Below are 49,124 nucleotides of genomic sequence, written 5' to 3' on the forward strand. Positions count from 1 at the left end.
GGCCTGTACGTGTGCGGCGACCACCGGGACACCAGCAGCGTCCAGGGTGCGCTGCACTCCGGGCGACGGGCGTCGGCGGCGATTCTGGCGGACCTGGGGGCGGGGTCGATGCAGGCGGCGGAGCCGGCGCCGACGCCTCGGGCGGCGTGAGCCCCGGTCCACGGTGGTGACCCCGCCCCGTGGGCTCAGCTCAGGGCCGCCACCTTGTCCCGGTACGTCCGTACCGGCGCTGCGTCCTTGTACGGCTCCAGCCGTCGCTCGAAGTCCCTGACGTACTCCACCGCCCGCACCGAGCGCATCTCCGCGGCCTGGCCCGCCGCCTCGGCGGCCAGCGCGCAGGCCTGGTCGAGTTCGCCGAGGCCGAGGCGGGCGGTGGCGAGGACGACCCGGCAGAAGAGGCGGCTGCGGGCGAAGCCGGGGGCGCGCAGCTGCAGGGAGCGCTCGGCGTGCTGCGCGGCGGCACGGAACTGCTGCAGGTCCCGGTGGCAGTGCCCGAACTCGTCGGCGAGCTGGGCCTCGTCGAAGAACCGCGCCCAGTGCGGCACCTCGTCCCCGGTCCGGGCGGCTTCCAGGCTGCGCTCGGCCCGGACGAGCGCGGCGGTACAGGCCCGGACCTCCCCCAGCACCCCGTGCCCGCGCGCCTCGGCGGCGTGCAGCAGAGCCTGGACGACGGGCGGGGCGGAACTGCCCACCCCCTGCTGCGCCACGCGTGCCAGCTGCACCGCCTCGCGCCCGTGGCCGAGGTACACGGCCTGCCGGCTCATGGTGGCCAGCACGTAACTGCCGTACGCCCGCTCCCCGGCCGCCTGCGCGAGCCGCAGCGCCTGCACGAAGTAGCGCTGGGCGAGGCCGTGCGCGGCGATGTCGTACGACGTCCAGCCGGCCAGCCGAGTGAGGTCGGCGGCGGCGGCGAACAGGTGACGGCCGGTCTGCTCGCCGTAGGTGCCGCGCAGCATCGGCTCGCACTCGTGCTCCAGGTAGCGCACGAGGGCCTGGCGGGCGTGGCCGCCGCCGTAGGCGTTGTCGAGGGTGCGGAACAGCTCGCCGACCGAGCGCAGCGCGGCGATGTCACCGGCGGTGACCCGATGGCCGGAGGCGCGTTCGGACTGGCCGCGCTGCCGGGGCACCGCAGGGCGGCCCTGCGGGGGCACCCGGGTGAGCAGCTCGCCGCGGGCCACCTTCTCGTCGGCCCGCCCGATCAGCCAGTCCCGGCTGGGTACGACGAGCCCGGCCGCGGTGAACGCGATCTTGCGCAGCTCGGCATGGCTGCCGGAGTCCTTGCGCCACAGTCCGCTGACGATGTCGACGGCCTCCTCGGGGCCGGCCGCGAACTCCAGGCCGGCGTAGACCGGGGCGCAGGCGTCCAGGCCCAGGTCCTGCGCGGTGAGCCGGCGCCCGAGCCGCCGGGTGAACACCTCGGCGATGAGGGCCGGGGTCGCCCCTCTGGGCTGCTGTCCGCGCAGCCAGCGGGTGACGGAGGTCTTGTCGTATCTCAGATCGAGGCCGTGTTCGAGGCCGAGCTGGTCCACACGACGGGCCAGACCTGCGTTGGAGAATCCCGCTTCTGCGATGAGCGCGGCGAGCTGGCGGTTGGGAGTGCGCTGCGCGGGTCGTTCCGTCATCTGCGGTGCGGTCTCCTGCCTTTCGGGCCTCGCAGAGGCCCTGCGGTGCCCGGATTGCCTGTGAGCAGCCCTTATGGCCTCGTGAACGGCGCGAATGTAGCGGAGAGTGAGCAGCCGATCGCACACTTCCACGTTCATTCATCCGATCGTGTGAGGATTGCCCGCGGGGCTGACGCGCTCGGAGCAGTCGTACAGTGGCGTAGGCGCGTTTCATGCCTTACGACCTTCTAGGGAGGCGCTTGCCGTGAGTGAGTTGCGGTTCGTCCGGATGGGATTCGGTGCGGACGCCGTCGAGTACCAGGAGGCGTGGGACGAACAGCGCCGGGTGCACGCGGCACGGTTCGCCGACGAGATCCCCGACACCGTGCTGCTGCTGGAGCACCCGCCGGTCTACACCGCGGGCCGGCGCACGGCGGACAACGAGCGCCCCCTGGACGGCACGCCGGTCATCGACGTGGACCGCGGCGGCAAGATCACCTGGCACGGTCCGGGCCAGCTGGTGGGCTACCCGATCCAGAAGCTGCCGCGCCCGGTGGACGTGGTGGCCCACGTACGGCGCCTGGAAGAGGCGCTGATCCGCACCTGCACGGAGTTCGGCCTGGAGACCACCCGGGTCGAGGGCCGCAGCGGGGTGTGGGTTCTGGGCGACCCGGTGGAGCAGCGCCCGGCCCTCGGCGGGCTCTCCCTCGACTTCGACCCCCGCCTGCAGGACGAGGAGTTCGACCCCCGCCTGAACGGCCCGGAGTACGCCCCCTCCAACGCGGGCCAGCGCCGCGAGGACCGCAAGATCGCGGCGATCGGCATCCGCGTCGCCAAGGGCGTCACGATGCACGGCTTCGCGCTGAACGTGAACCCGGACAACAAGTGGTTCGACAAGATCATCCCGTGCGGCATCCGGGACGCGGGAGTCGCCTCCCTCGCGAACGAACTGGGCCGCGACGTGACGATCGAGGAGGTGCTGCCGGTGGTGGAACGGCACCTGAGAGACGTACTGGAAAACGCCGACCTGAAGCCACGCGAGATCGAGCGGGCGTCGGCATAGCCGCAGCCCTCACGTAGCTGCGGGCACCCCGCAAGCGCGGGCGAGCTTTGCCCCCCACCGCAGCACCGGGCAACCACACAACGCCGGGAATGCGCCCCGACCTCCGCAGGTTGCCCACCACGCAGGACCGAAAACTGCACGGGCGTACCCTGGTGTACGCCGAAGAATCGAAGCTACAGGGAGCCGACGTGTCCGCAGTCGCACCCGACGGACGCAAGATGCTGCGCCTGGAGGTCCGCAACAGCCAGACCCCCATCGAGCGCAAGCCCGAGTGGATCAAGACCCGGGCGAAAATGGGTCCCGAGTACACGAAGATGCAGAACCTCGTGAAGAGCGAGGGCCTGCACACGGTCTGCCAGGAAGCCGGCTGCCCCAACATCTACGAGTGCTGGGAGGACCGCGAGGCCACGTTCCTCATCGGCGGCGACCAGTGCACCCGGCGCTGCGACTTCTGTCAGATCGACACCGGCAAGCCCGAGGCGCTCGACCGCGACGAGCCCCGCCGTGTCGGCGAGTCCGTGGTCACCATGGACCTGAACTACGCCACCATCACCGGCGTCGCCCGCGACGACCTGGCGGACGGCGGCGCCTGGCTGTACGCCGAGACCGTGCGCCAGATCCACCAGCAGACCGCGCACCGCGAGGCCGGCCGGACCAAGGTCGAGCTGCTCGCCCCCGACTTCAACGCGGTCCCGGAGCAGCTCGAGGAGGTCTTCTCCTCGCGCCCCGAGGTCTTCGCGCACAACGTCGAGACGGTGCCCCGGATCTTCAAGCGGATCCGCCCCGGCTTCCGCTACGACCGCTCCCTGAAGGTCATCACCGCGGCCCGTGACTACGGCCTGGTCACCAAGTCCAACCTGATCCTCGGCATGGGCGAGACCCGCGAGGAGGTCAGCGACGCGCTGCAGCAGCTGCACGACGCCGGCTGCGAGCTGGTCACCATCACGCAGTACCTGCGCCCGTCCGTGCGCCACCACCCCGTGGAGCGCTGGGTCAAGCCGCAGGAGTTCGTGGAGCTGAAGGAGGAGGCCGAGCAGATCGGCTTCTCCGGTGTCATGTCCGGCCCGCTGGTCCGCTCCTCGTACCGCGCCGGTCGCCTCTACCAGATGGCGATCGAGAAGCGTGGTACGTACGTCGCCACCCAGGCCGTCTGACCCACCGTCACACGGGCGCTCCCCGCGGCCGTTACGACAATCGTGTGAATTCGCGCACAAGCAGCTACCCGTGAGTAGTGACCGATTCGACGCGGTCCTGACCGTCCTCGCAGATAGGGGCATACGTCAGGGCCGCGTCAGCGTTTCAACCCCCCGCATCAAGGCTTCATTGGTGTTTGACCGGTCGGTCACGCCCTGGTAACACCAATCAGTGACCCTGGACTCACGCCACGTAAACCCGGCCCCGAAGCCGTACCGAGGGGGGACCTCCACCATGCAGGCCGCGCCCGTTCGCGCCACAGCGATCCCGTCCTTCACCACCGCCCTGCGCGCCGTCGAGTCGCTGCTGATGAGCAGCGGCCAGCGCACCGCCCGCCGCAACGCCTGGACCTCCGTTCTGGAGGACCGCCGCCGGGCCAAGGACCGGGTCGAGACGCAGCGGGTGGTGGAGCAGGTCCTCGCCGGCCGTTCCTGAACCCGCACCGCCGTCGAAGGCACTCCGGGGGCCACGTAGACTCGTGGCATGGCGAGGAAGGAAACTGCAGCGGACGCTGCGAACCCCGGGCGACTGAAGCAGATCGCTCTGACCTACAAGATGACCCGCAGGGCCGACAAGACGATCGGTCTTGTACTCGCAGCAGTAGGAATCGTCACCTTCGGTGTCTTCCTCGCGATCGGTTTCCTGATCGGTCACCCCATCTATCTCGGCATCCTGGGCCTCCTGCTCGCCTTCCTCGCGACGGCGATCGTCTTCGGACGCCGGGCCGAGCGGGCCGCCTTCGGGCAGATGGAGGGCCAGCCGGGCGCCGCCGCGGCCGTGCTGGACAACATCGGCAGGGGGTGGACGACGACCCCCGCGGTGGCGATGAACCGCAGCCAGGACGTGGTGCACCGGGCCGTCGGCAAGGCCGGCATCGTGCTGGTCGCCGAGGGCAACCCGAACCGGGTGAAGAGTCTGCTGGCCGCCGAGAAGAAGAAGATGAACCGGGTCGTCGCGGACGTGCCGGTGCACGACCTGATCGTCGGCACGGGCGAGGACACGGTCGAGCTGAAGAAGCTGCGCACGACCATGATGAAGCTGCCGCGCGTGCTGACCGGGCCGCAGGTCACCGCGACCAACGACCGGCTGCGGGCGATGGGCGACCTGATGAGCAACATGCCGCTGCCGAAGGGTCCGATGCCCAAGGGCATGCGGATGCCGAGGGGCGGCGGGCCGAAGGCCCGGTAAGGCCGTCGGCTCACATCATGAACGGGCCGGGCCCCGGAACCTTCGCGGTTCCGGGGCCCGGCCCATGAGTATGCGGGGGTCTGGATATCCGGGAGGTCAGATCCTGACCTCGACCGTGCGCGCCAGCCGGTCGTGCAGGCCGCGGCCGTCGCGGTCCCAGATCAGCGCGGGGAGGGCCACGCACAGCAGGACCGTGCGCAGCAGGGCGCGGCCGGGGTGGACGGTGCCTGTGTCGAGGGCGACCACGCGCAGGCCGAAGATGCGCTTGCCGGGGGTGCAGCCGATCGTGCCGACGGTCAGGACGCCCAGCACGAAGAAGATCAGCAGGGCCCAGTTGCCGGTCGCCTGCTCGTAGCCGTCCGTGATCAAGCTGTATGCGATCAAGAGGCACAGGGCCCAGTCGACGGCCAGTGCACCGAGCCGCCGGCCGGGGCGGGCGATCGAGCCCGGCCCTTCCTCCGGCAGTCCGAGCTGCTCGCCCCGGTAACCGAAGTCGGCACCCGCCTCCTCCATGGCCGCGCGCGGGCCGGAGAGCCATGATCCGATTGCTTGCCTCTTGTCCACCCGACCACGGTACTGCGCCCGGATTTGACCGGGGCACGGCGGGGTCGTTCCGCGCTACCGTGGAACGGAGCCGGTTAACTTCTGCGAAACAAATGGGTCACGCCCGAGAAATGACGCATCCCTAGGGTCGAGGTCAGCGTGTGCCACCGCACTGGCCGCACGAACGAACTACCACCCCGGCGGGACGGTCGGGAGTAGGAGGAGCTGGATGTTCCAGAACGCCGACGAGGCCAAGAAGTTCATCGCGGACGAGGACGTCAAGTTCATCGACGTCCGTTTCTGCGACCTGCCGGGCGTCATGCAGCACTTCACGGTGCCCGTCGAGGCGTTCGACCCGGACGACGAGCTCGCCTTCGACGGATCCTCGATCCGCGGCTTCCAGGCCATTCACGAGTCCGACATGGCGCTGCGCGCCGACCTGTCGACCGCCCGCGTCGACCCGTTCCGCCGCGACAAGACGCTCAACATCAACTTCTTCATCCACGACCCGATCACCGGCGAGCAGTACAGCCGTGACCCGCGGAACGTGGCGAAGAAGGCCGAGGCGTACCTGGCCTCCACCGGGATCGCCGACACCGCGTACTTCGGCCCGGAGGCCGAGTTCTACGTCTTCGACAGCGTCCGCTTCAAGACGTCCGAGAACGAGTCCTTCTACCACATCGACTCCGAGGCGGGCGCCTGGAACACCGGTGCGCTGGAGGACAACCGCGGCTACAAGGTCCGCTACAAGGGCGGTTACTTCCCGGTCCCGCCGGTCGACCACTTCGCCGACCTGCGTGCCGAGATCTCCCTGGAGCTGAACCGCGCCGGCCTGCAGGTCGAGCGCCAGCACCACGAGGTGGGCACCGCCGGCCAGGCCGAGATCAACTACAAGTTCAACACGCTGCTCGCCGCCGCCGACGACCTCCAGCTCTTCAAGTACATCGTGAAGAACGTCGCCTGGCGCAACGGCAAGACCGCGACCTTCATGCCGAAGCCGATCTTCGGCGACAACGGCTCGGGCATGCACGTCCACCAGTCGCTGTGGAGCAACGGTGACCCGCTGTTCTACGACGAGCAGGGCTACGCCGGCCTGTCGGACACCGCCCGCTACTACATCGGCGGCATCCTCAGGCACGCTCCGTCGCTGCTCGCCTTCACCAACCCGACGGTGAACTCCTACCACCGTCTGGTGCCGGGCTTCGAGGCGCCGGTGAACCTGGTGTACTCGCAGCGCAACCGCTCCGCCGCGATGCGTATCCCGATCACCGGCTCCAACCCGAAGGCCAAGCGCGTCGAGTTCCGTGCGCCCGACTCCTCCGGCAACCCGTACCTGGCGTTCTCCGCGCTGCTGCTCGCGGGCCTGGACGGCATCAAGAACAAGATCGAGCCGGCCGAGCCGATCGACAAGGACCTGTACGAGCTGGCTCCCGAGGAGCACGCGGGCGTTCCGCAGGTCCCGACCTCGCTCCCGGCCGTCCTCGACTCCCTCGAGGCCGACCACGAGTTCCTCCTCCAGGGCGACGTCTTCACCGCCGACCTGATCGAGACGTGGATCGACTTCAAGCGCACGAACGAGATCGCTCCGCTGCAGCTGCGTCCGCACCCGCACGAGTTCGAGCTCTACTTCGACGTGTGAGAAAGCCGGCGCCTTCGGCGTCCGAGATGCGGTGAGGGCCGCCACCTGAAGTGCTTCAGGTGGCGGCCCTCGCCGTGTGCCTTCGGTCCGGCGGAATCGCTAGCCCACCACGATCACCACGGGGCCGCCGCCGAAGCGGTCGAAGCGGTCGAAGTGGTCGTAGCCGTTGAAGTACCCGAACCGGTCGTCGAACCGGTTGCCGAAGCGGTCGCCGAAGCCGTTGCAGTCGCCCCACCAGTCACAGTGGCCCCAGTTCGTGGGAGTGCCGGCTGTGGTGGCCGGGGTGGCCGCCGAGGCCGTACCTGCTGTGCCGATCGCGGCGCCACCAGCCATCAGTACGCCGATGGCGGACAGCGCGAGGAGACGCCTAGCACGTGGTGCGTTCATGGAGATACCTTCCTTCCATCCCATCGTGCGGTGATTGCACGAGCCGGACGGATGGCCGCGGCCGCAGCGGTAGTAGTACGGCGCGGTCGTCGGTGTTGCCGCCTGAGTGCGAGGAGTACGTTTTCAGCCGCCGGCGTCTCCACGGGAATCCCGCCGACGGAAGGCAATCCCAGGTGCGGCCTTCCCCTAAAGGCTAGTCTTCCCTCGATCACTCAGCATCTTGAATGACAAGAGGCATGGAGTGAACAGGTATGGAGCGGGGGATGCCGGAAAAGGATCACTGGGAGCACGAGTTCGACCACAAGTGGGCGAACGACGCCGAGCACAAGGAGCCCTCCGCCCGGGCCCGGATGCTCGCCGCCCGCTGGAAGCACAATCCGCCGGAGCCGGTGCCCTTCCGGGGCGACCCCGACCCGGTGCGGCCCCGCCGGTCGGGATGGATTTCGACGGCCGTGGTCCTGGGGTGCGTCGTCGCGGTGATCGTTCTGCTGGGGTACATCAACTTCCGCGCGCCGTACTAAAACCTGTCCGGAAGCCTTTGCCGGCCCCAGGGCTGATCACGACCGCTTCATGGGGCGACGCGGGTGCACACTGGGCAGTGGGACGAGTGCCTGAACGCAGGGTGGTGTTCCATGCACAGCCGCTTCCGGAGCGACCCGCGGTTGACCGTGCGGATGACGGTCACGCTGTTTCTGCTCGGCTTGTTGTACGTGGCGTTCGTCGCCGCGTTGATCGCACTGCTGAAGTCCTGGGTGCTGGTCGTGGTGGTCGCGGCGGCGCTGCTGGGTGCGCAGTACTGGTTCTCCGACCGGATCGCGCTGTACGCGATGCGCGGCCGGATCGTGGAGCGGGACGAGTATCCCGAACTGCACGGCGTGGTCGACCGGCTGTGCGCGGTCGCCGACATGCCCAAGCCGGTGGTCGCCGTGTCCGACATGGAGATGCCGAACGCGTTCGCGACCGGGCGCAACGCCGATCACGCAGTGGTCTGTGTGACCACCGGGCTGCTGCGCCGGCTGGAGCCGGCCGAGCTGGAGGGCGTGCTCGCGCACGAGCTCTCGCACGTGGCGCACAAGGACGTCGCGGTGATCACGGTTGCGTCTTTCCTGGGCGTGATCGCGGGGTTGATCGTGCGGTTCGCCTTCTACTCGCAGGTGTTCGGAGGGCGCCGGGACCAGAACACGGCGGTGGTCTTCATGACGGTGATGGCCGTCTCCGCGGCCGTGTACGCGATCAGCTTCCTGCTGATCCGGGCCCTGTCCCGGTACCGGGAACTGGCGGCGGACCGGGCGGCGGCGCTGCTGACCGGACGGCCCTCGGCGCTGGCGTCCGCGCTCACCAAGGTCTCCGGCGACATCGCCAGGATCCCGACGAAGGACCTGCGGACGGCACAGGCCTTCAACGCCTTCTACTTCACGCCGGCCCTGGGCGCCGGGCCCAGCATCGGCCGGCTGTTCTCCACCCACCCGACCCTGGAGCAGCGGCTGGAGCAGCTGGGGCGGATCTCCGGGGAGTTGGGTGAGGCGGCGGCGCCCGGGAAGGGCGGCTGAGGATGGGGCTGCTGGACATCCTGCTCGGTCGTACGAAGCCGGTCGCACCCGATCTCGACCAGCTGTTCGCGCTGCCCTCGGCGGCCGTCACCCTGCAGGCCGCGACCTCCTTCACGCCGACCGGGCACGGCGCGGTGTGTTTCGCCACGGTCGAGGGCAGCGCCTTCGAGCAGACGCACCGCGAGGTGCAGGCCCTGCTGGACGCGGACGCGGATCGCACCGGGTCCCCGGTGGAGCTGGAACGGGACGCCTACGGCTACTCCTGGCTGGTCTCCCGCCGCGGCCCCGACGAGCTGCCGTTGCTCGTCAACGACCTGCACGCGGTGAACAGCTCGATGGAGGTCAACGGCTTCGGCCCGCAGCTGCTGTGCTCCCTGGCCGGCTTCCAGGACGACTCGGGCCGCCGGCTCGCGCTGGTCTACCTGTACAAGCGCGGCACCTTCTACCCGTTCGCACCGCTGCCCGGCGCGGGACAGCGGCGCGACAACGCGCTCGAGCTCCAGGTGAAAGCGGCCCTCGCCGACGACCTGCGGATCGAACAGGACCTGGGGCGCTGGTTCCCGGTGTGGGGCGCCCCGGGGCTGTGACCCGGGGCCGCCGTCACGACAGGTCCCGCTCTCACCTGCTCTTCTCGCGCGCCTGACGGCGGGCCTCCAGGGGGCGCTCGCGACGGTAGCGACGCTCCCACCTGGCCTGCCGGTCACGGCGGTCGCGGTACGCCTTGTACGTCGCGGGCGCCGCCCCGGACGGGGCCGCGCCGCCCGACGAGGATGTCGAGGACGCGCCTCGTCCGTACTGCAGGTACACGAAGAGCAGGGCGACGGCGGCGAGCCAGTAGAGGTGGTTTCCGAATCCCAGGACGACCAGGACGACCGTCCCGGAGATGACGATGGTGCCCATGACGGGCCTCCCTGGGCGGTGGATCGGGATGCCTCGAGAGTGCACCGGAACGTGGGGGTGGCGCATCTCCTTTTCTTCCGACTGCGTGCCCCTCAGCACGGCTATAAAGTCGGGAAAAAGGGGCGAAACGTTAATAAGGGGTGTCCGGCATGAGCAATCTCTTCGTCGTCGCGTACAACGACCTCGCCACCGCCGAGCAGGTGCGTCAGAAGCTGTTCGACCTGTCCAAGCAGCATCTGGTCGAGCTGGAGGACGCGGTGGTCGTCGAGCGGCGGGAGGACGGAAAGATCAAGCTGCACCAGGCCGTGAGCCACACGGCGGCGGGCGCGGCCGGTGGCGCCCTGTGGGGCGGTGTGATCGGACTGCTCTTCCTGGCGCCGTTGCTCGGCGCAGCCGTGGGCGCAGCGGCCGGAGCGGCCGGCGGCGCGGTCACGGACACGGGCATCAACGACAACTTCATGAAGGAGCTCAGCCAGAATCTGCGCCCCGGCGCGGCAGCACTGTTCGCGCTGATCAAGCAGGCGGCCGGGGACAAGGTGATTCCGGAAATCGCCCCGTACGGCGGCCAGTTGGTGCAGACGTCACTGAGCCAGACCGAGGAGGATCACCTGCGTGAGGCCCTGGCGGCGGCCAGGACACCGAAGACGGAGAGCACGCCTCCCCCGGCCTGACCGGCGTGAGCGAAGGGGGGCCATGAGCGAGTTCACCCGAGGAGATCGTCCGGTGGGCACTGGACGGGGCGGGCGTGGGCCGGGAGGCGCAGGCGGCGCATTCCGGCAACGCCGGCGCCGGGCACCGCACAACAGCACGGCACCCGGCGCCACCACTCAGCGCGTGTACCGCAGCAACGCCCGCACCATGTGGCACGTCGTGTCCGACGGCGGGTGGACGCCGATGAGTTCCGCAGTGTTTCGTATCGTCTCGTTGCGGGCCTGGTTCGGCACGTACACGCCCGAGTCGAGCAGGGCGATCGCAAGGCGCATGGCCTTGAGCCGGCGGTTGTGCGTGATGTACCACTCGCGCGGACGCCCCGGCGGCAGCGGCCGCTTCTCCACGGGCACGTACGGCCGGTCGAGCAGCACGGGACGGTTGGCGGTGGACTGGGTCGGCTTCGGCTTCAGTGCGGCAGCGGGCACAGGCATCCTCCTGTCGCGGTCAGAGCGCCGCCCGGACACTCCGGCGACACTCTCGAACACTGCTTCCAGTCTACTGGCCGCCACTGACATCCGGGGAGTCGGCGAACCTGCCAAACGTCCAGGTGAGCAAGGGGTTTCTGCCGTGTCACACACGATCTGCGAGGTGTCTGTGAGACGACGGCACATTCGAACAGAGCCCGTCGTTGCGACCCTGGCCTCAGGGAGGTCGTGCGAGGCGATCGCGGCGGCGTACCGTGCCCGCATGGAAATCTGGATCAACCCCGCCTGCTCCAAGTGCCGCAGCGCCGTCAAACTGCTCGACGCCGAGGGCGCCGACTACACCGTCCGCCGCTATCTGGAGGACGTACCGACCGAGGACGAGATCCGCGACGTACTGAGCCGGCTCGGTCTCGAACCGTGGGACATCACCCGCACCCAGGAGGCCGTGGCCAAGGAACTCGGCCTCAAGGACTGGCCACGGGACGCCGCCTCGCGCGACCGGTGGGTCACGGCGCTCGCCGAGCACCCCAAGCTGATCCAACGGCCCATCATCACCGCGGACGACGGCACGGCGGTGGTCGCCCGCACCGACGAGGCCGTACGCGAGGCCCTGTCCCACTAGCACGGTCGGCGTGGCCTCGCAGACAACTCCCGTGTGACATACGTTACTTCAACGTACTCCTGTAACCGCTGAGTAACCTCGTTCGGGATCTCGTACATAGCGGCGTACGCTCCCCTACCTCCCAGGAGGCGCGCATGTCGCGCAGGAGAACTCTCAGTACGAAGAAGAAGATCGCGCTGCTGGTGAGCGCGGCGACGGTGGCGGGCGGTGGTGCCTTCGTCATGGCGAGCACCTCGAACGCCGCGCAGTCCGCGTCCGAGTCGAGTGTCTGCCAGGGACTCGCCACCGCACTCGGCAACAACCAGCGGTTCATCGAGGGCCAACGGGCCAATCCGGACGCGCAGTCGGAGGCCCGGATCGCCAACCGCGAGGCGGTCATCGCGCAGATCCAGCGCCAGCAGGAGGCCTCCGGCTGTGAGGTGGGGGAGTCGGCTCAGGGCTCCCAAGCCGCACAGCCGGGCGGGCAGAACGACCAGCAGGCAGGGGCCGGCGGGGGGCAGGCCGCGCAGCCGGCCGAGCCGTCCGAGCCCGCCGCCCCGGGCGACGGCGCCGCCGCCTCCGGCGAGCAGGTCTGCAACGGCTCCACCGTCACGCTGTCCGGCGAGGGCGGTGCCCCGGCCGCGTCCAGCAACCAGTTCCCGGCGGGTACGAAGCTGAAGGTCACCAACCTGGACAACAACAAGTCCACGACCGTGGAGGTCACTTCGGTCTCCGGCAGCTGTGTCCTGCTGAACAACGCGGCCTTCGAACAGGTCCGGGAGCCCGGCAAGTTCCTGATCCGCCGGGCCGTGATCGAGAAGGTGGGGTGAGGCTCGACCGCCGAGGAGAACACTGATGCGGCGGTCAGGCCCGCCCCGGCCGCCGCGTCGTACGTGTCATCGGTCCTGCTGCTCCCGGCCAGGAGCAGCAGGACCGGCACGTCCGGCGCCGGACGGAGCATCACGCGCCCGGCGCGCCCCCTCGCCCCATCGCATACGAGCCGCCCGACCGGTCCCCACCCCTCCGCGCACCGCGCGTTTCCGCAGGTCCTGCGCTTCCGGCCCGCCCTCACAGCGTGAACCACGCCACAGCACCACCAGGTAACACGGGGTTCACAAACGGGCAATGATCGGGAAATCGCCCGTTGACAGGCTGCCGGGCAAACAAGCGCGGCGCCCCAGTGCCGCAGCGCCGCAGCACCCGCAAACGCGCCCAGACCCACCCCCGAAGGATGTGGCCCGTGACCTTCAAGGCTGAGTACATCTGGATCGACGGCACCGAGCCGACGGCCAAGCTTCGTTCCAAGACGAAGATCATGGCCGACGACGCCAAGGGTGCCGAGCTGCCGATCTGGGGCTTCGACGGGTCCTCCACCAACCAGGCCGAGGGCCACGCCTCGGACTGTGTACTGAAGCCGGTCTTCTCCTGCCCCGACCCGATCCGCGGCGGCGACGACATCCTGGTGCTGTGCGAGGTCCTCAACACGGACATGACCCCGCACTCCTCCAACACGCGTGCCGCGCTGGTCGAGGTCGCGGAGAAGTTCGCCGCGCAGGAGCCGATCTTCGGCATCGAGCAGGAGTACACCTTCTTCGACGGCTCCCGCCCGCTCGGCTTCCCCGAGGGCGGCTTCCCGGCCCCGCAGGGCGGCTACTACTGCGGTGTCGGCGCCGACGAGATCTTCGGCCGTGACATCGTCGAGGCCCACCTGGAGAACTGTCTGAAGGCGGGCCTGGGCCTGTCCGGCATCAACGCCGAGGTCATGCCCGGCCAGTGGGAGTTCCAGGTCGGCCCGCTGGCCCCGCTGGAGGTCTCCGACCAGCTGTGGGTGGCCCGCTGGCTGCTCTACCGCACCGCCGAGGACTTCGGTGTCTCCGCCACCCTCGACCCCAAGCCGGTCAAGGGCGACTGGAACGGCGCCGGCGCGCACACCAACTTCTCCACCAAGGCGATGCGTGAGGGCTACGACGCGATCATCACCGCCTGCGAGTCGCTCGGTGAGGGCTCCAAGCCGCTCGACCACGTCAAGAACTACGGCGCCGGCATCGACGACCGTCTGACCGGCCTGCACGAGACCGCCCCGTGGGACAAGTACTCCTACGGCGTCTCCAACCGCGGTGCCTCGGTCCGTATCCCGTGGCAGGTCGAGAAGGACGGCAAGGGCTACATCGAGGACCGCCGCCCGAACGCCAACGTCGACCCGTACGTGGTGACCCGCCTGCTGGTGGACACCTGCTGCTCGGCCCTGGAGAAGGCCGGCCAGGTCTGATCCGTCCCGCTCGTCGGAAGGGGCGTCCACCCTCGTGGTGGGCGCCCCTTCCCGTTGCGAACGGCTCGTGTCCACGCAGTGAGAGAAGGGGTCCGGTCCAGGGCGGTGTCTGCTTCAATGGGGCCATGGCCAGCTTCCAGAAGCACTCCGCGACGGGTCGCCAGGACCTCGAGCCCTTCTGGCCTTCCCGTCAGCACCACGACTTCGACCGGCTGTGTTGCCGCGCGCTGACCGCGCCGGCCCGCTGACGCCGTACACACCGGCCTTCGGCCAGCGCGACACGACGTATGTCCCCGTCGGACTTCTCGCGCGAAAGAGCTGACCTCGCATGGCGACCACCCCTGCTTCCCCGTCCCGTTCCCTGCACACCGCTCCTGCTCCCGGCAGCCCGCGGCACCGACTGCGTGCCGTCGAGAGGGACGAGGTGCTCGATGTCGCGGAGTTCCTGCCGCCGGGTGCCACCTGGCTGCCCGCTCCGCAGCACACCCTGCCCAACCTGCCGGACCGCCCGCCCATGGTCGGCTACCTGGTGCTCGTGCCGGCCGATCAGCAGCCGCCGTTCCTGCCGGTGGCGGTGGCCGCCGAGCCGCAGCCGGACGCCCTCGACACCACCACCGACACCGAGCCGCCCATCCGTATCGACGCCCTGCAGCGCACCGCCGAGGTGGCCGGGCGGGAGCTCGACCTCACGTACCTGGAGTTCGAGCTGCTCGCTCACCTGGTGGCGCACCCGCACCGGGTGCACACCCGCGACCAGCTGGTCACCACGGTGTGGGGCTACGGCCATGTGGGCGACGGCCGCACCGTCGACGTCCACATCGCCCGACTGCGCCGCAAGCTGGGCCCCGAGCACCGGCAGGCGATCCTCACGATCCGCCGCGTCGGCTACAAGTACGCCCCGCCGACCGGGAGTTGACCGCCGGCCGGCTGCCGGTCGCGGACCTCTGACGGCCGCTGCCGGCATCACCTGACCGTCTGCTGTCGGCAGAACCCGGTTCCGCCCCGCCGCTCCCCCAGGCACAGTCACCGGCATGAGACTGCTGATGCTGGGTGGTACGGAGTTCGTGGGACGGGCCGTCGTGGAGGCGGCGCTCGGGCGCGGCTGGGACGCGACCGTGTTCCACCGGGGGCGGCACACGGCCCCGGCCGGGGTGCGGTCGCTGCACGGTGACCGCACCGCGCCCGACGGGCTCGCCGCCCTCGCGGACGGTGCGTGGGACGCCGTGGTCGACACCTGGTCGGCGGCGCCGTTCGCGGTGCGGGACGCGGCGCGGCTGCTGCGGGACCGCGTCGGGCGGTATGTGTACGTGTCGAGCTGCTCGGTGTACGCCTGGGCCCCGCCCGCCGGCTACACCGAGGACGCGCCCCTGGTCGAGGGCGCCGACCCCGACGCCGGCCACACGGACTACGCCCGCGACAAGCGCGGCGCCGAGCTGGCCGCCGTCGAGGCCTTCGGTGCGGAGCGCTCGCTGCTGGTGCGGGCCGGGCTGCTGCTCGGGCCGTACGAGAACGTCGGCCGGCTCCCCTGGTGGCTGACCCGGATCGCCAGGGGCGGCCCCGTGCTGGCGCCGGGCCCCCAGGAGCTGCCCCTCCAGTACATCGACGTCCGCGATCTCGCCGAGTGGATCCTGGACGGGGTGGAGCAGGAGCTCAGCGGGCCGTACAACCTGATCGGCCCCCGGGGCCTCACCACGACGGGCGAGCTGCTCGACGCCTGCGTACAGGTGACCGGCGCGGCGGCCGAGCTGCGCTGGACCGACCCCGAGGTGGTGCTGGAGGCGGGCATCGAGCCGTGGAGCCAGTTGCCGGTGTGGGTGCCGCCGGGGAGCGAGCTGCACGACGCCCTGCACGGCGCGGACGTGTCCAGGGCGCTGGCGACGGGGCTGCGCTGCCGGCCGGTCACGGAGACCGTGGCCGACACCTGGAGCTGGCTGCAGGACCTCGGCGGGGCCGCCCCGCAGCGTCCGGACCGGCCGCCGGTGGGCCTCGATCCGGAGGTGGAGGCGAAGGTCCTCGCGACCGGCCGTCCGGACCGGGGGCGCTGAAACTCCACGAAATCCACCACCCGGCTCGACCACTTCATGTGAGATCACCACAACTCCCGGTATTCCTGGGGTAGTTGGGTCTGAATTGTCTCGCGAATCTCTCATCAATTTCTGATCCGTCTGAACACCGGTGGGACGACCCCCGTATGGAAGGGAGCCGCTTCACTCCTGTCGGGCGCCTCGATGCTGCCCCGCAAGGAAGTCAGAGGAGTTCCATGGGACGCAACACAAGAAAACGCCGTACGCCGCTGGCCACCAAGGCCATAGCCGCATCGGCGGCCCTAGCGCTCGGTGGGGGCGGGCTGGTATGGGCCAACTTCTATGCCTCGGCACATGAGGACGAGTCTGGGTGGAACCAGACGAAGTCCACGAACGCCCAGGTCGCGACGATCAACTGCCCGGACGTCGGCCAGAAGCTGACGGACGTGCCGGAGGGTGCGCGCCAGGGCGTCGCCGAGGAGCTGGCGCTGCTCGACAGGCAGATCACGGATGCCTACACGCGTCTCGCGGAGACGCGTCAGGCCCAGGCGGGGGACGCCAGTTACGTCGACAACGCCATCCTCGGCCCACTGAAGTCCAAGCGGGTGGCCACCCTCGACCGGATCAACATCAACATCAACCGGGCGGGCGGTAAGGCTCCGCAGGAGCTCGACCAGTTCGCCCAGTGCCAGGGCGTCCCGGCCGAACAGCCCGAGCCCAACGACGGTGACGGCGAGGACCAGAACAACGACGGCCAGGACCAGGACAACGACGGTCAGGACCAGGGCGACGGCCAGGACGGCGGTCAGGACCAGGGGGACGGTCAGGACCAGGGCAACGGCGGTCAGGCCGGCAACGGCCCGGTGGCCGACGACTTCATCAACATCGAGGACGTCCAGCCGGGCTCCCGCAACCTGCCGAACGGTCTGGCAGCGAACGGCGACTCCGGTTCGACGGGCAGTTTCACCACGAGCTGTGGCACCAACCCGAACAACAACCACAACTCGGACAACGTGATTGTCGCCCCCGGCGTGAGCAACGGTGCGCAGCACGTGCACGACTACGTCGGCAACCAGGCCAACAACGCCTTCGCGAGCGACGAGGACCTGGCGAACGGCGACACCAGCTGCCAGAACCAGGGGGACAAGTCGTCGTACTTCTGGCCGGTGCTGCGTCTGCAGGACGGTTCGCAGGACTTCGACCAGAACAACCCCGGTGGCGGCCAGGACGGCAACGTCGGCACGATCCTCGAGGCCAGCGAGGCCGAGCTGAAGTTCGTCGGCAACCGCACCAGCGATGTCGTCGCGATGCCGACGGCCCTGCGCATCATCACCGGTGACGCCAAGTCCTTCACCAACGGCCTGAACAACGCCAACACGTCCTGGAGCTGCACCGGCTTCGAGGACCGGCAGGTGACGGACAAGTACCCGATCTGCCCCGAGGGCAGCAGCGTGGTGCGGACGTCCAACTTCCAGAGCTGCTGGGACGGCCAGAACATCGACAGCGCCAACCACCGCACCCACGTGGACTTCGTGGAGGCGGACGGCACCTGCTCGAACGGTTTCCAGGCCATCCCCCAGCTGCAGGTCCGGCTGGTCTACGACGTCCCGGCCCCGCAGATCGAGAACGGACAGGTGGCAAACGCGTTCGCGGTGGACTCCTTCCCGGAGCAGCTGCACAAGCCGATCACCGACCACAACGACTTCATCAACTTCTTCGACGAGGACCTGATGAACGAGATGGTCGACTGCATCAACAACGGCGAGGACTGCCAGTAGTCCTGACCCGGTAGGAAGCCGGCGGTGGGATTTCCCACCGCCGGCTTTCGTCTGCGTCCGGACTTGCGCGCTCAGCCGTTGTGGCTGCCGCTGTTGTGACTGCCACCGGGATTCATGTGCGCGGACCCCTCCTCCATGGTCCCGCCGAGCCGGCCCTGCAGCGCCGTGACCGTCTTCTCCTCGCCGACGGCGACCCACTTGCGGCCGACGAGGTAGTAGCCGCCGTAGTCCTTCGCCCCGTTCAGCCACTCGCGCTGGCCGCGGTCGGTGGCGAAGGTCGCGAGGACGAACCTGCCGTCGGTGTTCTTGCAGACGGCCTGGCGGATCTCGTCGGCGTCCGTCGTCATGTTCGGCTCGCACTTCACCTCGGCGGCGAGGTGCTCCAGGCTGCCGGTCGCCGTCTCCGGTACGGCCGCCTGGTCGCCGTCGGAGCCACAGCCCGCCAGCGCCAGCACCGCCACGGCGCCGCCCAGGGCGAGCATCGGTCGGGTCAACCTCATCTGTTCCTCCGGTCCGGTCTTGGAGCAGGCACACATGCGCCTCAGTTCGATACGGCTGCGGCCCGCTCAGCACTCAAACCGATACCTCCACGCGTACGGCTGTGCGAAGGTGAGCCGGTGAACCAGAACCGGGAAGACCGAGCGGCCGCCGTCTGGGCCACCTTCGACGACTACGCCGACGACCGAGCGGCCGACTTCCGCGCCGTGATCGACGCGCTCGTCGCGAACTGCCCGAGGGCAGTCCCCTCGGGCCGTTCGAGCAGGCCTGCGCCTGGGACTCGACGGGTCACTCGGACAGGGCGGTCCCTCTGTACCGGGAGGCGCTGGCGCGCGGGCTCGACGGCTACCGTGGCCGCCGGGCGAAGATCCAGCTGTCCAGCTCGCTCAGGAACATCGGGCAGCCGGAGGAGGGCGTCAAGCTGCTGACGCCCGAACTGGACGCGCCCTCCGACGAGTTGGACGATGCGGTACGGGCCACGCTCGCCCTGTGCCTGTCGGGTCTCGGGCGTGATCGCGAGGGCCTGTCCCTCGTCCTGGGCGCCCTCGCGCCCCATCTGCCGCGCTACCAGCGGTCGATGGCGAACTACGCCCGCGCCCTGGTCGAGCCCCGGGACTGACGCACCGGGTGGCGGTGACCAACCGTCGATTCGCTCGTTCTGCTGAACGTGCAGTCACAGGATGTCGCCCAGCGCCAGAGCTCCGCACCAGCCGCCCCCACCGACCCGGTGGTCGACGTCGAACAGGCCGAGGCCGCGCTCGTCGAGCACTATCCGCGACTCGTCCGCCTCGCCTATCTGGTACTGCCACCGAGCCTGGGCCGCAACCGGCGCGTCCTGACCGCACACTCCCTCACCCAGCGCGCCCTGCCACGCGGCCGGGCCTCGGCCGCCGTGATCCCGGCCCAGTCCACGGGCCAGTCCGCAGGCCAGTCCACAAGCCAGGGCCGGGACGGCGACCCGGGCTACGCCTTCGTCCGCCTCCAGGTCCTGCGGACGGCGCTGGAGGCCGCCCTGCCGCTGCGGCGCAAGGCGTGGCCCAAGCGCTCCCAGCTGCCGCCACTGCTCCCCCAGGTGTGGGGTCTCAAGCTCTTCCCGCGCTCCGGCGGCGCCGACGAACTGGCCCTGGACCAGCGGCTGTCCGCCCTGTCCGCCCCCGCCCGCGCCGCCTACGTCCTGCGCGGCCTGGAGCAGTTGGCCGACCCCGAGGTGCACCGGGTGCTGACGGCCGCCGGCGTCGACGACACGGAGGCGGCGCTGGGCGAGGCCGACGCCGTACCCGCGCAGTACGCACTGCTCGACTCCCCCGAGTTCGACCCCTGCCTGCTCCACGCCCGGCCCACCGACCTGATGCGGCGCCGCCAGCGCACGAAGGCCGCGCTCGCCGCGGCGGCGGCCCTCGCCGTGAGCGGGGCGCTGCTCGGCCTGCCCGGCGACGGCTGGGGCCCCGACGGTCCCGCGGCCCCGTCGTACGCGCAGAACCCGGCGGCCGAGGCGGCCCTCGACCCCAGCAGGCTGACGAAGGTCTCCCCCACCGCCTGGCGGTCCTCCGCCCGCACGGACTTCTCCGTCTGGCCCGCGCGCGGCGACCTCACCGGTGACCGGGCGCTGCTGCGTCGCGCACTCGCCGTCTGGGCACGCCCCGGCGAGACCGTCCAGGTCTCGGCCACCCCCGGCACCCCGTCCGGCGGCCCGGCCGGCCCGCCCCAGCTGCTGTACGCGGGGAACGTCGACAACGCGCGCGTGGTGCTCCTCCACGACGGTCTGCGCATCGCCCGCTACGCCGAGCCGAAGGACGGCACTGCCGGCGCCGCCCTCGACTTCGCCCGCACCGACGGCGCCACCGGGGCCGAGGCGAACGCCGTGGTCCTGGACCGCACCGACGGCAACGTCCGCTATCTGACGGCGCCCTGGGTGACGAAGGTGGCCGAGCGGGACCTGCTGGAGCCGAGCTCCGGCGCGATGGACCTCACGATCACCGACGGGATCACCTCGCCGCTGGCCAGCCCCGCGACCAAGGCCGGCTCCTGCGCGTCGTGGAACGTCCTGCAGATCACCGACGACTCCGGTACGCGGCTGATGACGGACCTGGGCGAGCTGGTGCCGGCCCGCCTCACCACCGGGCGGCCGGGCAGGACGCACGACGCGGCCGGGGCGGAGTCGCTGCGCACCTGGGCGCCGTTCGGCTGTTCGCTGTTCGCGGTGCGCGGCCAGGGGGTGCGGTCGGTGAACGCCTGGCAGTACGCCGAGCAGCCGCTGCCCGACGCGAGCGGCACGGCGGCGTGGGTGTGCACGCGCGCGGAGACCTGGCGGGGCGGCGGCGAGCGGGCGCTGGCGCAGTTCCACACGCCGGGCGGGACGTACGGGGCGGTCGCCGCGAAGGCCGAGAACGTACCGGCGTGCGGGGCGCGCGATCCCCATGTGCTGGCGGGTGTGCTGTGGAAGTCCGAGGCGGGTTCCTGGTATCTCCTGGCCGCCGGCAGCCGCGACACCGCGTCGATCAGCACGACCGGCGGGGTGGAACAGACCGCGCAGGGCAACCTGTTGGCCGTACCCGCCAAGAAGGGCACTCAGGCCGAGCTGAAGGCGACCCTGACGGACGGGCGGTCGATCAGCGGCCTGCGCTAGCCGGACGCATATGAACACCCCTGGTCGGTCCTGTCCGATCGAGGCTGGATCCGATCGGTAAGGTGTTCGTATGTCTACCGGGGTTCGCCGCAGGATGGGTGTCGAGGAGCGGCGGCAGCAGCTGATCGGCGTCGCCCTCGAACTGTTCAGCCGCCGCTCTCCGGATGAGGTCTCCATCGACGAGATAGCGTCGGCCGCGGGCATCTCACGCCCGCTGGTCTACCACTACTTCCCCGGCAAACTCAGCCTGTACGAGGCCGCGTTGAGGCGTGCGGCGGACGATCTGGCGGGCCGGTTCGTGGAGCCGCACGAGGGTCCGCGGGGGGCGCGGCTGCTGCGCGTGATGCGCCGGTTCTTCGACTTCGTCGACCAGCACGGCCCCGGTTTCTCGGCGTTGATGCGCGGCGGCCCGGCGGTTGGCTCCTCGACGACGAACGCGCTCATCGATGCCGTACGGCAGGCCGCGTATGACCAGATCGTTGCGCATCTCGGCGTCGAGGAGCCGGCGCCCGCGCGGCTGGAACTGGTCGTCCGCTCCTGGATCTCGCTCGCCGAGTCGACGGCGCTGATCTGGCTGGACGGCCGGCGCGTCCCGCGCGCCGAGCTGGAGGTGCAGCTCGTGCACGACTTCGCCGCACTGGCCGCCGTCGGCGCCGCCCACGACGAGGAGCTGGCGACGCTGGTGCGCCGCGCCCTCAAGGACGAGCCGGGCGACGGTCCGTTCGGCGACCTGGTGGCCCGGCTGGTCTTGCTGGCGTCCTAGGGCCTGTCCTGGAGGCCGAACTTCCGGTACGACGGGTCGAGGTCGCGTACCTCGGCGGACGCGTGCAGTGCGAGGCCGTCGGCGGGCTTGATGTGCCGGCGCAGCAGGTCGAGTACGGCCTCGGTGAGCCGGACCTTGGTCTCGTCCGTGCGGCCGGCCAGCAGCCCCAGCGTCACATGGACGACCGCGTGCCCCTGGGTGTCCTCCCCGACCGTGGTGTCCTCGGTCCGCCGGAACTGCGTCTTGCACGCCGGCGGCTTCGCGGCCGCGATCTCGACCACCGTGGTGTGCAGGGCCCGCGCGAAGGCGGGCCGGTCGAAGTCGTCCGCGAGCTGCGCGGAGTAGTCGACGGTGATCTGCGGCATGGGTGCTCCTGTTCTACGTCGGACAGGAGCACCCTAACCGCAGCGTCGTCAGCCCGCCTGAGAGAAGACGGCGACCGTGCGGGCCGGGACCGTGAAGGTGCCCGATCCCGCCGTGTGGGTCGCGTCCTTCACGACCGGGTCCTCGCCCGTCGCCTGTACCGGGTGCAGCCGGTAGTTCACCCCTTCCGTCGCCTCGATGCGCTGCTCCTGCCGCTCCGGGGTGGCGTTGAACACGACGACCAGGTCACCGAGCCGCATGGTGATCACGCCCGGCGTCTCGTCCTTGCCGGACAGCGGGAAGGAGAGCCGTGACTGGACCTGATCGGCGGTGTCGAGGGAGAAGGCACTCTCCGTCGTACGGATCCTCAGCAGGTCCCGGTACGCCGCCGAAGCACCCTCGATCTGCGTGCAGCCGACGCCGACCGTGTTCAACAGGGGTTTGGCGTAGGGCCACTTGGGCTCGTTGTCGGCCGCCATCGGCAGTCCGCGGCCGAAGCCGTTGCCGTCGGCGCAGTTCCAGTGGATGGCGTTGAACCAGTCGCCGCTGTCGTAGGAGTTGCGGTCCAGGGACTTGGAGCGCAGCAGGTCGGTGCCGGCCTGGGAGAGGGACGGCCCCTGCGAGAGGGTGGCCGTGGCCATCGCCAGGACCTGCATCCGGGCCCGGTCGTCCGCACTCGCCGATGCCGGGAGCTTGTAGGCCAGGGCGTCGAACAGGGTCTCGTTGTCGTGGGCGTCGGCGTAGGCGAGGGCGTCACCGGGGGCGGCCGCGTAGCCGGCCGGGGCGCCGTTGTAGTCGACCTCGGAGCCCTTGACCTCCTTGCCGCTGGTGTCGGTGAAGGTGAAGTCGGCGAGGTTGCCGGACAGGCCCACCTTGATCAGGTCCTGGTAGTGCAGCAGGCGGGCCTTCTGTTCGGCCGGACTGCCGTTGCTCGTCGAGGAGTTGGGCTCGTTGTACAGCCCGGACGCGAAGCCCTGGACGCCGGGGTCCTCGTCGAACGGGCCGCCACCGCGGACGGCGTCACGGGCGCGGTCGGAGAAGGTCGCGACACCGGTTCCCGCCATGTTGTTCTGCGTGGCCTGCTCGAAGCGGGCGTCGTCGGCGATCTCGCCGAAGTTCCAGCCCTCGCCGTAGAGGATGATCTTCTTGCCGTCGACGCCGTCCTTCTCCGGGGTCAGCGCGTCGAGGGCCTTGCGTACGGCGACGATGTTGGCCTTCGGGTGGTGGCCCATGAGGTCGAAGCGGAAGCCGTCGACCTTGTACTCCTTGGCCCAGGTGACCACCGAGTCGACGACCAGCTTGCCCATCATGGCGTTCTCGGTGGCGGTGTTGGCGCAGCAGGTGCTGGTGGCGACCGTGCCGTCCGCGAGAAGCCGGTGGTAGTAGCCGGGCACGATCCGGTCCAGGACGGACGTCCGCTCCTGCCCGCTGGCCGCCGTGTGGTTGTAGACGACGTCCATGACGACCCGCAGGCCGTCCTCGTTCAGCGCCTTGACCATCTTGCGGAACTCGACCGTACGGGCCGTACCGTCCGGGTCGGTGGCGTACGAGCCCTCGGGGACCGTGTAGTGGTACGGGTCGTAGCCCCAGTTGTAGGCGTCCTTCGCGGCGATCTTCGCCACACACTCCTGCTGCTTGTCGGAGTCGGCCGGGAGGGAGGCGAGGTCGCAGTCGACGGTCGCCTGCTCGGACTTCTTCTCCGGGATGGTGGCGATGTCGAAGGCGGGCAGGAGATGGACGTACGACGTGCCCGCCTCGGCCAGCTCACGCAGGTGCCGGGAACCGTCGCTCGCCCTGTCGGTGAAGGCAAGGTAGGTGCCCGGGTCCTTGGCCGTCCTGTCCTCGACCGAGAAGTCCCGGACGTGCAGCTCCTGGATCTGGGCGTCCTTCAGCGGTACGGCCCTGGGCTTGGCGTACGAGGACCAGCCGCTCGGCGCCAGGGACCTGTCGTCGAGGTCGACGACCAGGCTGCGCTCGGAGTTCGCGGTGAGGGCGACCGAGTAGGGGTCGGTGACCTTGTTGGTGACGACCTTGCGGACGCTGGGCGCCCAGACCTCGACGACGTACCGATACGGCTTGTTCTTCCAGGACTTGGGGCCGGTGACGGACCAGACGCCGGTGGTGTCGTTCCGCTTCATGGCGACGGTGGAGTCACCGATCTCGAGCTTGACCGACTGTGCCGTGGGCGCCCAGACGGCCAGCGTCGGGCGGCCCTTGTGGAACGTCGGCCCGAGCTCGGTCTTCGTCGCGTCGTACAGATCGTCGAGTACGCCGGCGATCTGCACGCCCGTCGCCGCGAGTACGGCACCGTTCGCGGCGTGCTGGGCGGCCACGACCTGGCCGCGCAGGGCCTCGCGGACCCGGTCGCGGTCACGGGGGTCGACGGACCAGGCGGTGTGGTCCTTCAGGTGCGGGAACTTCGCCTTCTGGGCGTCGGTGAGGGTGGTCTTCGACAGGCGGAGCCACCGCGCCTCGCCGGTCAGGGTGCCGTCCTCGACGGCGATCGAGCCGTCCCGGCTGTACAGCAGCTGGGTGGAGGCGGCGGCGCCGGAGCCGTTCCAGGCGACCGTGTTCCGGTCGATCCAGACCGCCTTGGAGGTGGTCAGGTCGAGGGCGGCGGCTCTGCCCGCCGGCTGCGGCAGCAGGTACTTCTCCTGGCCGTTCAAGAGCCACACCTCATGGCCGTTCGCCTTGAGGTCGAGCGCCTGGTCGGCGGAGAGGTCCTTCTCGTCGCCCTTGTGGATGATGTAGCTGAGGCTGGTGGCACCCTCGGTGAGCGGTACCTCGAAGACCGCACCATAGGAGTCAGTCTTCACCGGCATCAAGGGCTTCGACCACTCGGTGGGGTCGGCGGCGCCGCTCCAGACGTGCATGCCCCAGCCGTCGTAGTTCCCGTCGGCGCGGTGGTAGTGGAGGACGGCCTTGGTCGTGTCCTGCGCCGGGTACTCCGGGCGTTCCGTCCGTACGGCCTCCTTGCCCTGCTCGATCCAGACCTCGCCGGTCTTGGTCACATCGATCGAGCGGTCGGCGGAGACGTCCTTGTTGCCGTCCTTGTCGATGACCAGGAAGCCGACGTTCGAGGCGCCGGGCTTCAGCTTGACGTAGGCGAAGGCACCGTAGGCGTCGCGGCCGGTGAAGGGGTGGCTGTCCGGCCAGGTGGTGGACTCGCCGTCGGCGAGATCGCCCCAGGCGTACAGGCCCCAGTCGGCGTAGTTCCCGTCGGGGCGGTTGTAGTGGACGATCGCGTAGTCGCGGGAGGAGGCGGTGGGGGGTGCCTCGGTGGGCGGGGTGCCGGTGGTGCTGGTGGCTGTGGCGCTCGAGGTGCGGCCGGTGGAGTCGATGACGACGGCCTTGTAGCGCAGGGCGGTGCCCGGGGTCACGTCCTTGCCGATGGCGTGGGTGACCTTGTAGGGGGCGTGGTCGGCGGAGCCGAGGGTGCGCCACTTGCCGGAGCCGGTCTGGGCGGCGAAGACGACGCGGTTGAGCCGGCCGCCCTCGACGTCTGCCGTGAGTTCCACGGTGCCGGTGGCACCGGCGTCCGGTGCCCGGAGGGTGATGGCCGGCTCGGCGGCGGGCTTGGCGGGCGGGCCCGCGGCCTTGAGGACGACCGCCGAACCGCCCGGGACGGTGAGCGTGACCTTCTTGTCGTCGGCCGCGGAGGTCACGGACGCGTCGGTGCCGTAGATGCCCCGGTACGTCATGCCGGCCGAACCCGTCGGGAAGGTGGCTGTCTTCGCGTCGTCGGCGTTGTTGAAGGCGACGAGGTACTCGGTGCCGATCGCGGCGTCCGTACGGGAGAACGCGTAGATCCCGGCGCCGTCGGCGGCGTACCGCTCGGCCTGGATGCCATCGGCGAGGGCGGGATGCTGCTTGCGGAGTTTCGCTAGAGCACTGATCTGCTTGTAGAGCGGTGATCCCGCGTCGTAGGCGTCGCTCGCGTGGGTGCGGTCGGTGCCGAGCTGGTCGTCGTCCAGATAGTCGGCCGTGCGGGACGCGAACATCGTCTGGCGGGCGTCCTTGTCACCGCCCGAACCGGTGAAGCCCTGCTCGTCGCCGTAGTAGATCACCGGGTTGCCCCGGCTGAGGAACATCAGCTCGTTGGCGAGCCGCGCCTTCTTCAGCAGCTCGGCGTCGCTCGCGCCCGCGTTGTCCTGCTTGAGGAAGGCGCCGATGCGGCCCATGTCGTGGTTGCCGAGGAAGGTGACCTGCTCGTACGCGTTGGCCTTGTCGGTCGTGTACTTGTAGTCGTCCGCGAAGACCGAGGCCAGCTTCCGGGCGCTGCCGTCCTGGGAGGCGTAGGCGCGGGCCGCGTCCTGGAAGGGGAAGTCGAGCGTGGAGTCGAGGCGCCCCTGGGTGACGTACGGGGAGGTCACGGCGGTGTCGGCCGAGTACACCTCGCCGAACATGAAGAAGTCGTCCCGCCCCTGCCGGGCGGCGTAGGCATCCAGTGCCGTCGCCCACTGGGTCCAGAACTCCATGTTGACGTGCTTCACGGTGTCGATGCGGAAGCCGTCGATGTCGAAGTCCCTGACCCACCGCTGGTAGATCTTCTCCATGCCCTCGACGACCTCGGGACGCTCCGTCCACAGGTCGTCGAGACCGGAGAAGTCGCCGTACGTGGTCGACTCGCCGGCCCAGGTGGAGTCACCGCGGTTGTGGTACATCGTCGGGTCGTTGAGCCAGGACGGGACCTTGACGTCCTTCTTGGCGTCGGCGACGACGGGCGTGCGCGGGAAGGAGTCGGCGTCGGTCTTCGGGAAGTCGCGCCGGCCGTCGGCGTAGTCGGCGTCGTCGAAGGGCTCGCCGTCCTTCGTCAGGTACGGGAAGGCACCCTTGGACAGGTAGTCGTAGGACTTCTCCTCGTAGTCGACGACGTCGGCGGTGTGGTTGGTGATGACGTCGAAGAAGACCTTCATGCCCTTGGCGTGCGCCTTGGAAATGAGGGTCTCGAGGTCCTTGTTGGTGCCGAAGTGCGGGTCGACCTGGGTGAAGTCGGTGATCCAGTAGCCGTGGTAGCCGGCGGAGGCGTTGCTCCCCGTCCCCTGCACGGGCTGGTTCTTGAAGATGGGCGCCATCCAGATGGCGGTGGTGCCGAGGCCCTTGATGTAGTCGAGCTTCTTTGTCAGGCCCTTGAGGTCGCCGCCCTGGTAGAAGCCCTTGTCGGTGGGGTCGTAGCCGGTGGTGAGGCGTGAACCGGTAAGCCCGCCACGGTCGTTGCCACTGTCCCCATTGGCGAATCGGTCCGGCAGGACGAAGTAGAACTGCTCGCGGGTGAGGTCGTGCCGGGCGGGCTCGGCGGCGAGCTTCGCGTCGGACGGAGGCGGGGGCGGGGTGTCGGCCCGGGCGGCGAGGGGCTGGACGAGCGCTGCGGCGAGCGCGGCCACGGTGACGGCCGCGACCCGTCTGGCATGGGCGATACGGCGCGTGCGGGGCGCCGGCCATCTCGGTATCACAGGCGTGAACTCCTTGCGATTACGGCTCGATTGCGGGTTCCGACCCCTGCGCCGCGGCACGGCATCGTCGCCGGGCGCCGGCGTGACCGTATCGCTGGCGAAAGCTTTTCAGCAAGAGTCTTGAAACCGACGGCAAGGAATTTCAGCACAGGGTGCGGTGGAGCCGGCTCCAGTGCCCGCGGAGCCGTCGGCCACGGTGAACGCGGGTGGTGGCCGCGCCGCGGTCGGTGCGCAGGCGGGTGGGGTCGACACCGAGGGCGTCCGCGATGGCTTCGAGAGTGTGTCGGTGACGCCGCGCTCGATCTTGCGGATCGTACCGGGCGCGACGCAGGCCGCGTCAGCGAGCTGCTTCTGCGTCATCTCGCGAACAACCCCACCAACTTCCCTACCAGTGGGGCTGCTTCGTGTCGATCAGCCGCCGGCAATGGCGGCGAGCTCGGTCAGGCTGTCGATCCGCCAGTCCGCCGCCGCCACAACATCGGGGTCGTCCGCCCACAGGTGCCCCCACGGGCCACGGCGGATATGCGCAGCACGCAACCCCGTCGCCTTCGCCGGGAACACGTCGTTGACCGGGTGGTCGCCGACATAGAGGACCGCCGTCGGAGCGGCCTGCGCCACTTCCAGAACTCGCCCGAAGAACTGCGGCTGCGGCTTCGCCACACCCCACTCCCCCGAGGTCACAATGAGATCGGCCTGGAGATCCAGGCCGCGCAGCAGCTCACCAGCGCGGGATGTCTGATTGCCCGCGATGATGACGCGCACACCGGCCTCGCGGAGCGCGGACAGGGCCGGGCGGACGTCGTCGTAGAGGTCGCTCTCGTCGAGCTGCTCGCCACAGCCGGCGGCTTCGCGGGCATGGTACTCGGCGGCAACGTCGATTCCCGGACGCACGAGCCGGAGAGCATCGGCGTTGTCCCGGCCCTGCGCTACAACGGCACCGACGAGCGCGGAGAGGGTGTGACGGGGTACGTCCAGCCAGTCGGCCCACGAAGCCCAGTAGCGGTCGTCCCTTGTGATCGTCTCGCCGACGTCCAGCACGATGGTCTCAATCACCCTGGGAGCCTACGGCGCGGCGGCAGTTGCTCCGCGTCTGCACCTGACGTCAGCGCAGCTCGAGCCGCATCAGAATCCGGGGATGACCGGCCAGCACCGAGGTCGTGTCGGCCGCGTGGACGAACCCGGCGCGTTCGAAGTTCTTCCGGAGCCCGGCGTACGCCATCGTCAGGTCGACCCTGGCGTCACCGTTGTCGAGGGGGTACGCCTCGATGGCCGGGGCACCGTGACCACGGGCGAATTCCACCGCACCGGCGATGAGGGCGTGTGTGATGCCCTGCTTCCGGTGGCCGGGGCGTACGCGGATGCACCACAGCGACCAGACCGGCAGGTCGTCGACGTGCGGGATCTTGCGGTTGCGCGCGAAGGACGTGTCCGAGCGGGGCGCCACGGCCGCCCAGCCGACCGGCTCGTCGCCGTCGTAGGCGAGCACCCCCGGAGGGGGGTCCTTACGGCACAGCTCAGCCACGTACTCACCGCGGGCCGGCCCGCGCAGCTCCTTGTTGAGCTTGGAAGGGATCCGGTAGCTCAGGCACCAGCAGACGTTGGCTCCGGGCGACTTGGGGCCGAGCACGGCACGGACGTCCTCGAAGACCGAGGCCGGGCGAACTTCGATGGCCATGGCACCACGATGTCACGGCACACCGCCGGTCACGCCGTTTCCCCGTGGTTTCAGGAGGAGACCGTGGCGGCAGGTGGCGTCCATCGGCGGGTGCGCGACACCGTACCGGCGACGCCGTACTCCTTCTTCAGCTGTTCGGGGACGGCGTAGTGCATGACGCGTCCGCGGGTGAGGGAGGACAGCTCGAAGATCGTGGTCAGATGGCCGAGGCGGTCCAGGGCCCAGGCGCCGAGGGGCGAGCGGTCCTCGATGGTTTCGAGGACGCCGAGCAGATGGGGCACGGCCCGGACGACGGTGTCCCACGGGGTGCGCGGCACCTGGAGCCAGTCGGCGCAGGTGTCGCCGACGAGGTGGCGGATGAGCGCGGAGACGATCGGGTCGAAGAAGGTGCCGGGCACGACCTCCTCGTAGAGGTCGATCAGCTGCCGGGTCAGGTGCGCGCCCTCCTCGGACGGGCCCATGTGCCGGATCATGTACAGGTCGAGGAACTGGCGGGCCTCGTCGAGGGACTGGGGTACGGCGTCCTGGTCGACGCCGAGCATCGCGCCGACCACGCGCCAGGCGTAGTAGTAGGCCTCCGCGCCCTCGGTCGACATATGGATGCCGAGGCGGTGCAGGCTGTCCAGCACGAGCAGGGAGAAGAACATCTGCCCGCCGATCATGTCCTCCTGGCAGATCGGCACACCCAGCGCCTCGGTGTCCCACCGGTTCTCGCGCTTCAGGTGGTGGCGGACGGCGGCGTGCAGGAGGCGGACCTTCTGGGCGGCGGGGATGAACCGGCTGCCGGCCTCGAAGGCGCCGGGCTGCATCAGGTAGACGGTGAACTGGCCGGTCTCCGCCATCCGTTTGGAGGGGTACTTCAGCCCGTGCGTGGCCGACAGCAGCCTCGCCACGTGCGGGACGACGTAGCAGGCGGGCATGGCGGCGAAGGACAGGGCGGTGGAGATGTGCACGTTGTTGTCGATGAAGAACAGCCGGGCCTTCTCCATCTCGCCCCAGTCGACCCAGGTGGGCGGGACACTCGTGGCCCGAAGGTACTCCCGGGCGACATCGGGCAGCCCGTCCGGCAGCGGGGCGCCCACGGTGGAGACGTACCGCATCAGCGTGTTGAACTTGCCCACCTCCCCGCGCTCGAAGAGCGTGGCGACGGTGGCGTCGGCGAGTTCGTCACCGGCCCGCCGCAGGGCGTCCATCGATGCCTCGGTGCAGATCATGACAGGGTTCCTTGTCTTCAGGACGGGCGGACCGCCGCCGAGTGCGCCAGCGCGGTCAGGGCAGCGGCGGCGTGCGCGGGTACGTCCAGCTCGTGGAGAGCGCCGAGGGCCTCCTCGACCCGAGCGGTGATCATGTCCTCGACGCGGTCGGGTGTCCGCAGCCGGCGCATCACCTCGCGCACCGCGTGCAGCCCCTCCTCGTCGAGGTCGGGTCGGCCCAGCAGGGCCTGCAGCCGCTCCCGGTCGTCCGCACCGGCGACGCGCCAGGTCTCCGCCAGCAGGGCCGTGGGCCGCTCGCCGCGTACGTCGTCGGCGTTGGCCTTGCCGGTCCGTTCCGGGTCGCCGAACAGGCCGAGCAGGTCGTCCCGCAGCTGGAACGCCTCACCCAGCGGCAGCCCGTAGCCGGAGTAGCCCTCGCGCAGCCGCTCGCCCGCCCCGGCCAGCGCGCCGCCGATCAGCAGGGGCTGCTCGACGGTGTACTTGGCGGTCTTGTACCGGATCACCTTCAGCGACGCCGCGGTGTCCGGCTCGGCGCCGGTCCGCAGGATCTCCAGGCACTCGCCCGCGATCAGCTCCCGGGCCAGCACCGGCCACAACGGGCGGGCCCGGGCGAGGTACGCGGCGGGCAGACCGCTGGTGGTGAACAGCTGCCCGGCCAGCCCCATCAGCAGATCCCCCACCAGCATCGCCAGCGACCTGGCGGCGGCAACGGCACGCGGGCGACGGCGTACGGCACCGCGCAGGGCGATGTGTGCGGTGGGCCGGCCGTGCCGCAGCGCACTGTCGTCGATGAGGTCGTCGTGCACGACCGCGGCGGCGTGCACCAGCTCCATGGCGGCCGCCGCCCGCACCAGCGCGTCGCTGTCCGGCTGTCCCGCCGCGCGCCAGCCCCAGTAGCAGAACGCCGCCCGCAGCCGCTTGCCGTCCGCGACCGCCGCCTCCAGCTGGTCGGCGACCGGACCCAGCACCGGATCGATCGCCGCGAACCGCTCGGCCTCCTGGGCGACGAACAGCCGCAGTACGTCGTCGACGCGGGTCTTGAAGGCGGCCGGCTCCCACCGGTCAGACGTCATCGGCGGCGGCCTGCCGGGACCGGGCGTGCCGGGCGTGCCGGGCGTGCCGGGCGAGGATCTCCAGATGCGCCGGCGGTACGGCCGTGTACCGGTCCAGCGCCAGGCGCCCCCGCGCCATCAGATCGTGCTCGGCATCCGCCGCCAGCTCGGCGGCGTCCGAGCGGCGCAGCAGCCCCCGCACCGTCCCGAGGGCCGTGCCCAGCGTGCTCACCGCCAGATCGGCCAGCCCGGCGGCCAGCAGGACCGCCCGCTGATCCAGGCCCCCGTCTCGTCCCGCTTCCTGCACCATGCCTCTCCCCACGCAGCAGGTACGGGCGGCGCCGGTCACGCGCCGCCCGTACCAGGATCGGAGCACGCCGGTCGCGGGAGAGAGGGAACTCACGACCGAGTGAACAGCCGCTTGCCCGTGCGGATCGTGCTCAGCAGCTCGACTTGCCCGCGTAGATCGCCAGCGCGGTGTTGCTGCCGAGCGTCGCCGTCAGCTGGCCGGAGCCGTTCACGGTCACCGTCGTGTTGTTCTGGACGTTGCAGTACGTCCCCGCCGGCAGCGACGTCTGGTACGTCCGGCTCAGCGAGCCCGACTCGTGGTTGATGGCCACGAAGCCCTTGCTGCCCCGGCCGAACGCGATCGCATCGCCGCCGTTGTCCCACCAGTTGGTGACGGCCTCACCGCGCGCGGCGTTGCGGAAGGCGACCATGGACTTGATCTCCGGCCAATTGTGCTGGCACTTCCAACCGTCCTGCCAACAGGCGTTCATCGTGCCGCTGTTGGGCGGGCCGGCGTCGTGGTCGGTGAATTCATAGCCGGAGTTGATGTCGGGGGCGCCGTAGGGCCAGGCCAGCATGAAGACATTTGCCAGCGTGTAGTTGGCGCCGTCCTTGTAGTTCAGGGTGGAGCCGTTGCGCTCGGTGTCGTGGTTGTCGACGAAGACACCGGAAGCGCCGCTGTTCATGTAACCCCAACCCTCGCCGTAATTCTTGAGGTAGGCCAGGTTCTCGTTGTTGAAGACCCGCTTGAGGTCGTACGCGTACCGGAACTCCTGCACGTCCCCGTTGCCGGTGTACTCCGTCGGCTGGACGGCCTCCCCGCTGCCGTAGATGACCTCCTGCTTCCAGTACACCGACGGGTTGCTCAGCCGGGACTTGATGTTCGCCAGGTCGGCCGTGTCCATGTGCTTGGCCGCGTCGATGCGGAAGCCGTCGACGCCGAGGGAGAGCAGGTCGTTCATGTAGCCGGCGATGGCGCCGCGGACGTAGGACTCGTTCGTGTCCAGGTCGGCGAGGCCCACCAGTTCGCAGTGCTGGACGTTCCAGCGGTCCTGGTAGTTGCTGATCTGGCTCGTGCAGTCGTCGAAGTCGGGCGACGAGTACAGGCCGGGGTAGTTGTACTTCGTGTACGACGAGCCGCCGGTGCCGGTGCCGCTGCCCGCCGACATGTGGTTGATGACCGTGTCGACGACGACCTTCACACCGGCCGCGTGGCAGGTGTTCACCATGTTCTGGAAGGCGGTGCGGTCGCCCAGCCGGCCGGCGATCCTGTAGCTCACCGGCTGGTACGAGGTCCACCACTGCGCGCCCTGTATGTGCTCGGCGGGCGGGGAGACCTGCACGTAGCCGTAGCCGGCGGGGCCGAGGGTGTTGGTGCACTCGCGGGCGACCGAGGCGAAGTTCCACTCGAAGAGGACGGCCGTGACGTCCTTGGCGCCGGGCGGGGCGGCCTGTGCGGTGGGTGCGGCGGTTGGGTTCATGACAAGGGCGGCCGCGAGGGCGGCGGCCCCGGAGAGGGTTCTGCGTGCCATGTGGGGGTTCCTTCACCGTTGAAGGTTCTTGCTGAAATCTTTCAGCAACCTTGCAGTGACGGAGATGTTAAAGGCCCGCCGCCCGAAAGGGCAGCGGGCCGTACGAACTTCAATGAAAAATCTTGCGACGGGCCGTCAGGACCGGCCCGGCCGCGGCCGTCAGGCGGTCGTGCACCACACCGTCGTGTCGGCGGGCACCTTCACCTCGCCGTCCGCCTCGGACACCTCACCGCTGGCGAGCAGCAGCCGGCCGTGCGCCGGAGCGGTCACCGACTCGCCGGTGGTGTTCGCGACGCACACGAACTCCCCGCGCCGGAAGGCGAGGACGCCCTCGGGCGCCTTCAGCCACTCGACCGAGTCGCCCGCGCCGAGGTCGGACTGCGCACGGCGCACGGCGAGCGCGGTGCGGTACAGCTCCAGCGTCGAACCCGGCACCCCCTGCTGCGCCTCGACGCTCAGCTCGCCCCACCCGTCCGGCTGGGGCAGCCAGCTGCCGCCGCTGCCGAAGCCGTACGACGATCCCGTGCGCGTCCAGGGGATCGGCACCCGGCAGCCGTCGCGGAAGCCGTCCTGGCCCGCGCCGCGGAAGTACGCGGGGTCCTGGCGCACCTCGTCGGGCAGGTCGACGACGTCCGGCAGGCCGAGTTCCTCGCCCTGGTAGATGTACGCCGAGCCGGGCAGCGCCAGCATCAGCAGGGTGGCGGCCCGGGCCCGCTTCAGGCCCAGTTCGCGGTCACCGGCCGTACGGATCTGGGTGCCGAGACCGGGCGGGTTGGCGAAGCGGGTGGCGTGCCGGGTGACGTCGTGGTTGGACAGCACCCAGGTGGCGGGGGCGCCGACGGGGCGCATCGCCTCCAGGGTGCGGTCGACGACGGTGCGCAGTTCTTTGGCGTCCCAGTCGGTGCTCAGGTACTGGAAGTTGAAGGCCTGGTGCAGTTCGTCGGGGCGGACGTAGTGGGCGGTGCGCTCGACGGTGGGGGTCCAGGCCTCGGCGACGAAGATCCGCTCGCCCGCGTACTCGTCGAGGATCGTGCGCCACTGGCGGTAGATGGCGTGCACGCCGTCCTGGTCGAAGAACGGCATGACATCGTTGCCCAGCAGCTTCACCTGGTCGTGGGAGCCCAGGTCCGGCAGGCCCTCGGCCTTGACCAGGCCGTGGGCGACGTCGATGCGGAAGCCGTCCACGCCCATGTCGAGCCAGAACCGCAGGATGGAGCGGAACTCGTCGCCGACCGCCGGGTGCTCCCAGTTGAAGTCGGGCTGCTCCGGTGCGAAGAGGTGCAGGTACCACTCGCCGTCCGGGACGCGGGTCCACGCCGGGCCGCCGAAGATGGACTCCCAGTCGTTGGGCGGGAGTTCGCCGTTCTTGCCCTTGCCGGGGCGGAAGTGGTAGCGGTCGCGCAGCGGGGAGCCGGGGCCTTCCTCCAGCGCCCGCTTGAACCATTCGTGCTGGTCGGAGGAGTGGTTCGGGACGAGGTCGACGATGATCCGCAGGCCCAGCTCATGGGCGTCGCGGATCAGCGAGTCCGCGTCGAGCAGCGAGCCGAACATGGGGTCGACGGCCCGGTAGTCGGCGACGTCGTAGCCGGCGTCGGCCTGCGGTGAGGCGTAGAAGGGGCTGAGCCACACGGCGTCCACGCCGAGGTCGCGCAGGTACGGGAGTCGGGAGCGTACGCCGTCCAGGTCGCCCATGCCGTCGCCGTTGCTGTCGGCGAAGCTGCGCGGATAGACCTGGTAGATCACCGCGTCGCGCCACCAGTCGCGGCGCTTGGTGACGGTGGCGACAGCGGAGGTTTCGGCCGGGTCGGCGGAGTGCTGGCTCATGGCGTCCTATACGTAAGCGATGGTCGGGTCATCTGGCGTGCGGGGTGGGCGGCGGGTGACGAGGCGGCCGCGGTGCCGGCGGGGTCGGAAGGACACCGCGGCCGCCACCCGCGCGGACAGGGCGCGGGAGTCGGAGCGGGCTCAGCCCTTGGTGCCGCCGGCGGTGAGGCCGGTCACCAGGTTCTTCTGTACGAGGTAGAAGAACGCGGACACCGGTATGGCGATCAGCACCGCGGTCGCGGCCATCAGGTTGCGCTGGGCGTCGTGCTCGCTGACGAAGCTCTGCAGACCGACGGCGAAGGTGTACTTCTCGTCGTCCAGCAGGAACGTCGTGGCGAAGGCGACCTCACCGAAGGCGGTGATGAAGCTGTAGAAGGCGGCCACCGCGAGGCCCGGCCGGGCGAGCGGCAGGATCAGGCGCAGGAAGGTGCCGAAGGGGGACAGTCCGTCGACACGGCCGGCCTCGTCTATCTCGAAGGGGATGGTGTCGAAGTAGCCCTTCATCAGCCAGGCGCAGTACGGCACGGCGGTGGAGCAGTAGACCAGGATCAGGCCGATGTAGGTGTCGATGAGCTGGAGCTCCGACAGGATCTGGTACATCGGCACCATCAGGACGGCCACCGGGAACATCTGGGTGACCAGCAGCACCCACATGAACTTCTTGTACCCGGGGAAGCGCATGCGGGAGACCGCGTAGCCGGTGGTGGCGGCGATGAGGACGCCGATGACCGTGGTGCCGAGGGAGACGACCAGCGAGCTCTTCAGCCAGTCGAAGAAGTTCGTCTCCTGGAGCACGAAGGAGTAGTTGTCGAAGGTCATCTTCGACCAGATGCGCCCGGGGTGGAGGTAGTCGTCCTTGTCCGGGCCGAGGGACAGGAAGACCAGCCAGGCGATCGGGAACAGCGCGATCAGACTCGCGACGGTCAGGATGCCGTGCGAGGCGAGGGTCCCGAGAAGGCTGCGCTCTCCGCGCCGGCGCGTCCCGCCGGGCGCGGCGGGGGCGGGGGCCTGGTCCGCGGTGGCGGACTTCTGAACGGTCGTGGTGCTCATGGGGACTCCTGCCTCAGATCGCGAGCTGCTGCTCATTGCGGTTCAGCCAGCGGCGGTAGAAGGAGGTGAAGACGATCAGGATGGCCAGCAGCAGGATGCCGTAGGCGGCGGACTGAGCGAAGTCACGCGGCTGCTGTCCGAAGCCCAGGTAATACGCCCAGGTGACAAGAATCTGGGCGTCCGGCGCAGTGTTGCCGAAGAGCAGGAAGATCACGGCGAACTGGTTGAAGGTCCAGATCACGCCGAGCAGGACGACGGTGGAGCTGACCGACCTCAGGCCCGGCAGGGTGACGTACCGGAACCGCTGCCAGGCGTTCGCGCCGTCCATCTCGGCGGCCTCGTACAGCGTGGAGTCGATCGACTGGAGCCCGCCGAGCAGCGAGACCATCATGAACGGCACACCGCACCAGGTGTTGACCATGATCGCGGCGAACCGCTGCCAGAAGGTGTCCTCCAGCCACTGCGGCGTCGGCAGGTGCAGGGCCTCCAGGCCGGAGTTGAGGATGCCGCCGTCGGCGAGCATGAAGCGCCAGCCGAAGACGGTGACGAAGGTGGGCACGGCCCAGGGCAGGACCAGGATCAGCCGGTAGAGGGTGCGGCCGCGCAGCTTCTGGTTGAGCAGCAGGGCGAGGCCGAGACCGATGGTGTAGTGCAGACCGACACAGGCGGCCGTCCAGACGATCGTCCAGATGAAGTGCGACCAGAAACGGTCGTAGGCGGTCTCGCCCCACAGGATGTCGGCGTAGTTGTCGAAGCCGATGAACTTGTAGGTGGCCTCGATCTCGTTGACGCCGATCGTGCGGGCCGTGTTGAGGCTGTTGGCGTCGGTGAGGGTGAGATAGAAGCCGTACGCCAGCGGATACAGCACGAGGACGCCCAGCACGAGGACCACGGGGGCGATCATCGCGTAGGCGTACCAGTACTTCTGGTAGCTGCGCCTCAGGCGCTGGACCGGACCGGGCCGGGGCCCGCGGTCACCGAGGCGCTTTCCGGTCGCTCGATCGATGGCGACTGTCATGGTTCGACAACCTTTGTGAGGGTCTGCAGATCAGGGGGTACGACGCACAGGCCGACGGCCGCCGGATCCTTCCCCCCATGAGTCAGGAGGATCCGACGGCCGGTCGGGGTCACTTGCTGAAGTCCGGAACCAGCTTGGCGATCGAGGTCTCGGCGCTGGAGAGCCCCTCGTCCAGGGACTTCTTGCCGCCGGCGACGGCGAGCAGCTCGTCGTCGAGCGGGCCCCACAGCGAGCCGTACTCGGGCAGTGCCGGGCGCGGCTGGGCGGCGGCCAGGACGCCCTGGTAGCCGGCGATGCCCGGGTCGGCCTTGACCTCGGCGGTGTAGGCGTCGTCACGCGTGGGGAGCGTGTTGTTCTTCAGGGCGATGGTCTCCTGGGCCTTCGCCGAGGTCATGAAGTTCACGAACTTCAGCGCGGCCTGCTGGTGCGCCTCGTCGGAGCCGGCGTAGACGGAGAGGTTGTGGCCGCCGGTGGGGGCGCCCGCCTTGCCGGTGGAGCCGGCCGGGACGGTGGCGATCCCGAGGTTCTCCTTGTCCTTGAACGCGGAGCCCTTGTAGAAGTTGGTGATCTCCCAGGGGCCCTGGATGATCGAGGCGACCTTGCCGTTGACGAACGCGTCCTGGATGTGGGCGTAGGCGTCGGCGGTGGTGTCGGCCTTGTGCAGGCCCTTGCCGTCGAAGAGGTCCAGCCAGGTGCCGTACGCCTTCTTGGCCTCGGGCGAGTTCACGGTGATCTTCTTGGCGTCGGCGTCGACGGTGTCGGTGCCCTCGCCGTAGAGGAAGGACTGGGCGTAGTAGGACTGGGTGGTGCCCCAGTAACCGTCGACGCCGGTCTTGTCCTTGATGGTGGCGGCGGCCTTCTTCAGGTCGTCCCAGGTCTTCGGGGCCTCGACGCCGGCCTTCTCGAAGAGGTCCTTGTTGTAGACCAGCGCGAGGGTGTCCGTGGTGAAGGGGACGCCGTAGGTCTTGCCCTCGTACTGGGCCTGCTCGATCAGGCTGGGCTGGAACTTGCCCTCCTCGGCGAGGGCCTCGGTGCCGTCCAGCGGCAGGAAGAAGCCCTTCTTGGCGAAGGCGGGGGTCCAGCCGACCTCGGAGCGCAGCACGTCCGGGGCACCCTTGGAGCCGGCGGCCGTGTCGAACTTGTTCTGCGCCTGGTCGAAGGGCACGTTGACGTACTTGACCTTGATGTCCTTGTTGGCGGCCTCGAACTCCTTGACCAAGGCCTGGTACGTCGGCGCCTCATTCGTGGCGTTGGAGGTGTCCCACCAGGTGATGGTGACCGGGCCGTCGGCCGAGTCGCCGCTGTCGTCTCCGCCGCAGGCCGTCGCCGCGAGGGCGAGGGACGCCACCAGCGCGGTGGCCGCTATGCCACGCCGCATGAGTTCTCCTTGAGGGTGAAAGCCCGTTGTGCTCAGGGCGCGGTCCCGTCTACCCGCCCTGTCGACTTGCCGACTGCGCCGTTGCCGCCGCCGGGCGACGTGAACGTAACAGCGATGTAAGCGTTGCGAAAGACCTTGCAGAAAAAAAGTGCAAGGCATCACTGAAGTTATCCGCGCGTGACCTGCCGTCGACCGTCGTGAGACCGTTGTTCTGCGGGGTTGAGCGGGCACGGACCGTGTTGTGCAAGACTCTGCAAGCTCTTGCCATCCGTTTCACGAAGGGACGCCATGTCGCAGCAACCCGCAGCGCGCCGGTCGACCGCCCGCACCCGGCGTCCGATTGGTGTGCAAGGCGACATACGGCCGGTACAGTCCAGTGCCGTGACCACACGGCTTGCCGACATCGCTGCTCAGGCGGGGGTGAGCGAAGCGACCGTCAGCCGCGTCCTCAACGGGAAGCCGGGCGTCGCCGCCACCACCCGCCAGTCCGTGCTGGCCGCGCTGGACGTCCTCGGCTACGAGCGTCCGGTACGGCTGCGGCAGCGCAGCGCCGGTCTGGTGGGCCTGATCACCCCGGAGCTGGAGAACCCGATATTCCCTGCCCTGGCGCAGGTCATCGGCCAGGCGCTGACCCGGCAGGGCTACACCCCGGTCCTCGCCACCCAGACCCCCGGCGGCTCGACCGAGGACGAGCTCACGGAGATGCTCGTCGACCGCGGCGTCGCCGGCATCATCTACGTCTCCGGCCTCCATGCGGACACCACCGCCGACATGCAGCGCTACGAGCAGCTGCGCGCCCAGGGCGTGCCGTTCGTACTGGTCGACGGCTTCTCCCCCAAGGTGCAGGCGCCGTTCATCTCGCCCGACGACCGGGCGGCGATGACCCTGGCCGTCACGCATCTGGCGTCGCTGGGCCACACCCGGATCGGCCTGGCGCTCGGCCCGAAGCGTTTCGTTCCGGTGCAGCGGAAGATCGAGGGTTTTGTCCGGGCGATGCAGGACCAGCTGGGCCTCAGCCCGCAGACCGTCGAGACGGACCTCATCCAGCACTCCCTCTACACCCTCGAGGGCGGTCAGGCGGCCGCCACGGCGCTGATCGGCCGGGACTGCACGGCGGTGGTGTGCGCCAGCGACATGATGGCGCTCGGTGCCATACGAGCGGCCCGGCAGCTCGGCCTGGACGTCCCGAAGGACATCTCGGTCGTGGGCTTCGACGACTCCCCCCTGATCGCCTTCACCGACCCGCCCCTGACCACGGTCCGCAAGCCGGTCCCGGCGATGGGTCAGGCGGCGGTGCGCACGCTGCTGGAGGAGATCGGCGGGACGCCGGCGCCGCACAGCGAGTTCGTGTTCATGCCGGAGTTGGTGGTGCGCGGTTCGACCGCTTCGGCCCCTGGGGACCGGAATCGTCCGTAAGGCGGAGAACCGGTCGCTACCGCTAGTGCACGGGTACGAGTCGCCTGCCTCTTCCCGTCGTAGAACGTGCGTCCTGAACCCGACCAGGGGATGATCGGAGCCGGAAATCTTTTCTGGCAGACTCTGTGCCCATGGGTGACACGACCGTGACGACACAGGAAGGCCGGGAAAGAGTCCTTCCGCATCCCGTCGCGGACGAAACCGGGCGGGGCATCCTGCACCGGCTGCGCGCACCGCGCCGACCCCGCCTGTGGTTCGAGATCCTGCTGATCGCGGTGAGTTACTGGACGTACTCGCTGATCCGCAACGCGGTCCCGGAGCAGAAGGCCGAAGCGCTGCGCAACGCCGACTGGATCTGGAAGGCCGAGCAACAGCTCGGTATCGCCGTGGAGCAGTCCGTCAATCATGCCGCCAACTCGGTGACCTGGCTCATCGTCAGCATGAACTACTACTACGCGACGCTGCACTTCGTGGTGACGCTGGGCGTGCTGGTGTGGCTGTACCGCAGCCATCCCGGGCGTTACGCGGCGACGCGGCTGGTCCTCTTCGCGACGACGGGCGTGGCCCTGGTCGGTTACTACCTGTATCCGCTGGCGCCGCCGCGGTTGATGAACAGCGCCGACTTCATCGACACCGTCATGGTCCATCAGACCTGGGGTTCGATGGCCTCCGGCGACCTGAAGAACATGTCCAACCAGTACGCCGCGATGCCGTCCATGCACATCGGCTGGTCCGTGTGGAGCGGGCTGACGATCTTCGCGCTGGCGACGGTTCCGTGGGTGCGGGTGCTGGGGCTGCTGTACCCGGCGCTCACCCTGGTGGTGATCGTCGCCACCGCCAACCACTTCTGGCTCGACGCCGTCGGCGGCATCCTGTGCCTCGGCTTCGGCTACGCGCTGGCGCGGGTGTGGTACGGATCATGGCCGTACGCGCTGCCGCGCCGGGTCGCGAGCGGATCGGGGGACTCCCGGCGGGCGGGCCCGGGCGATTCGCGGTCGACGGGTCCGGGGGATGCCCGGTCGGCGGATCCGGACGACTCCCGGCCGGCGGGCCTGGGTGACTCTCGGCCGACAGGCCCGGGTGACTCCCGGCCGCAGGAGGTGCCCGGCCCCCGCACCCGGGCTCACGCCCCGTAGAACAGCTCCTCCACCACGCCCCGCGCCCTGCGTGCCGTACGCCGGTACGCGTCCAGCATGTCGCCCACGTGGCCCGGCCCGTACCCCAGGTAGCGGCCGACCGCGGCCAGTTCACGGGGGTCCGAGGGGAAGGTGTCCCCGGCGCGTCCGCGGACCAGCATCACGGCGCCTCGCACCCGGGTGGCCAGCACCCACGCCTCGTCGAGGGTCGCCGCGTCCTCGGCGGACACCAGCCCGGCCTCGCGCGCGGCTGCCAGAGCCTGGCGGGTGCGGGTCGTGCGCAGCCCCGGTTCCTGCCACCCGTGCCGCATCTGCAGCAACTGCACGGTCCACTCCACGTCGGACAGCCCGCCCGGCCCGATCTTGGTGTGCAGTTTGGGGTCGGCGCCCCGGGGCAGCCGTTCCGACTCCATCCGCGCCTTGAGCCGCCGGATCTCCCGTACGGCCTCCTCCGACAGCCCCTGCTCCGGATACCGCAGCGGATCGATCAGCTCGATGAACCGGCGCCCCAGGTCCTCGTCGCCGGCCACCGGTTCGGCCCGCAGCAGCGCCTGCGACTCCCAGACCAGGGACCAGCGGCGGTAGTACGCCTCGTACGACTTCAGTGTCCGCACCAGCGGTCCCGACTTGCCCTCGGGCCGCAGGTCCGCGTCGATCAGCAGCGGCGGGTCGGAGCTCGGGACCTGCAGCAGGCGGCGCATCTCGGCGACGACCCGGCCCGCGGCCTCGGCTGCCTCCCGTTCGCCGACTCCCTCCTGCGGCTCGTGCACGAACAGCACGTCCGCGTCGGAGCCGTAGCCCAGCTCGTGCCCGCCGAACCGGCCCATGCCGATCACCGCGAACCGGGTCGGCAGGGTGTCGCCCCAGCCCTCCCGGACCACGGCCCGCAGCGTCCCGGCCAGCGTCGCCGCCGTCAGGTCGGACACCGCGCCGCCGACCCGGTCCACCAGCGCCCCCTGGTCGGCCTCGACCGGCTGGGCCTCGGTGCCGTAGGAGCCGACGATGTCGGCGGCGGCGATACGGAACAGCTCCCGGCGCCGTACCCCACGGGCCGCGGTGACCGCCTGCTCACCGCCCTCGGCCCGGCCGACGGCCGCGAGGATCTCCTGCTCCAGGTGGGCCCGCGACCGGGGCCGAAGTCCCCCGCCGTCGCTGTCGCCGAGCAGCGCCACGGCCTCCGGGGCCCGCATCAGCAGGTCGGGGGCGAGCCGGCCGGCGGACAGCACCCGGGCGAGGTTCTCCGCCGCCGCACCCTCGTCCCGCAGCAGCCGCAGATACCAGGGCGTCTTGCCCAACGCGTCCGACACCTTGCGGAAGTTGAGCAGACCGGCGTCCGGGTCGGCGGAGTCCGCGAACCAGCCGAGCAGCACGGGCAGCAGGGTGCGCTGGATCGCGGCCTTGCGGGTGACGCCGGAGGCCAGCGCCTCCAGGTGGCGCAGGGCGGCGGCCGGGTCGGCGTAGCCCAGCGCGACCAGCCGTGCGCGGGCCGCCTCGGGGCTCAACCTGGCCTCGCCGGGGGCGAGTTGGGCGACCGCGTCGAGCAGCGGCCGGTAGAAGATCTTCTCGTGCAGGCGTCGTACGACGGCGGCGTGCCGCTTCCACTCCCGGTTCAGCTCGCCGACCGGGTCCGTGCGCAGGCCGAGGGAGCGGCCGAGGCGCCGCTGGTCGGCCTCGTCCTCGGGGACCAGGTGGGTACGGCGCAGCCGGTAGAGCTGGATGCGGTGCTCCATGGAGCGCAGGAAGCGGTACGCGGCCTCCAGTTGCGCGGCGTCCGTCCGCCCCACGTACCCGCCCGCGGCCAGCGCCTGCAACGCGGCCAGCGTCGTCCCGCTCCTGAGCGAGGCGTCCGCCCGCCCGTGCACCAACTGCAGCAGCTGTACGGCGAATTCGACGTCCCGCAGACCGCCCGGGCCCAGCTTCAGTTCGCGCTCGACCTCGGCGACGGGGATGTTCTCGACGACCCTCCGACGCATCTTCTGCACATCGGCGACGAAGTTCTCGCGCTCGGCGGCCTGCCACACCAGCGGCTCGAGGGCGGTGACGTACTCCTCGCCGAGTTCGACGTCACCGGCGACCGGGCGGGCCTTGAGCAGGGCCTGGAACTCCCAGGTCTTGGCCCAGCGTTGGTAGTAGGCGAGATGGCTGCTGAGGGTGCGGACCAGCGGACCGTTGCGGCCCTCGGGACGGAGATTGGCGTCGACGGGCCAGATGGAACCCTCGACGGTGGTCTCGGAGCAGATCCGCATCATGTGCGAGGCGAGCCGGGTCGCGGCGCGCAGCGCCTTGCCCTCGTCGGCTCCTTCGACGGCCTCGCCGACGAAGATGACGTCGACGTCGGAGACGTAGTTCAGCTCGTGGCCGCCGCACTTGCCCATCGCGATGACGGCGAGCCGGCACAGCGCGGCGTCGTCCGGCGCGGCGGCGCGGGCGATGCCGAGGGCGGCGCGCAGGGTGGCGGTGGCCAGGTCGGCGAGCTCGGCCGCGGTCTGGGCGACGTCGATCGTGCCGCACACGTCCCGCGCGGCGATGGACAGCAGACAGCGCCGGTAGGCGACGCGCAGCGTGACGGGGTCGGTGGCCTCGGCCAGGCCCCGCTCGAACTCCGCCACTCCGGGGTGCAGGTCCCGCGGCTCGTAGGTGACGAGGGCCTGCCAGTCGCCGGCGTGCCGGGCGAGGTGGTCGGCGAGGGCGGCCGAGGCGCCGAGCACACCGAGGAGACGGTCGCGCAGCGGCTTGGACGCGGTCAGGGTGTCGAGCAGTTCACGGCGTGCGGTGGGGGCGGGCTGGGCCTCCAGCAGGCGTACCAGACCGTGCAGGGCCAGGTCCGGGTCGGCGGTGGCGCCCAGCGCCTCCAGCAGCACCGGGTCGTCGCGCAGGCCTGCGAGCTCTGCTGCGGACAGGAGCCGCTCGGCGGCGGCGGGATCGGTGAAGCCGTGCCGCAGCAGCCGCGTGAAGGTACTGCTTCTGCGCCCCGGCGTCATCCTCGCCCTCCCGTCCTGATCAACGTGCCCCGAACCGAGCCTAACCGGACTGCCCGCGTCGGGCGCCGATGAGTTCCGCGGGCGTACGGGGTCTGCCCTCTCGAGGACCTTCAGGAGGCAGCTCATGATCGCCAAGCAACCACAGACCCGTCTCGACCAGCGCTACAGCGACGAGGCGGCCACCGCGACCCCCTGGTCGGAGGCCGAGGCACTGCTCGCCGGGTCCGAGCTGTTCTGGATCTCGACGGTACGCCCCGACGGGCGGCCCCATGTGACCCCTCTGCTCGCCGTCTGGTCGGACGGCCGACTGCACTTCTGCACCGGCCCCGAGGAGCGCAAGGCCCAGAACCTCGCCGCGAACCCGCACGTCGTGCTCACCACCGGCACCAACACCTGGAACAAGGGATACGACCTGGTGGTCGAGGGCGAGGCGGTGCGGATCACCGACGACGCCCGGCTGCGCGAACTGGCGGCCGCGTGGGAGGCGAAGTACGGCAGCGTCTGGCACTTCGACGTGGCGGACGGCTGCTTCCGGCACGGTGCGGGACACGCTCACGTCTACTCGGTGGCGCCGCGCACGGTTTTCGGCTTCGGTAAGGGGGATCCGTTCGGTCAGACCCGTTGGCGATTCATCTTGGAGGACCAGCAATGGACTTCACGCTCGAAGTGATCCCGCTGCCCGTGAGCGACATCGACCGGGCCCGTGACTTCTACCGGGACAAGGTCGGCTTCCACGTCGACATCGACCAGGAGGTCATGCCGGGTATGCGCATCGTCCAGCTGACGCCTCCGGGCTCGGGCTGTTCGATCGCGCTCGGCGACAGCATCTGGGACCTGACCAAGGGCGAGACAAAGCCCGAGCCCGGCTCCTACCAGGGCCTCCAGCTGTGCGTCGCCGACATCAAGGCGGCCCGCGCGGAACTGGTCGAACGGGGCCTGGAGGTCTCCGAGCCGGTCCAGTACTCCCCCGACGACGGCGCGACGTTCATGTACTTCAAGGACCCCGACGGCAACGGCTGGTCGATCCAGGAGTACCGCCGCAGGGCCACGGAGCCCCTGCACCAGGTGCTGGCGGAGTTGAAGCAGCAGTAGGGAGACGCGTGGCGCAGGGGGTGCCGTGTCCAGGCACCCCCTGCATGAGGGGCAGCAGGCCTAGCGGTCGCGTGACATGTCGGCTGTCGGGGCTGCCTTCTCGCCAGGATGTCGCTCCTACGCGGTGGGCATATTGTCCGCATATGGGTGGTACTCGGTGCGGCCGGGGCGGTGCGCCATCGCAGGAGCGGTCGGTACGGCCCGGGGGAAGGTGAGAGCGTGCAGGACCCTGCCGGCTTCGTCGCTGCCGCGAGCTTCGGCCCGGAGCTGGTGGACCTCGCCCTGGCCCGGGTCGTGTCGGAGACCGACGCGTCTGCGGGCTTTGTGTATCTGCTGCCGCCGGGCGAGTGGGTGCTGCGGCTGGCGGTGCTCAGCGGGGACTCGCCGGAGCTCATCGCCCCGTGGGCGCAGGTGCGGCTCACCGCCCCGGTCCCGGTGGCCGACGCGGTGCGCGAGCGGCGCCTGGTGTGGCTCGGCAGCCAGGAAGAGCTGGCGCGCCGCTACCCGCAGTCCGCGCTCGTGCTGCCCTACCACTTGGCGGTGGCCGCCGCACCGATCACCACCGACACCACCGTGTGGGGCGGCCTGGTGCTGCGGTGGCCCGGCTCGCACCCGCCGCAGCTGCCCTCGCAGGAGCGCGATGCGCTCCTTGCCTGCTGCCACCGCCTGGGCCTGCTCCTGCAGCAGGCCGCCGACGGTGACCACCCGGTGCTGCCCGAGCCCGAACCGCGAGTGGTCCCCCCGCTGCGCTCCCGCACCCCCGAGCCGGTCCGGGAGACGGCCGCGGCCGACTTCGCCGAGCGCCTGCCCGGAGGCTGCTGCGCGCTGAACACGGAGGGCCGGATCACCTTCCTCACCTCCGCCGCCGCCGACCTCCTCGGAGCCGACGTTCCCGGCCTGTTGGGCGCCCGGCCCTGGGAGGCCCTGCCGTGGCTGGACGACCCAGTCGTCGAAGACCGCTACCGGGCCGCGGTCTTCAGCCGCCAGCCCACCTCCTTCACCGTCCTGCGCCCACCGGACCACTGGCTGTCCTTCCGCCTCTACCCGGACCCATCCGGCATCAGCGTCCGCATCACCCCCACCGCCACGGCCCATGGCCCGGACGCTTCAGGGGTGCTGCACCCCGCTGCCCCCGACGCCCCGGGCCGGACGACCGCGCTCTACCACCTGCTGCACCTGGCGGCCACGCTCACCGAGGCCGTCGGGGTGCGGGACGTGGTCGACCGGGTCGCCGACCAGCTCCTGCCCGCCTTCGGCGCCCAGGCCCTCGCCCTGATGACGACGCAGGAGGGCCGGCTGCGGATCATCGGCTACCGCGGCTACGCCGCCGAGCTCATGGATCGCTTCGACGCCCTCCCCCTGACCTCGGACACCCCCGCCGTGCACGTCCTGACCACCGGCATCCCCAGCTTCTTCGCCACCTTCGAGGACCTCAAACGCGCCTATCCCCCCGCCGTCCGGCAGGACGAGATGGGCGCCTGGGCCTTTCTGCCCCTGATCACCTCCGGCCGCCCCGTCGGCTCGCTGGTACTCGCCTACGCCCGGCCTCATCCCTTCGCCCCGGAGGAACGGGCCATCCTCACCTCCACCGCCGGACTGGTCGCCCAGGCTCTGGACCGGGCCCACCTCTACGACGCCAAACACCAGCTCGCCCACAGCTTGCAGACCGCCCTGCTGCCCCAGGCCCTCCCCCGCATCCCCGGCCTGGACGTGGCCGCCCGCTACCTCCCCACCGCCCGCGGCATCGACATCGGCGGCGACTTCTACGACCTCATTCGCCTCGACGAGGCGACCGCCGCCGCGGCCATCGGCGACGTCCAGGGCCACAACGTGAACGCCGCCGCCCTCATGGGGCAGGTCCGCACCGCCGTCCACGCCACCGCCGGTGCACCCCCCGGCGAGGTCCTGGCCCGCACCAACCGTCTGCTCACCGACCTGGACCCCGGCCTGTTCACCAGCTGCCTCTACGCCCACCTCGACCTGGCGCGCCACCGCGCCCACCTGGCCAGCGCCGGCCACCCCCCGCCGCTGCTGTGCCACCCCGACGGGCACACCGAGGTCCTCGACCTGCCGCCCGGACTACTGCTGGGCATCGATCCGGCCGCCGACTACCCGACGACCGAGATCCCCCTGCCACCCGGCGCCGTGCTCGCCCTGTACACCGACGGCCTCGTCGAAACCCCCGGCACCGACCTCGGCGAGGCCATCGCCGGCCTCGCCGACCAGCTCGCCCAGTCCCGGCGGCAGAGCATGGACGCCCTCGCCGAGACCCTCGTCCACCACGCCCAGCGGTCGGCATCCCACGGCGACGACATCGCCCTGCTCCTCATCCATCCGCACCAGGACGGCGGCTGACACGAGACGGCCCAGGGCCAGTGAGACGGCTCAGGGCCGACGGTTCGAGACCGTCGGCCCTGGATGCCGCGCACGCGGGACACCCGCGCTGACCTGCGCCTACAGCACCGGCAGGTTCTTCCGCAGCTCGAACGCCGTCACCTCGGAGCGGTACTCGTACCACTCCTGCCGCTTGTTGCGCAGGTATTGAAGGGGCCATTCGTGGGGGTGCAGCGTCGAGCCGAACCCTCATGGGTAGCTGCGAAGTTACCGTTGCTGCTGGTCATTGTTGGTCGTCTGTGTCCGTCCCTCGACGGCCCGGAGACGGCCCCGGTCCGGCGGCTCGGCAGCCTTACAGCGGGTTACGTGCACCAGCCGCGGCCTGCGAGTTTCCTTGATCCTGGCGCTACGGGGGGAGACCTGGGAGGAAAACGGCAGCCAGTGCTCGCGCGGCGGCCTCTCTCGCTTACCTGACCAGACATCTATCGCTCGCCCCGGGCCGGTAGCCCACCGGTGCGCGGATCCGGTCGCTCGCCGGTAACTCAGCGTGGATGCTCGGCCGGACCTCCACGATGGCTTCGGCGTCCTCCTGGTCGCCCTCCTCGTCGCGCCAGAGGTAGACCCGCACGTGCTTCGCCCGGTGTAGGCCGCGCACCTTCCACTCGGTCATCAGGTCGGCGACGACGAGGGAGAGGGCGTACTGGGGCCCCTGGCTCGAATCGTCGGCGGTGATCGTGCCCCGCCACCGTTCCGGGTCGCTGCCGTAGGGGCGCCATCCCTCCGAGCCGTGCGGCTCGAACACCCGGTACACCCAGTCCGTCTCGGTGCCCATAGCACCGATCCTGTCACTGCAAGGAGCACCATGCGCCGCATCGGATCCACCCCGCCTACAACAACTGCCCCGACGTCTTTGAGCTGGGCGAGGGGTCCTTCTTCGTCATCGGCACGGTGCCCGCCGCCGGGCAGGCGCCGACTGCCGAGCAGCTGCGCACGATGGGCGCCTCCATCGGCGACGACGAGCGGACGGTGATCCCGCCGCGCGACTGCATGCTGCACGCCGTGAAGCAGCTCGTCGCCCAGGGACTCGTCGGGTAGCTGGTCGCGAGATATTGGGCCTGAACACCCAGGAGCCCCGTCCCCCCGCCGGTCGCACCCGGCGGACTACGAGGACGAGGCCCTGGCGGTGCTCAGTTCGACCAATCCGTGACGGCGCGGCAGCCCGCCGCGCCCGTTGGCGGTTGCTGCTGGCCCTCTCGGACGGTCCGGAGCACAGCCAGCCCACTTCCAGAGAGCTCCCCTCACCCCTCTCACCTGCGACTTCTCCATTGCCAGGCACCCCTGGGGCACACCTGGGGGAAGAGGCCCCGAGAACACCGCTTTAGGAGTTCGATCCTGTTCGGGTCTGGCCTGCGTGAGCCCGTGCGGGTTCGCCGTCCCTGGTTCTTCTTCGGCTCGCTGAATCGGTGGCCGTCCGAGGGCGTTGATGTCAGCTGGTGCTGTCGTACACCTCGTAGAACGCGCGCCATCACATGCTGCGAGGCAGGTCCTTCGTTCTGTG

The 49,124-nt window shown here is 70.1% G+C and carries 45 protein-coding genes and 2 pseudogenes; 25 read left to right on the top strand and 22 right to left on the bottom strand.

The window, feature by feature from the left end:
- The coding region (locus ACFV7R_RS40775; protein WP_385273987.1) for an FAD-dependent oxidoreductase at positions 1-150 on the top strand (150 nt) is incomplete at its 5' end.
- A gap of 35 nt (positions 151-185) precedes the next feature.
- Here the strand turns inward: ACFV7R_RS40775 and ACFV7R_RS40780 are convergent.
- On the bottom strand, positions 186-1,622 hold the full coding sequence (locus tag ACFV7R_RS40780; protein WP_385273872.1) for a regulator: 1,437 nt from the start codon (positions 1,620-1,622) through the stop codon (positions 186-188).
- Positions 1,623-1,866: 244 nt separating this feature from the next.
- Here ACFV7R_RS40780 and lipB point away from each other — a divergent pair, with 244 nt between their 5' ends.
- The 4 genes from lipB (at position 1,867) to ACFV7R_RS40800 (ending at position 5,046) form a co-directional block, all read left to right on the top strand.
- The gene (gene lipB / locus ACFV7R_RS40785; protein ID WP_129802985.1) at positions 1,867-2,664 is read left to right on the top strand and encodes a lipoyl(octanoyl) transferase LipB; all 798 of its coding nucleotides are present in this window, start codon (positions 1,867-1,869) and stop codon (positions 2,662-2,664) included.
- Between the two features lie 188 nt (positions 2,665-2,852).
- On the top strand, positions 2,853-3,818 hold the full coding sequence (gene lipA, locus ACFV7R_RS40790) for a lipoyl synthase (protein ID WP_129800714.1): 966 nt from the start codon (positions 2,853-2,855) through the stop codon (positions 3,816-3,818).
- A gap of 274 nt (positions 3,819-4,092) precedes the next feature.
- Complete coding sequence (locus ACFV7R_RS40795; protein WP_129800715.1) at positions 4,093-4,293, top strand: hypothetical protein; 201 nt, start codon at positions 4,093-4,095, stop codon at positions 4,291-4,293.
- A gap of 48 nt (positions 4,294-4,341) precedes the next feature.
- Positions 4,342-5,046: a DUF4191 domain-containing protein gene (locus ACFV7R_RS40800; protein WP_385273877.1), complete on the top strand. Its 705-nt coding sequence runs from the start codon at positions 4,342-4,344 to the stop codon at positions 5,044-5,046.
- A 96-nt stretch (positions 5,047-5,142) separates the two neighbouring features.
- Here ACFV7R_RS40800 and ACFV7R_RS40805 read toward each other — a convergent pair whose 3' ends face one another.
- Positions 5,143-5,610, bottom strand: coding sequence for an RDD family protein (locus ACFV7R_RS40805; RefSeq protein WP_385273880.1), 468 nt, complete (start codon positions 5,608-5,610; stop codon positions 5,143-5,145).
- A 208-nt stretch (positions 5,611-5,818) separates the two neighbouring features.
- Between ACFV7R_RS40805 and glnA the strand changes: the two genes are divergently transcribed.
- Complete coding sequence (gene glnA, locus ACFV7R_RS40810; protein WP_129800718.1) at positions 5,819-7,228, top strand: type I glutamate--ammonia ligase; 1,410 nt, start codon at positions 5,819-5,821, stop codon at positions 7,226-7,228.
- A gap of 99 nt (positions 7,229-7,327) precedes the next feature.
- Here the strand turns inward: glnA and ACFV7R_RS40815 are convergent, their stop codons facing one another.
- Positions 7,328-7,615 (bottom strand): hypothetical protein, encoded by a 288-nt coding sequence (locus ACFV7R_RS40815; RefSeq protein ID WP_385273884.1) that lies wholly within the window; start codon positions 7,613-7,615, stop codon positions 7,328-7,330.
- Positions 7,616-7,878: 263 nt separating this feature from the next.
- On the opposite strand from ACFV7R_RS40815, the gene ACFV7R_RS40820 reads away from it, so the two are divergent.
- The 3 genes from ACFV7R_RS40820 to ACFV7R_RS40830 all read left to right on the top strand — a co-directional run bounded on the left by ACFV7R_RS40820 (position 7,879) and on the right by ACFV7R_RS40830 (position 9,752).
- Positions 7,879-8,136: a hypothetical protein gene (locus tag ACFV7R_RS40820; protein WP_385273887.1), complete on the top strand. Its 258-nt coding sequence runs from the start codon at positions 7,879-7,881 to the stop codon at positions 8,134-8,136.
- 111 nt (positions 8,137-8,247) lie between these two features.
- On the top strand, positions 8,248-9,165 hold the full coding sequence (gene htpX / locus ACFV7R_RS40825; RefSeq protein ID WP_385273890.1) for a zinc metalloprotease HtpX: 918 nt from the start codon (positions 8,248-8,250) through the stop codon (positions 9,163-9,165).
- A gap of 2 nt (positions 9,166-9,167) precedes the next feature.
- Positions 9,168-9,752 carry a hypothetical protein gene (locus tag ACFV7R_RS40830; protein WP_385273893.1) on the top strand — a complete coding sequence of 195 codons (585 nt, stop codon included), beginning with the start codon at positions 9,168-9,170 and terminating at the stop codon, positions 9,750-9,752.
- A gap of 31 nt (positions 9,753-9,783) precedes the next feature.
- Here the strand turns inward: ACFV7R_RS40830 and ACFV7R_RS40835 are convergent, their stop codons facing one another.
- Positions 9,784-10,065, bottom strand: coding sequence for a hypothetical protein (locus ACFV7R_RS40835; RefSeq protein WP_385273896.1), 282 nt, complete (start codon positions 10,063-10,065; stop codon positions 9,784-9,786).
- Positions 10,066-10,214: 149 nt separating this feature from the next.
- Here ACFV7R_RS40835 and ACFV7R_RS40840 point away from each other — a divergent pair, with 149 nt between their 5' ends.
- Positions 10,215-10,736 (top strand): DUF1269 domain-containing protein, encoded by a 522-nt coding sequence (locus tag ACFV7R_RS40840; RefSeq protein ID WP_385273899.1) that lies wholly within the window; start codon positions 10,215-10,217, stop codon positions 10,734-10,736.
- 156 nt (positions 10,737-10,892) lie between these two features.
- Here the strand turns inward: ACFV7R_RS40840 and ACFV7R_RS40845 are convergent, their stop codons facing one another.
- On the bottom strand, positions 10,893-11,201 hold the full coding sequence (locus ACFV7R_RS40845) for a hypothetical protein (RefSeq protein ID WP_385273902.1): 309 nt from the start codon (positions 11,199-11,201) through the stop codon (positions 10,893-10,895).
- A gap of 262 nt (positions 11,202-11,463) precedes the next feature.
- Here ACFV7R_RS40845 and ACFV7R_RS40850 point away from each other — a divergent pair, with 262 nt between their 5' ends.
- From ACFV7R_RS40850 to ACFV7R_RS40875, 6 genes are all read left to right on the top strand, one after another.
- Positions 11,464-11,823, top strand: a complete 360-nt coding sequence (locus tag ACFV7R_RS40850) for an arsenate reductase family protein (protein ID WP_129800727.1) — start codon at positions 11,464-11,466, stop codon at positions 11,821-11,823.
- 134 nt (positions 11,824-11,957) lie between these two features.
- The gene (locus ACFV7R_RS40855) at positions 11,958-12,632 is read left to right on the top strand and encodes a hypothetical protein (RefSeq protein ID WP_385273904.1); all 675 of its coding nucleotides are present in this window, start codon (positions 11,958-11,960) and stop codon (positions 12,630-12,632) included.
- Between the two features lie 410 nt (positions 12,633-13,042).
- Positions 13,043-14,071, top strand: coding sequence for a glutamine synthetase (gene glnII / locus ACFV7R_RS40860; RefSeq protein WP_385273907.1), 1,029 nt, complete (start codon positions 13,043-13,045; stop codon positions 14,069-14,071).
- A gap of 328 nt (positions 14,072-14,399) precedes the next feature.
- Positions 14,400-14,987: a winged helix-turn-helix domain-containing protein gene (locus ACFV7R_RS40865; RefSeq protein WP_385273910.1), complete on the top strand. Its 588-nt coding sequence runs from the start codon at positions 14,400-14,402 to the stop codon at positions 14,985-14,987.
- A 115-nt stretch (positions 14,988-15,102) separates the two neighbouring features.
- Positions 15,103-16,116 (top strand): SDR family oxidoreductase, encoded by a 1,014-nt coding sequence (locus tag ACFV7R_RS40870; RefSeq protein ID WP_385273913.1) that lies wholly within the window; start codon positions 15,103-15,105, stop codon positions 16,114-16,116.
- Positions 16,117-16,331: 215 nt separating this feature from the next.
- Positions 16,332-17,873: a DUF1996 domain-containing protein gene (locus ACFV7R_RS40875; RefSeq protein WP_385273916.1), complete on the top strand. Its 1,542-nt coding sequence runs from the start codon at positions 16,332-16,334 to the stop codon at positions 17,871-17,873.
- 71 nt (positions 17,874-17,944) lie between these two features.
- Here the strand turns inward: ACFV7R_RS40875 and ACFV7R_RS40880 are convergent, their stop codons facing one another.
- A complete protein-coding gene (locus ACFV7R_RS40880; protein ID WP_385273919.1) occupies positions 17,945-18,373 on the bottom strand; it encodes a hypothetical protein in 429 nt (142 codons plus the stop codon).
- Between the two features lie 99 nt (positions 18,374-18,472).
- On the opposite strand from ACFV7R_RS40880, the pseudogene ACFV7R_RS40885 reads away from it, so the two are divergent.
- From ACFV7R_RS40885 to ACFV7R_RS40895, 3 genes and pseudogenes are all read left to right on the top strand, one after another.
- A pseudogene (locus ACFV7R_RS40885) lies at positions 18,473-18,990 on the top strand (tetratricopeptide repeat protein).
- Between the two features lie 48 nt (positions 18,991-19,038).
- A complete protein-coding gene (locus ACFV7R_RS40890) occupies positions 19,039-20,997 on the top strand; it encodes a hypothetical protein (RefSeq protein ID WP_385273922.1) in 1,959 nt (652 codons plus the stop codon).
- A 70-nt stretch (positions 20,998-21,067) separates the two neighbouring features.
- Positions 21,068-21,760 (top strand): TetR/AcrR family transcriptional regulator, encoded by a 693-nt coding sequence (locus ACFV7R_RS40895; RefSeq protein ID WP_385273925.1) that lies wholly within the window; start codon positions 21,068-21,070, stop codon positions 21,758-21,760.
- On the opposite strand, the gene ACFV7R_RS40900 is transcribed toward ACFV7R_RS40895, so the two are convergent.
- The 13 genes from ACFV7R_RS40900 to ACFV7R_RS40960 form a co-directional block, all read right to left on the bottom strand.
- Positions 21,757-22,125 (bottom strand): 5-carboxymethyl-2-hydroxymuconate Delta-isomerase, encoded by a 369-nt coding sequence (locus tag ACFV7R_RS40900; RefSeq protein ID WP_385273928.1) that lies wholly within the window; start codon positions 22,123-22,125, stop codon positions 21,757-21,759. The two genes, ACFV7R_RS40895 and ACFV7R_RS40900, sit on opposite strands and share 4 nt — an antisense overlap.
- Before the next feature lie 48 nt (positions 22,126-22,173).
- Entirely contained in the window at positions 22,174-27,576 is a 5,403-nt protein-coding gene (gene pulA / locus ACFV7R_RS40905) for a pullulanase-type alpha-1,6-glucosidase (RefSeq protein ID WP_385273931.1), read from the bottom strand.
- 108 nt (positions 27,577-27,684) lie between these two features.
- Positions 27,685-27,936, bottom strand: coding sequence for a helix-turn-helix domain-containing protein (locus ACFV7R_RS40910; protein WP_385273933.1), 252 nt, complete (start codon positions 27,934-27,936; stop codon positions 27,685-27,687).
- A gap of 51 nt (positions 27,937-27,987) precedes the next feature.
- Entirely contained in the window at positions 27,988-28,629 is a 642-nt protein-coding gene (locus ACFV7R_RS40915) for an HAD family hydrolase (protein WP_385273936.1), read from the bottom strand.
- A gap of 49 nt (positions 28,630-28,678) precedes the next feature.
- Positions 28,679-29,251 (bottom strand): GNAT family N-acetyltransferase, encoded by a 573-nt coding sequence (locus ACFV7R_RS40920; RefSeq protein ID WP_385273939.1) that lies wholly within the window; start codon positions 29,249-29,251, stop codon positions 28,679-28,681.
- A gap of 50 nt (positions 29,252-29,301) precedes the next feature.
- Entirely contained in the window at positions 29,302-30,465 is a 1,164-nt protein-coding gene (locus ACFV7R_RS40925; protein WP_385273942.1) for an oxygenase MpaB family protein, read from the bottom strand.
- Positions 30,466-30,482: 17 nt separating this feature from the next.
- Positions 30,483-31,538: a polyprenyl synthetase family protein gene (locus ACFV7R_RS40930; protein ID WP_385273945.1), complete on the bottom strand. Its 1,056-nt coding sequence runs from the start codon at positions 31,536-31,538 to the stop codon at positions 30,483-30,485.
- Positions 31,528-31,827, bottom strand: a complete 300-nt coding sequence (locus tag ACFV7R_RS40935; RefSeq protein WP_385273948.1) for a polyprenyl synthetase — start codon at positions 31,825-31,827, stop codon at positions 31,528-31,530. Before ACFV7R_RS40935 ends, ACFV7R_RS40930 begins: the two co-directional genes overlap by 11 nt.
- Before the next feature lie 130 nt (positions 31,828-31,957).
- A complete protein-coding gene (locus ACFV7R_RS40940) occupies positions 31,958-33,337 on the bottom strand; it encodes an alpha-amylase family protein (protein ID WP_385273951.1) in 1,380 nt (459 codons plus the stop codon).
- Positions 33,338-33,496: 159 nt separating this feature from the next.
- Positions 33,497-35,161: a glycoside hydrolase family 13 protein gene (locus tag ACFV7R_RS40945; protein ID WP_385273954.1), complete on the bottom strand. Its 1,665-nt coding sequence runs from the start codon at positions 35,159-35,161 to the stop codon at positions 33,497-33,499.
- Positions 35,162-35,302: 141 nt separating this feature from the next.
- Positions 35,303-36,211, bottom strand: a complete 909-nt coding sequence (locus ACFV7R_RS40950) for a sugar ABC transporter permease (RefSeq protein WP_385273957.1) — start codon at positions 36,209-36,211, stop codon at positions 35,303-35,305.
- A 13-nt stretch (positions 36,212-36,224) separates the two neighbouring features.
- Entirely contained in the window at positions 36,225-37,229 is a 1,005-nt protein-coding gene (locus ACFV7R_RS40955; protein ID WP_385273960.1) for a carbohydrate ABC transporter permease, read from the bottom strand.
- Positions 37,230-37,338: 109 nt separating this feature from the next.
- Positions 37,339-38,607, bottom strand: a complete 1,269-nt coding sequence (locus ACFV7R_RS40960; RefSeq protein ID WP_385273963.1) for an extracellular solute-binding protein — start codon at positions 38,605-38,607, stop codon at positions 37,339-37,341.
- A gap of 381 nt (positions 38,608-38,988) precedes the next feature.
- Between ACFV7R_RS40960 and ACFV7R_RS40965 the strand changes: the two genes are divergently transcribed.
- Positions 38,989-40,023, top strand: coding sequence for a LacI family DNA-binding transcriptional regulator (locus tag ACFV7R_RS40965; protein WP_129800745.1), 1,035 nt, complete (start codon positions 38,989-38,991; stop codon positions 40,021-40,023).
- 131 nt (positions 40,024-40,154) lie between these two features.
- Entirely contained in the window at positions 40,155-41,159 is a 1,005-nt protein-coding gene (locus tag ACFV7R_RS40970) for a phosphatase PAP2 family protein (RefSeq protein ID WP_385273966.1), read from the top strand.
- Here ACFV7R_RS40970 and ACFV7R_RS40975 read toward each other — a convergent pair.
- Complete coding sequence (locus ACFV7R_RS40975; protein WP_385273969.1) at positions 41,147-44,140, bottom strand: bifunctional [glutamine synthetase] adenylyltransferase/[glutamine synthetase]-adenylyl-L-tyrosine phosphorylase; 2,994 nt, start codon at positions 44,138-44,140, stop codon at positions 41,147-41,149. The genes ACFV7R_RS40970 and ACFV7R_RS40975 overlap by 13 nt on opposite strands.
- Before the next feature lie 124 nt (positions 44,141-44,264).
- On the opposite strand from ACFV7R_RS40975, the gene ACFV7R_RS40980 reads away from it, so the two are divergent.
- From ACFV7R_RS40980 to ACFV7R_RS40990, 3 genes are all read left to right on the top strand, one after another.
- Positions 44,265-44,810: a pyridoxamine 5'-phosphate oxidase family protein gene (locus tag ACFV7R_RS40980; RefSeq protein ID WP_385273972.1), complete on the top strand. Its 546-nt coding sequence runs from the start codon at positions 44,265-44,267 to the stop codon at positions 44,808-44,810.
- Complete coding sequence (locus ACFV7R_RS40985; RefSeq protein WP_385273975.1) at positions 44,789-45,232, top strand: VOC family protein; 444 nt, start codon at positions 44,789-44,791, stop codon at positions 45,230-45,232. Before ACFV7R_RS40980 ends, ACFV7R_RS40985 begins: the two co-directional genes overlap by 22 nt.
- Positions 45,233-45,451: 219 nt before the next feature.
- A complete protein-coding gene (locus ACFV7R_RS40990; protein ID WP_385273978.1) occupies positions 45,452-47,587 on the top strand; it encodes a SpoIIE family protein phosphatase in 2,136 nt (711 codons plus the stop codon).
- 99 nt (positions 47,588-47,686) lie between these two features.
- Here ACFV7R_RS40990 and ACFV7R_RS40995 read toward each other — a convergent pair.
- A pseudogene (locus ACFV7R_RS40995) lies at positions 47,687-47,773 on the bottom strand (glutamine synthetase); the annotation flags it as partial.
- A gap of 259 nt (positions 47,774-48,032) precedes the next feature.
- A complete protein-coding gene (locus tag ACFV7R_RS41000) occupies positions 48,033-48,398 on the bottom strand; it encodes a hypothetical protein (protein WP_385273981.1) in 366 nt (121 codons plus the stop codon).
- A 116-nt stretch (positions 48,399-48,514) separates the two neighbouring features.
- On the opposite strand from ACFV7R_RS41000, the gene ACFV7R_RS41005 reads away from it, so the two are divergent.
- Positions 48,515-48,661 (top strand): hypothetical protein, encoded by a 147-nt coding sequence (locus tag ACFV7R_RS41005; protein WP_385273984.1) that lies wholly within the window; start codon positions 48,515-48,517, stop codon positions 48,659-48,661.
- Positions 48,662-49,124: the final 463 nt, after the last annotated feature.

The sequence above is a fragment of the Streptomyces sp. NPDC059866 genome (assembly GCF_042731325.1).
GTDB lineage: Bacteria > Actinomycetota > Actinomycetes > Streptomycetales > Streptomycetaceae > Streptomyces > Streptomyces flavusporus.

Excerpts from the sequence above, each read along its gene's own strand:
- ACFV7R_RS40780 (WP_385273872.1), bottom strand. The coding sequence starts at position 1,622 with ATGACGGAACGACCCGCGCAGCGCACTCCCAACCGCCAGCTCGCCGCG.
- ACFV7R_RS40795 (WP_129800715.1), top strand. The coding sequence starts at position 4,093 with ATGCAGGCCGCGCCCGTTCGCGCCACAGCGATCCCGTCCTTCACCACC.
- ACFV7R_RS40800 (WP_385273877.1), top strand. The coding sequence starts at position 4,342 with ATGGCGAGGAAGGAAACTGCAGCGGACGCTGCGAACCCCGGGCGACTG.
- glnA (WP_129800718.1), top strand. The coding sequence starts at position 5,819 with ATGTTCCAGAACGCCGACGAGGCCAAGAAGTTCATCGCGGACGAGGAC.
- ACFV7R_RS40815 (WP_385273884.1), bottom strand. The coding sequence starts at position 7,615 with ATGAACGCACCACGTGCTAGGCGTCTCCTCGCGCTGTCCGCCATCGGC.
- ACFV7R_RS40820 (WP_385273887.1), top strand. The coding sequence starts at position 7,879 with ATGCCGGAAAAGGATCACTGGGAGCACGAGTTCGACCACAAGTGGGCG.
- htpX (WP_385273890.1), top strand. The coding sequence starts at position 8,248 with ATGCACAGCCGCTTCCGGAGCGACCCGCGGTTGACCGTGCGGATGACG.
- ACFV7R_RS40830 (WP_385273893.1), top strand. The coding sequence starts at position 9,168 with ATGGGGCTGCTGGACATCCTGCTCGGTCGTACGAAGCCGGTCGCACCC.
- ACFV7R_RS40835 (WP_385273896.1), bottom strand. The coding sequence starts at position 10,065 with ATGGGCACCATCGTCATCTCCGGGACGGTCGTCCTGGTCGTCCTGGGA.
- ACFV7R_RS40840 (WP_385273899.1), top strand. The coding sequence starts at position 10,215 with ATGAGCAATCTCTTCGTCGTCGCGTACAACGACCTCGCCACCGCCGAG.
- ACFV7R_RS40850 (WP_129800727.1), top strand. The coding sequence starts at position 11,464 with ATGGAAATCTGGATCAACCCCGCCTGCTCCAAGTGCCGCAGCGCCGTC.
- ACFV7R_RS40855 (WP_385273904.1), top strand. The coding sequence starts at position 11,958 with ATGTCGCGCAGGAGAACTCTCAGTACGAAGAAGAAGATCGCGCTGCTG.
- ACFV7R_RS40865 (WP_385273910.1), top strand. The coding sequence starts at position 14,400 with ATGGCGACCACCCCTGCTTCCCCGTCCCGTTCCCTGCACACCGCTCCT.
- ACFV7R_RS40870 (WP_385273913.1), top strand. The coding sequence starts at position 15,103 with ATGAGACTGCTGATGCTGGGTGGTACGGAGTTCGTGGGACGGGCCGTC.
- ACFV7R_RS40875 (WP_385273916.1), top strand. The coding sequence starts at position 16,332 with ATGGGACGCAACACAAGAAAACGCCGTACGCCGCTGGCCACCAAGGCC.
- ACFV7R_RS40880 (WP_385273919.1), bottom strand. The coding sequence starts at position 18,373 with ATGAGGTTGACCCGACCGATGCTCGCCCTGGGCGGCGCCGTGGCGGTG.
- ACFV7R_RS40895 (WP_385273925.1), top strand. The coding sequence starts at position 21,068 with ATGTCTACCGGGGTTCGCCGCAGGATGGGTGTCGAGGAGCGGCGGCAG.
- ACFV7R_RS40900 (WP_385273928.1), bottom strand. The coding sequence starts at position 22,125 with ATGCCGCAGATCACCGTCGACTACTCCGCGCAGCTCGCGGACGACTTC.
- ACFV7R_RS40910 (WP_385273933.1), bottom strand. The coding sequence starts at position 27,936 with ATGACGCAGAAGCAGCTCGCTGACGCGGCCTGCGTCGCGCCCGGTACG.
- ACFV7R_RS40920 (WP_385273939.1), bottom strand. The coding sequence starts at position 29,251 with ATGGCCATCGAAGTTCGCCCGGCCTCGGTCTTCGAGGACGTCCGTGCC.
- ACFV7R_RS40925 (WP_385273942.1), bottom strand. The coding sequence starts at position 30,465 with ATGATCTGCACCGAGGCATCGATGGACGCCCTGCGGCGGGCCGGTGAC.
- ACFV7R_RS40930 (WP_385273945.1), bottom strand. The coding sequence starts at position 31,538 with ATGACGTCTGACCGGTGGGAGCCGGCCGCCTTCAAGACCCGCGTCGAC.
- ACFV7R_RS40935 (WP_385273948.1), bottom strand. The coding sequence starts at position 31,827 with ATGGTGCAGGAAGCGGGACGAGACGGGGGCCTGGATCAGCGGGCGGTC.
- ACFV7R_RS40940 (WP_385273951.1), bottom strand. The coding sequence starts at position 33,337 with ATGGCACGCAGAACCCTCTCCGGGGCCGCCGCCCTCGCGGCCGCCCTT.
- ACFV7R_RS40945 (WP_385273954.1), bottom strand. The coding sequence starts at position 35,161 with ATGAGCCAGCACTCCGCCGACCCGGCCGAAACCTCCGCTGTCGCCACC.
- ACFV7R_RS40950 (WP_385273957.1), bottom strand. The coding sequence starts at position 36,211 with ATGAGCACCACGACCGTTCAGAAGTCCGCCACCGCGGACCAGGCCCCC.
- ACFV7R_RS40955 (WP_385273960.1), bottom strand. The coding sequence starts at position 37,229 with ATGACAGTCGCCATCGATCGAGCGACCGGAAAGCGCCTCGGTGACCGC.
- ACFV7R_RS40960 (WP_385273963.1), bottom strand. The coding sequence starts at position 38,607 with ATGCGGCGTGGCATAGCGGCCACCGCGCTGGTGGCGTCCCTCGCCCTC.
- ACFV7R_RS40970 (WP_385273966.1), top strand. The coding sequence starts at position 40,155 with ATGGGTGACACGACCGTGACGACACAGGAAGGCCGGGAAAGAGTCCTT.
- ACFV7R_RS40975 (WP_385273969.1), bottom strand. The coding sequence starts at position 44,140 with ATGACGCCGGGGCGCAGAAGCAGTACCTTCACGCGGCTGCTGCGGCAC.
- ACFV7R_RS40980 (WP_385273972.1), top strand. The coding sequence starts at position 44,265 with ATGATCGCCAAGCAACCACAGACCCGTCTCGACCAGCGCTACAGCGAC.
- ACFV7R_RS40985 (WP_385273975.1), top strand. The coding sequence starts at position 44,789 with ATGGACTTCACGCTCGAAGTGATCCCGCTGCCCGTGAGCGACATCGAC.
- ACFV7R_RS41000 (WP_385273981.1), bottom strand. The coding sequence starts at position 48,398 with ATGGGCACCGAGACGGACTGGGTGTACCGGGTGTTCGAGCCGCACGGC.